General features: G+C 42.2%; 52 protein-coding genes and 2 tRNA genes. 13 read left to right on the top strand and 41 right to left on the bottom strand.

The window, feature by feature from the left end:
- Positions 1–54 precede the first annotated feature (54 nt).
- Positions 55–951, bottom strand: a complete 897-nt coding sequence (locus C7H79_RS09015) for an IS5 family transposase (protein WP_172592393.1) — start codon at positions 949–951, stop codon at positions 55–57.
- 394 nt (positions 952–1,345) lie between these two features.
- On the opposite strand from C7H79_RS09015, the gene C7H79_RS09005 reads away from it, so the two are divergent.
- Together C7H79_RS09005 and C7H79_RS09000 are read left to right on the top strand one after the other, a co-directional pair.
- Entirely contained in the window at positions 1,346–1,549 is a 204-nt protein-coding gene (locus C7H79_RS09005; RefSeq protein WP_106706947.1) for a type II toxin-antitoxin system RelE/ParE family toxin, read from the top strand.
- Complete coding sequence (locus tag C7H79_RS09000; protein WP_106706946.1) at positions 1,542–1,868, top strand: addiction module antidote protein; 327 nt, start codon at positions 1,542–1,544, stop codon at positions 1,866–1,868. The genes C7H79_RS09005 and C7H79_RS09000 overlap by 8 nt, the downstream gene beginning before the upstream one ends.
- Positions 1,869–2,156: 288 nt before the next feature.
- On the opposite strand, the gene C7H79_RS08995 is transcribed toward C7H79_RS09000, so the two are convergent.
- The 6 genes from C7H79_RS08995 to C7H79_RS08970 all read right to left on the bottom strand — a co-directional run bounded on the left by C7H79_RS08995 (position 2,157) and on the right by C7H79_RS08970 (position 7,581).
- Positions 2,157–2,351: a VOC family protein gene (locus tag C7H79_RS08995; RefSeq protein ID WP_106706945.1), complete on the bottom strand. Its 195-nt coding sequence runs from the start codon at positions 2,349–2,351 to the stop codon at positions 2,157–2,159.
- A 17-nt stretch (positions 2,352–2,368) separates the two neighbouring features.
- Positions 2,369–2,830, bottom strand: a complete 462-nt coding sequence (locus C7H79_RS08990; RefSeq protein ID WP_106706944.1) for a hypothetical protein — start codon at positions 2,828–2,830, stop codon at positions 2,369–2,371.
- A gap of 168 nt (positions 2,831–2,998) precedes the next feature.
- The gene (locus tag C7H79_RS08985) at positions 2,999–3,475 is read right to left on the bottom strand and encodes a DUF2726 domain-containing protein (protein WP_106706943.1); all 477 of its coding nucleotides are present in this window, start codon (positions 3,473–3,475) and stop codon (positions 2,999–3,001) included.
- Positions 3,476–3,939: 464 nt separating this feature from the next.
- On the bottom strand, positions 3,940–5,034 hold the full coding sequence (locus C7H79_RS08980; protein WP_106706954.1) for an endonuclease/exonuclease/phosphatase family protein: 1,095 nt from the start codon (positions 5,032–5,034) through the stop codon (positions 3,940–3,942).
- 337 nt (positions 5,035–5,371) lie between these two features.
- Entirely contained in the window at positions 5,372–5,626 is a 255-nt protein-coding gene (locus C7H79_RS08975; protein ID WP_106706942.1) for a hypothetical protein, read from the bottom strand.
- Between the two features lie 179 nt (positions 5,627–5,805).
- The gene (locus C7H79_RS08970; protein WP_106706941.1) at positions 5,806–7,581 is read right to left on the bottom strand and encodes an SLC13 family permease; all 1,776 of its coding nucleotides are present in this window, start codon (positions 7,579–7,581) and stop codon (positions 5,806–5,808) included.
- Positions 7,582–7,855: 274 nt separating this feature from the next.
- Here C7H79_RS08970 and C7H79_RS08965 point away from each other — a divergent pair, with 274 nt between their 5' ends.
- Positions 7,856–8,377: a DUF3617 domain-containing protein gene (locus C7H79_RS08965; protein WP_106706940.1), complete on the top strand. Its 522-nt coding sequence runs from the start codon at positions 7,856–7,858 to the stop codon at positions 8,375–8,377.
- 142 nt (positions 8,378–8,519) lie between these two features.
- Here C7H79_RS08965 and odhB read toward each other — a convergent pair whose 3' ends face one another.
- From odhB to C7H79_RS08940, 5 genes are all read right to left on the bottom strand, one after another.
- The gene (odhB, locus tag C7H79_RS08960; protein WP_172592392.1) at positions 8,520–9,830 is read right to left on the bottom strand and encodes a 2-oxoglutarate dehydrogenase complex dihydrolipoyllysine-residue succinyltransferase; all 1,311 of its coding nucleotides are present in this window, start codon (positions 9,828–9,830) and stop codon (positions 8,520–8,522) included.
- A 12-nt stretch (positions 9,831–9,842) separates the two neighbouring features.
- A complete protein-coding gene (locus tag C7H79_RS08955) occupies positions 9,843–12,674 on the bottom strand; it encodes a 2-oxoglutarate dehydrogenase E1 component (RefSeq protein WP_106706938.1) in 2,832 nt (943 codons plus the stop codon).
- A 17-nt stretch (positions 12,675–12,691) separates the two neighbouring features.
- Positions 12,692–13,993: a citrate synthase gene (gene gltA, locus C7H79_RS08950; protein WP_106706937.1), complete on the bottom strand. Its 1,302-nt coding sequence runs from the start codon at positions 13,991–13,993 to the stop codon at positions 12,692–12,694.
- A 78-nt stretch (positions 13,994–14,071) separates the two neighbouring features.
- A complete protein-coding gene (locus tag C7H79_RS08945; RefSeq protein ID WP_106706936.1) occupies positions 14,072–14,305 on the bottom strand; it encodes an FAD assembly factor SdhE in 234 nt (77 codons plus the stop codon).
- Positions 14,302–14,997, bottom strand: a complete 696-nt coding sequence (locus tag C7H79_RS08940; protein WP_106706935.1) for a succinate dehydrogenase iron-sulfur subunit — start codon at positions 14,995–14,997, stop codon at positions 14,302–14,304. The genes C7H79_RS08945 and C7H79_RS08940 overlap by 4 nt, the downstream gene beginning before the upstream one ends.
- A 357-nt stretch (positions 14,998–15,354) precedes the next feature.
- Here C7H79_RS08940 and C7H79_RS08935 point away from each other — a divergent pair, with 357 nt between their 5' ends.
- The gene (locus C7H79_RS08935) at positions 15,355–15,546 is read left to right on the top strand and encodes an entry exclusion lipoprotein TrbK (RefSeq protein ID WP_106706934.1); all 192 of its coding nucleotides are present in this window, start codon (positions 15,355–15,357) and stop codon (positions 15,544–15,546) included.
- 552 nt (positions 15,547–16,098) lie between these two features.
- Here the strand turns inward: C7H79_RS08935 and thrC are convergent.
- From thrC to metE, 5 genes are all read right to left on the bottom strand, one after another.
- Positions 16,099–17,517: a threonine synthase gene (gene thrC / locus C7H79_RS08930; protein WP_106706933.1), complete on the bottom strand. Its 1,419-nt coding sequence runs from the start codon at positions 17,515–17,517 to the stop codon at positions 16,099–16,101.
- Between the two features lie 88 nt (positions 17,518–17,605).
- On the bottom strand, positions 17,606–18,919 hold the full coding sequence (locus tag C7H79_RS08925; RefSeq protein ID WP_106706953.1) for a homoserine dehydrogenase: 1,314 nt from the start codon (positions 18,917–18,919) through the stop codon (positions 17,606–17,608).
- Positions 18,920–19,004: 85 nt separating this feature from the next.
- Complete coding sequence (locus C7H79_RS08920) at positions 19,005–20,231, bottom strand: pyridoxal phosphate-dependent aminotransferase (protein ID WP_106706932.1); 1,227 nt, start codon at positions 20,229–20,231, stop codon at positions 19,005–19,007.
- Between the two features lie 396 nt (positions 20,232–20,627).
- A complete protein-coding gene (locus C7H79_RS08915) occupies positions 20,628–21,371 on the bottom strand; it encodes a 4-aminobenzoate synthase (RefSeq protein WP_106706931.1) in 744 nt (247 codons plus the stop codon).
- A gap of 70 nt (positions 21,372–21,441) precedes the next feature.
- Positions 21,442–23,742 carry a 5-methyltetrahydropteroyltriglutamate--homocysteine S-methyltransferase gene (metE, locus tag C7H79_RS08910; RefSeq protein WP_106706930.1) on the bottom strand — a complete coding sequence of 767 codons (2,301 nt, stop codon included), beginning with the start codon at positions 23,740–23,742 and terminating at the stop codon, positions 21,442–21,444.
- Between the two features lie 102 nt (positions 23,743–23,844).
- Between metE and C7H79_RS08905 the strand changes: the two genes are divergently transcribed.
- A complete protein-coding gene (locus tag C7H79_RS08905) occupies positions 23,845–24,744 on the top strand; it encodes a LysR substrate-binding domain-containing protein (RefSeq protein WP_106706929.1) in 900 nt (299 codons plus the stop codon).
- Positions 24,745–24,773: 29 nt separating this feature from the next.
- Here C7H79_RS08905 and C7H79_RS18425 read toward each other — a convergent pair whose 3' ends face one another.
- The 4 genes from C7H79_RS18425 to C7H79_RS08890 all read right to left on the bottom strand — a co-directional run bounded on the left by C7H79_RS18425 (position 24,774) and on the right by C7H79_RS08890 (position 30,167).
- Positions 24,774–26,591 carry a hypothetical protein gene (locus C7H79_RS18425; RefSeq protein ID WP_197714616.1) on the bottom strand — a complete coding sequence of 606 codons (1,818 nt, stop codon included), beginning with the start codon at positions 26,589–26,591 and terminating at the stop codon, positions 24,774–24,776.
- Positions 26,592–26,597: 6 nt separating this feature from the next.
- Positions 26,598–28,586: an SIR2 family protein gene (locus tag C7H79_RS18420; protein WP_197714615.1), complete on the bottom strand. Its 1,989-nt coding sequence runs from the start codon at positions 28,584–28,586 to the stop codon at positions 26,598–26,600.
- 575 nt (positions 28,587–29,161) lie between these two features.
- Positions 29,162–29,413, bottom strand: a complete 252-nt coding sequence (locus tag C7H79_RS08895; protein ID WP_106706928.1) for an FmdB family zinc ribbon protein — start codon at positions 29,411–29,413, stop codon at positions 29,162–29,164.
- Between the two features lie 100 nt (positions 29,414–29,513).
- Positions 29,514–30,167, bottom strand: coding sequence for a beta-class carbonic anhydrase (locus C7H79_RS08890; protein ID WP_106706927.1), 654 nt, complete (start codon positions 30,165–30,167; stop codon positions 29,514–29,516).
- 261 nt (positions 30,168–30,428) lie between these two features.
- Between C7H79_RS08890 and C7H79_RS08885 the strand changes: the two genes are divergently transcribed.
- Together C7H79_RS08885 and C7H79_RS08880 are read left to right on the top strand one after the other, a co-directional pair.
- Entirely contained in the window at positions 30,429–31,991 is a 1,563-nt protein-coding gene (locus C7H79_RS08885; protein WP_106706926.1) for a sigma 54-interacting transcriptional regulator, read from the top strand.
- Positions 31,992–32,297: 306 nt separating this feature from the next.
- Positions 32,298–32,717 (top strand): YqaA family protein, encoded by a 420-nt coding sequence (locus C7H79_RS08880; protein WP_106706925.1) that lies wholly within the window; start codon positions 32,298–32,300, stop codon positions 32,715–32,717.
- Positions 32,718–32,800: 83 nt separating this feature from the next.
- Here C7H79_RS08880 and grxD read toward each other — a convergent pair whose 3' ends face one another.
- The 6 genes from grxD to C7H79_RS08850 all read right to left on the bottom strand — a co-directional run bounded on the left by grxD (position 32,801) and on the right by C7H79_RS08850 (position 37,375).
- A complete protein-coding gene (gene grxD / locus C7H79_RS08875; RefSeq protein WP_106706924.1) occupies positions 32,801–33,109 on the bottom strand; it encodes a Grx4 family monothiol glutaredoxin in 309 nt (102 codons plus the stop codon).
- A 102-nt stretch (positions 33,110–33,211) separates the two neighbouring features.
- The gene (prmC, locus tag C7H79_RS08870) at positions 33,212–34,057 is read right to left on the bottom strand and encodes a peptide chain release factor N(5)-glutamine methyltransferase (protein WP_309477322.1); all 846 of its coding nucleotides are present in this window, start codon (positions 34,055–34,057) and stop codon (positions 33,212–33,214) included.
- A gap of 21 nt (positions 34,058–34,078) precedes the next feature.
- Positions 34,079–35,158, bottom strand: coding sequence for a peptide chain release factor 1 (gene prfA / locus C7H79_RS08865; RefSeq protein ID WP_106706923.1), 1,080 nt, complete (start codon positions 35,156–35,158; stop codon positions 34,079–34,081).
- Positions 35,155–36,408 carry a glutamyl-tRNA reductase gene (gene hemA / locus C7H79_RS08860; RefSeq protein ID WP_106706922.1) on the bottom strand — a complete coding sequence of 418 codons (1,254 nt, stop codon included), beginning with the start codon at positions 36,406–36,408 and terminating at the stop codon, positions 35,155–35,157. The genes prfA and hemA overlap by 4 nt, the downstream gene beginning before the upstream one ends.
- Positions 36,409–36,521: 113 nt before the next feature.
- On the bottom strand, positions 36,522–37,010 hold the full coding sequence (gene creA, locus C7H79_RS08855; protein ID WP_106706921.1) for a protein CreA: 489 nt from the start codon (positions 37,008–37,010) through the stop codon (positions 36,522–36,524).
- 288 nt (positions 37,011–37,298) lie between these two features.
- Positions 37,299–37,375, bottom strand: a tRNA-Val gene (locus tag C7H79_RS08850).
- A 446-nt stretch (positions 37,376–37,821) separates the two neighbouring features.
- Here C7H79_RS08850 and C7H79_RS08845 point away from each other — a divergent pair.
- Positions 37,822–38,277: a hypothetical protein gene (locus C7H79_RS08845; protein ID WP_106706920.1), complete on the top strand. Its 456-nt coding sequence runs from the start codon at positions 37,822–37,824 to the stop codon at positions 38,275–38,277.
- 56 nt (positions 38,278–38,333) lie between these two features.
- Here C7H79_RS08845 and lpdA read toward each other — a convergent pair whose 3' ends face one another.
- From lpdA to rpoE, 14 genes are all read right to left on the bottom strand, one after another.
- Positions 38,334–39,794, bottom strand: coding sequence for a dihydrolipoyl dehydrogenase (gene lpdA / locus C7H79_RS08840; protein ID WP_106706919.1), 1,461 nt, complete (start codon positions 39,792–39,794; stop codon positions 38,334–38,336).
- Positions 39,795–39,887: 93 nt separating this feature from the next.
- Complete coding sequence (nagZ, locus tag C7H79_RS08835; RefSeq protein ID WP_106706918.1) at positions 39,888–40,940, bottom strand: beta-N-acetylhexosaminidase; 1,053 nt, start codon at positions 40,938–40,940, stop codon at positions 39,888–39,890.
- A gap of 2 nt (positions 40,941–40,942) precedes the next feature.
- Positions 40,943–41,320: a holo-ACP synthase gene (acpS, locus tag C7H79_RS08830; protein WP_106706917.1), complete on the bottom strand. Its 378-nt coding sequence runs from the start codon at positions 41,318–41,320 to the stop codon at positions 40,943–40,945.
- Positions 41,317–42,042 carry a pyridoxine 5'-phosphate synthase gene (gene pdxJ, locus C7H79_RS08825; protein ID WP_106706951.1) on the bottom strand — a complete coding sequence of 242 codons (726 nt, stop codon included), beginning with the start codon at positions 42,040–42,042 and terminating at the stop codon, positions 41,317–41,319. Before pdxJ ends, acpS begins: the two co-directional genes overlap by 4 nt.
- 38 nt (positions 42,043–42,080) lie before the next feature.
- A complete protein-coding gene (era, locus tag C7H79_RS08820) occupies positions 42,081–42,974 on the bottom strand; it encodes a GTPase Era (RefSeq protein WP_106706916.1) in 894 nt (297 codons plus the stop codon).
- A gap of 43 nt (positions 42,975–43,017) precedes the next feature.
- Entirely contained in the window at positions 43,018–43,731 is a 714-nt protein-coding gene (rnc, locus tag C7H79_RS08815; RefSeq protein WP_106706915.1) for a ribonuclease III, read from the bottom strand.
- A gap of 13 nt (positions 43,732–43,744) precedes the next feature.
- Positions 43,745–44,116: a DUF4845 domain-containing protein gene (locus tag C7H79_RS08810; protein ID WP_106706914.1), complete on the bottom strand. Its 372-nt coding sequence runs from the start codon at positions 44,114–44,116 to the stop codon at positions 43,745–43,747.
- 29 nt (positions 44,117–44,145) lie between these two features.
- Positions 44,146–44,949: a signal peptidase I gene (lepB, locus tag C7H79_RS08805; RefSeq protein WP_106706913.1), complete on the bottom strand. Its 804-nt coding sequence runs from the start codon at positions 44,947–44,949 to the stop codon at positions 44,146–44,148.
- A 103-nt stretch (positions 44,950–45,052) separates the two neighbouring features.
- A complete protein-coding gene (gene lepA / locus C7H79_RS08800; protein WP_172592391.1) occupies positions 45,053–46,849 on the bottom strand; it encodes a translation elongation factor 4 in 1,797 nt (598 codons plus the stop codon).
- Between the two features lie 98 nt (positions 46,850–46,947).
- Complete coding sequence (locus C7H79_RS08795; RefSeq protein WP_242447219.1) at positions 46,948–47,244, bottom strand: glutaredoxin family protein; 297 nt, start codon at positions 47,242–47,244, stop codon at positions 46,948–46,950.
- A complete protein-coding gene (locus tag C7H79_RS08790) occupies positions 47,225–48,640 on the bottom strand; it encodes a DegQ family serine endoprotease (protein ID WP_106706911.1) in 1,416 nt (471 codons plus the stop codon). The genes C7H79_RS08795 and C7H79_RS08790 overlap by 20 nt, the downstream gene beginning before the upstream one ends.
- Before the next feature lie 202 nt (positions 48,641–48,842).
- Positions 48,843–49,829, bottom strand: a complete 987-nt coding sequence (locus C7H79_RS08785) for a MucB/RseB C-terminal domain-containing protein (RefSeq protein ID WP_106706910.1) — start codon at positions 49,827–49,829, stop codon at positions 48,843–48,845.
- Positions 49,826–50,374: a sigma-E factor negative regulatory protein gene (locus C7H79_RS08780; protein WP_106706909.1), complete on the bottom strand. Its 549-nt coding sequence runs from the start codon at positions 50,372–50,374 to the stop codon at positions 49,826–49,828. The genes C7H79_RS08785 and C7H79_RS08780 overlap by 4 nt, the downstream gene beginning before the upstream one ends.
- Position 50,375: 1 nt before the next feature.
- The gene (gene rpoE / locus C7H79_RS08775; RefSeq protein ID WP_106706908.1) at positions 50,376–50,975 is read right to left on the bottom strand and encodes an RNA polymerase sigma factor RpoE; all 600 of its coding nucleotides are present in this window, start codon (positions 50,973–50,975) and stop codon (positions 50,376–50,378) included.
- Positions 50,976–51,251: 276 nt separating this feature from the next.
- Between rpoE and nadB the strand changes: the two genes are divergently transcribed.
- The 5 genes from nadB (at position 51,252) to C7H79_RS08755 (ending at position 55,546) form a co-directional block, all read left to right on the top strand.
- Positions 51,252–52,847 carry an L-aspartate oxidase gene (gene nadB, locus C7H79_RS08770; protein ID WP_106706907.1) on the top strand — a complete coding sequence of 532 codons (1,596 nt, stop codon included), beginning with the start codon at positions 51,252–51,254 and terminating at the stop codon, positions 52,845–52,847.
- 106 nt (positions 52,848–52,953) lie between these two features.
- Positions 52,954–53,427 (top strand): MEKHLA domain-containing protein, encoded by a 474-nt coding sequence (locus C7H79_RS08765; protein ID WP_106706906.1) that lies wholly within the window; start codon positions 52,954–52,956, stop codon positions 53,425–53,427.
- 85 nt (positions 53,428–53,512) lie between these two features.
- A tRNA-Ser gene (locus C7H79_RS08760) sits at positions 53,513–53,604 on the top strand.
- Positions 53,605–53,736: 132 nt separating this feature from the next.
- The gene (locus tag C7H79_RS17655) at positions 53,737–53,991 is read left to right on the top strand and encodes a hypothetical protein (RefSeq protein ID WP_147383575.1); all 255 of its coding nucleotides are present in this window, start codon (positions 53,737–53,739) and stop codon (positions 53,989–53,991) included.
- Positions 53,992–54,505: 514 nt separating this feature from the next.
- Complete coding sequence (locus C7H79_RS08755; RefSeq protein ID WP_106706905.1) at positions 54,506–55,546, top strand: SGNH/GDSL hydrolase family protein; 1,041 nt, start codon at positions 54,506–54,508, stop codon at positions 55,544–55,546.
- The last annotated feature ends 431 nt before the right edge of the window (positions 55,547–55,977 follow it).

The raw sequence follows: 55,977 nt of genomic DNA, 5'->3' as shown, positions 1-55,977 counted from the left end.
GGCGTTGTTGAATAAATCAAAATGAGCCCAATGGCTCCGTTCTGCCGTTAATTGTTAGAATTTTACAGACACCGGCATACCTAAATTGGTCATTCTGTTGAGTGCAGACGCACTAATCCACGCTTCTGTTTTTTGCTGTGGGACTGCACGCGCTTTCATGGCTTTGCCAAAAATGCGCTTGTAGCGTTGCACGGCAAGTTCGGCATAGTTGCGCAAACCATATCCTGTCTTCTTTTGCCAAGCAATGCGTCCATGCTGGTCAATCACTTTGATATGACCGTCTCGCTGGGTGTCGCCTGCAGCTGAACGGACAGCAGTCTTGTGTGGTGGAATGATCACTTGTGCATTAGGTTGCTGATTCAAAACCGCATGGGAAATCGGTTCGCCATCATAGGCACCATCGGCGATAAAGGTCTCAAAAGGCGTATCAATTTGGGCAAGCAAATCCGGGATTGCAGTGGGGTCGCCTATTTCAGGTGGGGTGAGTTCGCACGCCAACAGTTGATGATTTTCATCAACTGCAAGATGCAGCTTCCGCCATGTACGACGAGCAGGAACACCGTGCTTTTCCTGGTGCCATTCGTCCTTGCCGTAAACCTTGAGACCGGTTGAATCAACAATAACAAGACTACCCGGTTCCATCGCTTTGGTTAGGGTATGCCGAGGTAACTTAATGCTGCGCTTGGACAGGCTACTGAAGTCAGGAATGGTGATGTCAACTTTCATGATACCGGCAAGCGAGTTCATAAAACCTTCGGTTTGACGTAAGGGAAGATGAAAGACCTGGCGGATAAATAGAGTTGTTTCTATGGCGAGATTAGAATATTCCTGCGGCCTGCCGCGAGCTCCCGTTCTGGTGGGACGCCACTCAGCGATTGCCGCCCCCGTAAACCAAATCGTGATATCACCCCGTCGCCGCAATCCGTTGTTATACTCATGCCAGTTCGTCACTTTATAACGAGATTTTTCGATCTTATGACGGCGGCTCTCGTTGTGTTTGTAAGGCATTGGCTTCTCTGCAAGTGAAATCCTGCAGAATTATGCCAGATGTGCCATCTTTTTACCGACAGTTCGATTTATTCAACAACACCGGAAATGTACCCGCATGGCAGCATAAACGGTTCTGCTGAAAAAAAACGGCTATATTTGATTTTTCAGCCAGCTGTTCTTAAACAACGTTTAAATTCACTTTTCGTTAAAAATAATTTTTTGATGTGTGCTGGTTTTCATGGAGTCCGACGTTTTGTAAAATTTGGTCTAATCGGCTAGTGTCCACGAAACTGTGCCAAATATGTGTATTTGCGCTTAATGCGATAAAGCCGTTGCTCGCCGATAAGTTTAATTTATTCAACAACGCCATGGTGATTGTGAGCCCGTAGGCAAAGGTATTTCAGAACTCCGAATGTTCTTCGGGTCCGGATACCGAGTTTATTTTGGTGAAGATGCCGATAATATCGTTGTTCTATTGTGTGGTGGTGATAAAGACAGTCAGGACCGAGATATCAAAAGTGCTAAGGAATATTGGAAGGATTATAGAGGCAATGGCTAAAAAACGTACCTACAGAACATTGGATGAAACTGAAGAAATGTATTACCGTAATCATCCTGAAGAGATTGATGGTTATCTGTCTATTGCTTTCGAAGAATACGCAAAGGATAGTTGTACTGCGGCTTTGCTCTCTCAATTACGTATGATTGCTCGCGTCAAAGGTATCTCAGCATTAGCACAGGAAACAGGGATTACACGTAATGGTATTCAAAAAGCTCTATCAGAAGAAGGAAATCCCAGGTTTGAAAGTATTAATGCAATTATGAATGCTATGGGATACTGTCTTACACCGCAAAAATTAGATGTTCATGCGAAGTAGTGTTCAGGTTTAGAAAGCCGCAAACTTTTTACTGTAATTCGTTACCGATTTAACATAATATACATTATCGGCAATTGATATCGTAGGTGCTTTAGGAGAGAATCCGTTTTTTTGGGTAATTTCTGCTTTATGTTTCTGAACATTTTTCTATGTGGATCACTGAGTGATTTTCTAACTGTACGGTAAAAACAAGAATAATTTTTCATTATCGACATACATGTTTTTTCGGCATCGACATAATGCTAGTACTTGCACCCGTATAAAAACGTATGTCAAAAAGTAAATTCCTTATCTGCGAGACAAGCTAGACTTATTTTTTTGATACCCTTCTGGATCAAAAAAGGTAGCTCGAACAGTCCAATTTCCGTTCGGTTGAAGCTCTTTGACAGTCTTAGCACCCTCACTTTGAAAGTCATTGACTACTTCATCAACTTCATCATTTGGAATATCTGTCAACGCGCGTTCTTTTTGTGTAGGCAACATAGGTATAACTCCTGTATTTAAAGTTGAAGATCTTCTACAGCTTTCTTTCGGGCGTCAGAGAATGCTTTATTTCTTAGGAAAAATGTTATTGATTCCGGATCAATGCCGCTTATTTTTAGCCATTGCTTCAATCGATTTTCGTTAAATCTATCTACAACCCCATCCGGTTTCCAAAATTTTCGGAGCTTTTCGATTTCACTCGTCTCTGCTGTGAAGTCTCCGTGCAGTTCATCAAAGAAATGACGTTCGTCTTTGAAATCACTTGGTGCATACAATACCTTATGATTGAAATTGAGAGTGATGAAAAAGCACACTACCAAAAATACCGGGAAAAGCATAACGTACCAAACAAAAGTACTTTGCACCGCACCATTTAGCACTGGTAGAACCACTGTCGCAGCTATTTCTGCCAGTCCAGCAAAAATAGCTATCATAGTAAGTGGATTTTTCACTTGCTGAAGCGATTCTTTGATTCCCATGTTTTTAGTAATCCTTATATTCAATATCTATTCATTCCGAAAGCATGCCATATGTTTTTAAATTAAACTATTTCAATATTAAAAAATACATTTTGTTTCAGACAAGTATATAGCCCTACCATGTTAAAATCTATTCTGCTTAAGCATATTGAAACAGAATATTGATTATCATGTGGGCGTGTTCAAAGAATTTAAAATCACATCTCTAACCGCTTTAGAGCAATAATTTGATCGACTTGGAAAGCGCAATAGCTTAAAACCGGCAGTTACACATGCTTTCTCTACATAGCTGCTTTTGGCACGTGCTTCGCGCCGAATATGGTTTCGATCGTCCAGCACGATAACGGCAATTACTGAGAGTGTGCGCTTCTCACATAGGATGTAATCAAAATGTTTAGGGGGTATTCGATAGATAGCAGCATTACTATTTTGAATAGTAAAAATCTCATCCGGTGTAAGTACGTCATTAATACGCACCTTCGCAAATATTTCATAGTCTTTTGATAGGGATTCTTTTAACGCCACAAAAAAAGAATACTCGGTACTTGAAAGTATTTCCTCAAGAGATTCATATTTAGAATGTCTTGATTTGGAATGGAATTTGAAAGATGTAATTGTTTTAATAATAATTGTAATTATGTTCATAGCTAAGCACTATTCTTACAGGAAACAAATATGATTATCGGCATGGATCATATTACTTTAAAGGCTTTTGGATATGAATTGAGAAATAAAACAATGATTACATTCAATTGTTAGTGCATAAGAGTGAAGAAGTGTTTGCTAGATCCATCGAACTACCTCAAGACTTTCAACTACGATTTGTTTTCTCAACCTCTCTTTAAAGAAGAAAGAATGACTAACAAAGAAGCCTATTTACACAAAATGCACGTCCAGCTCAAAGATGTGGAGGTGTTAATATAAACGCGGTGAAAGGTACGATCTCGGGGCCTATGCTGATGCTCAAATCGATATGGATAGGTATATCCGCGAACTTGAATCAGATCGCGATGAAATGAAAAATAAATATGAAGCTGTGAAAAAATACAGCGAAGATTTAAAGCGCAATCAATCGTTTTGAAAAAGAAAATTTGATTAATAATACTGTACTAGCTAACCAAATGTTTTTCTGGTTGGGGAACATCAGTCTTGTCGACATTATGTTCTTTTGTTTTAAATTTAGCCCATACTAAATCATCCATATCGGCGTTCAGGCCATTATTTTCGTTACTGTTGTCAGCTGTCAGTACAAGCTCAGTATAAAGTGGAAAATGATCCGAACCGATGTTGCTGAGTCTTTTTAAATTCTGAAGCGAAAAGTGTTTGCTGTGAAACAGATGATCTAGCGGCCAGCGTAAGAACCAATAATCTGCATGAAAAGTATTAAACATGCCACGGCCTACTCTTGGGTCAAGTAATCCACTGATTTTTCTGAACAACCGCGTAGTTTCAGACCATGCCACATCATTCAAATCCCCAGTCACGATAACAGGTACGTTGGTATCGGCCACACTTTTGGCGACGATCACAAGTTCTGCATCACGTTCTGAAGATTCATCATTTTCAGTTGGACTGGGTGGTGCAGGATGTAGAAAATGAAGGCGGACTCTATCCCCGGATGGCAGAAGTGCTAGTGCGTGCATTGACGGCTTGTCCGGCTCGACAAGATATTCAATTTGGCTATTCATCATTAAAAACTTGGAATAGACATGCATGCCATAGAGATTATCCAGTGGGCATTTGATCGTGTAGGGGTAATCAGCTTCCAGAATATCCAATTGCTTTTGCCACCATATATCCGATTCCAGCGTTACCAGAATATCAGGTTCAAACTCACGAATCAGGGCAATCAATGCTTTTGCATTCCGATTAGTCATCAGGACATTGGCGGTAATAATTTTAATCCGCCTTTTGTTATCTGAATCGTTTGCTCCCTCCACTTCCAGCGGGAATCCTCGCGTATAAGGAACAATCCACCAAGCTTGGTAGGCTAAGCAAAACAATGCAATCACAATTATTGCCCATGTTTGAATCGATGATAAGTCGAGCAGCATCAATTCCAGGAAAAGTATAATCAGCAATGCCAGAAAAAGTTGTAATCTTGGAAAATCAAGACCGCGTATCCACCATGCTTCATGGCGACTGAACGGCAGTGTTGTCAGGATAACTAATATTACAGTTATGATCTGGAAGGTGCTTAACATTAGTTGAATTGTACCTAATTGCTGTAGAGGTTGCGGTCTGGTCTGACAGTTACCCAATTTGGCAAAATCCACTATCAGATTAAGATCATTTGCTCAAAGTAGTGATTTTATCCTGCTGAATCACGTTTTCATCAAATAATGTTTGACCATAGCACACTCTTCTTACATGAGTACAATCATCGTTGTAGCAAACTTGCTAATTATTCAGATCGACTTGTAAAGTGCTTTGACTGCCATAGCTCAAAGTGTGAGCAATTTGGATCTCCCGTAAGTTCGATAATCAGATCAAGTCTGAGCTACTACAAATAGGTATAGAAGCAGTTAAGATATTGAGTTTTTATTTTCGCATGTCAGGAAATAATTTTTCGTGTATTTCTTGTAATATATAAATTTCCTGTAGTGCTTCTACTGGAAAGCCCTGTCGGTTCCTATCTTTGTCAACAATAAGCAATTTATTGATATATTGATAGATTTCAATGTATCCCCAGTGTAATTTGAGCATTTCAGCGATTCTTGGATAATTCTTATCCAGTAACGATTCTTTATCGCCTAAAAAAGTCCCAAAATCATTAATCGAGTTTTTTAATGACATATACAATTACCTCCAGCATCCAAGTTTGTTTCAACGATTATAGTAGCTAATCCTTCATCAGAGTCTTTTAAATAAAACAGTTTCTATGCATTATTTCGCTCAAATACCGATCTATTGCAGTATAAAATACTTCTGTTTCAAACTGGAACGAAACATTAATTTTACAAATTTCAGAAAAATCACTTGGTCAGCGGCCAACCAATCAATAGAACCGTGACGGTGACAATGCCCGCGACGATATTCATCGGAATGCCGGCTTTGATAAAATCGGTAAAACGATATTCGCCAGGTCCATAGACCATCATATTGGTTTGGTATCCCAGAGGTGTCGCGAAACTAGCGGAGGCTGCCATCATGATGGCAAATACAAAAGGCACATTGTTCAAGTCGGCTTTCTCAGTGATTTCCAGTACAATCGGCAGCATTAAAAGCGCTGCAGCATTATTGGTAATGATTTCAGTCAGCAATGAAATAGTTATGTAAGTCAGAATTAACAGCACCCATGGTGTACCTCCACTGAGGTCAACAATATTTTCAGCAAGATATTTGGCAACACCGGTTTTTTCCAAGGCCATGCCCAGTGAAAACGATGCTGCGATCGTAATGATGACTTTTAAATCAAGACTTCTTTCGGCTTGATTGGCAGTGCAGCAACCGGAAAGAATCATCAAACCGGCACCCATCAACGCAGCATTTAGCATAGTAATCACTTCAAAGCTTGCGGCTGTGATTACGCCCAATAAAATCATCCAGGCAACATAAGCGCGCTCATGACGCGGCGTTTCCGTATTCAGGTCATTAACAAGCAAAAAATCCTTGTTATAGCGCTGTCGGGTTACAAAAGCCGGTCTTGCTTCCAGCAATAACGTATCCCCTGCTTGCAGAATAATACTTCCGAGATTACCTTTGATACGCTCACCGTTCCGCGCTACGGCCAAAACTGCCGCACCATAGCGGGCCCGGAATCGAGCATCGCGGATGGCATATCCCACCGCAGTACAATGCGGCGACACCACTGCTTCGACCAGGCGCCGTTCAGGATGCCGATCTGCAAAGGTTTGCGCTTGCCCTTCCTCGGCAGATGGGACAATGCCATTAATCCGCAGCAAATCTGATATTGCGTCGGTATCGCCGGCGAATACCAAACGATCCCCGCCTTGAAGCACTTCATCAGCAGTTACAACGGGCAATACAGTGCTGTTACGTTCAATTTCAATCAAATATACGCGCTGCAAATGCCTTAACCCGGCTTGTTCAATCGTTTTTCCGACCAAGGGCCCATCAGACGCGATGGAAACTTCCAGTGTAAATTCGCGTAGATTGGAGAAAGCCTGGCCTTGATTGCGGTCTGGTAATATTTTAGGGAAAAATAGCCACATAAATAAAAAACCAACTATCGCTACCGGTATCCCAACCGCAGTGATCGAAAATAAGGAAAAGCCTGGTCCACCGGTCAGTGCCTGATATTGGCCGTTGACAATCAGATTGGTGCTTGTTCCGATCAGTGTCACTGTACCTCCGAGAATTGCCGTATAACTCAGCGGGATCATAAGCTTGGAAGGTGAGACTCCGATTTTTCGCGACCAACTATAAATTGCCGGTATCATTGTAGCCACCACCGGCGTATTGTTAAGAAAGCTGCTCAAAAATGCAATCGGCCAGAACATGCGATTCAGCGCTGCGCGATGAGTCGCAGGTCTGCCCAATAACGTGTTGACCAGCAGGTCAATCGCACCGGACGCATGCATACCGGCTGCTACCACAAACATGCCCGCGACCGTAATTAAGCCGGAATTACTAAAACCGCTTAATGCATCGGAACTGCTCAGAATCCCGGTTGCACTCAATATCGTCAGCGCCCCAATCATGATTAAATGAGGCCCAACCCGAGTAGAAATAAGTGTTGCCAACACAGCAACACATAACCCTAAAGTAAACCAGCCTTGCCATTCCATATATTTTACGTTCCAAGCAAAAGTGTGAAATATACAGCAGTTAATACTATGAACATAAATAATTAATTATTATAAAGATATGATCACAACTTATATGCTGTTCCGCGCGAAGTGATTAGGGCATTGAATTCTTTATACTGTGAGGTTATCTGCTAATCAGATAAACTTACAAGGATAGCGATCAATATTAATTGATCAATTTGCTACTTATCGGCGTGAATTAAAGAAACTTTTGCCGGATTGATCATTTTAAGAAACACTGTAAGGACATCTTATGCGTGAAATTTTTATTGCAAGTTGGTTGATACTAGCCTTCACGACGTCTAGTTTTGCACATCAACACATTCGCCCGGGATTATGGGAAGTCACCACTCGTTCAGATCTTTTGGCATTAGTGCCACATATTCCATCAGAGCAAATGCAGCAACTCAGCGACCTCGCTCGTCGGTATGGCCTGAAGCTACCCGAAATTGAAAATGGCGCAGCTACGTCAAAAGTTTGTATCACCGAAGAAATGGCTAAACAGGAAATTCCTACTTACTTTTATGAAAATCGCTCTGGTTGTACAGTTAAAAATGCCTTCCGAACTGGTAACCGTTATCAGCTCGATCTGGTATGTTCCAATCAACATTTTCAAGGAGATGGCTTTGCCGAAGGTAGTTTTATCAATCCGGAAAACTTCACGGGAAATACCGAATTCGACAGTACCGTCGGTGGTAATCCGGTACATGCATCAGCTGAAACCTCAGGTCGCTGGGTAGGTGACCGCTGTACAGCGGTCAATCCCCTGCAATGAAAAATTGAATCGCAGTGCTTTACATCGACTTTTGAGACTTGGCATCTTCCTACCACTTTTCATCCCTGATGAGCGGAAAATTTATCTCATTCGATTGAAATTTTCGTGTAACTCGAAGGTGATAGCACGTGCAATGATTTGTTTACTTTTCAAGTAGCGGACTCATTGGGTATTCCAGTGCTTCTTTCATTGTCATCAGAGACAATACCGCTTCCCGTCCATCGATGATCCGATGATCGTAGGACAAGGCAAGATAATTCATCGGGCGTATCACAATTTGTCCATTTTCGACTACGGGTCGTTCCTTGGTGGCGTGGATACCAAGGATTGCGCTTTGGGGCGGATTGATGATCGGAGTCGAAAGCATGGAACCAAATACGCCACCATTGGTAATTGTAAATGTGCCACCGCTGAGTTCTTCAATGCTCAGCTTTCCGTTTTGTGCCCGTTTAGCAAATTCTCCAATCTGCAACTCAATTTCCGCCAACGTTAAACGATCTGCGTCGCGAATGATAGGTACCACCAGTCCACGAGGACTACCGACAGCGATGCCGATATCGTAGAAATCGTGATAAATGATCTCATTGCCTTCAATCGAGGAATTAATAATGGGATATTTTTTGAGTGCGGCTATGACAGCTTTGACAAAAAACGACATAAAGCCCAGTTTTATACCATATTCCTTTTCAAATTCAGTTTTGTAACGTGCACGGAGATCTATGATCGCTTGCATGTTGACTTCATTGAAAGTGGTAAGAATCGCCGCAGTAGATTGCGATTCTACTAGGCGTTCCGCAATTCGCTGTCGTAGCCGTGACATGGGAATTCTGCGCTCTGTACGCTCATTTGCTGTAGAAGTAACGATGGCTCCAGGCTTGGCTTCAATTTCCAAGGATGTGCTGGATTTACGCTGTACATACGCTTGTACATCTTCTTTGGTAATACGACCGCCCATACCGGTTCCTTTTATCGCGGTCATTTCTGTGGCTTTAAGGTTGATTTCCTCCGCTAATTTGCGCGCAGCCGGCATCAGCATGGGCGTTGCTTGATCAATATCTTCAGCATTAGAGTTTTCTGTTTTTTTCTCAGTAGTACTCACTGTTTCTTCAGCATCAGATTCTTTTGTACCTTTCCCAGTAGTCTTCGTTGTTTCTTTTTTTGCGGCGGTGATTGATTTATTATCATTCTCCGATTGATCAGGTTTAGTATCGTTAGCTTCGGTTTCAATCATGCCGATGACTTCACCACCGGTCACAATAGCGCCGTCATTTTTTAGCACTTTGGTCAATACGCCTGCACTGGGAGCGGGTAATTCCAGCACGACCTTGTCAGTTTCGATATCGATCAGATTCTCTGATCGATTGACATAGTCTCCCTTTTTTTTAAGCCAGGAAACTAGAGTAGCCTCAGCTACGGATTCAGATAACTCGGGTACTTTGACTTCGACTAGCATGATGTCCTCTTTCTAGATTTTATCTCTGAATGCTGCCACAATTAATTCATTCTGCGTAAATTTATGTCTTGCCATATAGCCAACGGCCGGTGAAGCTGAAGAAGCACGCAGTGCGTAGCCCAACTCCTGATCAGGCCGCATATGACGCAGCAGATAATGCTGGATGCGATGCCATGCCCCTTGGTTGCCAGGCTCCTCCTGGCACCAAATGATATCTTTGGCATTGTTGAAACGGTTGATTTCAGCTTGAAATTCCTCATGTGGGAACGGATACAATTGCTCCAGGCGAATAATCGCTATATCTTTAATATCGTGTTCATTTCGGTAAGCCAATAATTCATAGTATATTTTTCCGCTGCAAACGATAATCCTCTTAATAATTTCCAGATCCAAGTTGTCGGCTTCGGGAATAACCGGATAAAAATATCCATGCGCCAGCTCATCCAGACTCGATATCGATTCTTTATGACGTAGCATGCTCTTGGGGCTCATGATTATCAACGGTTTGCGTATCGGTCTGATCATTTGCCTGCGAAGCAAATGATACATTTGTGCGGGTGTCGAGGGTACACAGACCTGAATATTGTAATCCGCGCATAGCTGCAGAAAACGTTCTAATCGTGCGGAAGAATGCTCTGGGCCTTGCCCTTCGTAACCGTGCGGCAACATCATCACCAAACCGCATACACGCCCCCACTTGGCTTCACCCGAAGCGATAAACTGATCAATCACCACCTGAGCACCATTGGCAAAATCGCCAAACTGCGCTTCCCAGATTACCAATTCGTTGGGCTGCGTCGTAGCATAGCCGTATTCAAAGCCTAATACAGCCTCTTCCGACAGCATTGAATCAATCACGACGAAGTCCGGCTGGTCTGGATATAGGTGGCGTAACGGTATATAAATAGGTTCGTTTTGATCTTCAACTATCTGGTCATGCAAAACCGCATGCCGGTGAAAGAATGTGCCACGCCCCGAGTCCTGTCCGGATAATCTTACCGGGTAACCATCCTTCAGCAAAGTTGCGTAAGCCAGACTTTCCGCCATTCCCCAATCCAGCGGTAATTCTCCTTTGCCCATCAAACGTCGATCAGCAATTATCTTCTCCACCCGAGAATGCAGTTTAAAACCTTCAGGAATATCCGTCAGCCTTATGGCGAGCTGTTTCAGTACTTGCATCGCAACACCGGTTTTAATTCGCTTATTCCATTTAAAAGGCTTTAAGAAGGGTTCCCAATTGATAGCATACGGAGATTTATAGTCGTAAAAAACTGCCTTGTTTGGATTGACACCTTCATCCATGGCGTCAAGATACGCTTGAATGAGATTATCTGCATCTTCCTGCTTGATGACGCCTTCGGCGATCAGCTTATCGGCATAGCACTGGCGTGTACCGGGATGCTGGTTGATGATCCGATACATTCTCGGTTGCGTCACCATCGGCTCATCTTGTTCATTGTGACCAAGACGACGGAAACATACCATATCAATTACGACATCCTTATGAAATTTCATGCGAAAATCGAATGCTAGTTCAGCCACCATCACGACCGCTTCCGGGTCATCGCCATTGACATGAAAAATTGGCGCTTCAATCATTTTGGCGACATCGGTGCAATACAACGTGGAGCGGCTGTCGCGTGGATCCGATGTGGTGAATCCGATTTGATTATTAATGATAATATGAACCGTTCCACCGGTACCATAGCCGCGGGTCTGCGATAGATTCAAAGTTTCCATTACTACGCCCTGCCCCGCAAACGCTGCATCACCATGAATCAATACCGGCAACACGCGATCTCCCAGTTTGTCGTTTAACAGATGTTGGCGTGCACGCACTGAACCCTCGACCACGGGATTAACAATTTCCAGATGTGAAGGATTAAAGGCCAATGCTAAACGTACGATACCTTCAGGCGTTTTGATGGCAGAAGAAAAACCTTGGTGGTATTTTACGTCACCCGACGGCAGGTCTTGCGGTTGTTTTTCTTCAAATTCACGAAACAGATCGGCGGGCATTTTCCCCAGAGTATTCACTAATACATTGAGGCGAGCGCGATGTGCCATACCCATTACAATTTGTTGAATTCCCGCTTTCCCCGCACGGTGAATCAAGTTATCCAGCAACGGAATCAGACTCTCATTACCTTCGCCGGAAAAACGTTTCTGCCCCACGTAGCGAGTGTGCAGATAATTCTCCAGCCCCTCTGCTGCGGTAAGTCGTTCAAGGATATGATGCTTAACTTCAATTGAAAAACCCGGATTGGAGCGTTGCCCTTCCAATCGCGCCTGTATCCAACGTTTTTGCTCAACTGAAGAAATGTACATATATTCAGCACCAATCGAGCCGCAGTAGGTCTCGCGCAGGATCTGCAAAATTTCCCGCAACGAAGCACGATCAGGACCCACTAAGGAACCAGTATTAAATACTTTATCCATATCCGCTTCGGTAAGCCCGAAATGCGCAGGATTCAATTCGGGGATGGTCAATTGCTGCTTGAGCCCGAGAGGATCAAGATTGGCTTGATTAAGACCGAGACCGCGGTGCATGTTAATGAGCTGCAGCACTGCCACTTGCTTGCGATCATCAGAATCAATCGACATTACTTCCGGCAGTGCGGCTTGAATTTCTATGCCGGAAGATTTCATAGCCGTAGCAGTGGCAACATTATTCACTGGCGGTTTAGTACTAATTTGATTCTGCTGATTGGCCAGTTTATCGAAGTATTCACGCCAGGCTAATGCGACAGAATTAGGATTATGCAGATATTCTTCATAAACCGCTTCTATGAAACCAGCGTTAGTTCCAGACAAAAGAGTATCGTCCATCAACGGCTTGCTCATATATTTATCAAGAATAACTATTTTTGCGAAAACGAGATGGGAATATCCCGCATGACTGGGCCGGTATATAGCTGACGTGGGCGTCCGATTTTATAATCTGGATCAGAAACCATCTCACTCCATTGTGCCACCCAGCCAACCGTTCTTGCCATCGCAAAAATCGCGGTAAACATGCTTGTGGGAATGCCTAATGCGCGTTGCACGATGCCGGAATAAAAGTCGACGTTAGGATAAAGCTTGCGCGAGATAAAATAATCGTCTTCCAGTGCTATTTTTTCGAGTTGTAGCGCAAGTTTGAACAACCGATCATTATGTAACCCCAATTCATTCAGAACTTCATGACAAGTTTCGCGCATCAGCTTCGCCCGTGGATCCATGTTCTTGTAAACGCGATGACCAAAACCCATGAGCCGATAATTATCTTCTTTATTTTTTGCGCGCTGTATAAATTCATCAATGCGCGAAACATCGCCAATTTCTTCCAACATACGCAAGCAAGCTTCGTTTGCTCCACCGTGCGCGGGACCCCATAAGCATGAAATACCCGCAGATACACATGCAAAAGGGTTAGCACCGCTGGAACCCGCCAGGCGCACGGTCGAGGTGGAAGCATTCTGTTCGTGATCCGCATGTAAAATCAATATCCGATCTAATGCACGTACAATCACTGGGTTGGCTTCGTATTTCTCTGTCGGCACAGAAAACATCATATGCAAGAAATTTTCAGCGTAACTCAAGTGATTTTGCGGGTAAACAAACGGTTGCCCAATATTGTATTTATACGCCATCGCAGTAATCGTCGGCAGCTTTGCAATCAGCCGGAATGCGGATTGCTCACGATGTACCGGATCGGAAATATTCAATGCATCATGATAAAAAGCAGATAAAGCACCGACCACTCCTACCATCACTGCCATCGGATGGGCATCACGACGAAATCCACTATAAAATCGCACCAGTTGCTCATGCAGCATAGAATGGTTTTTTATTGCGTGATCAAATTCCGATTTTTGTTCAGGCATTGGCAACTCACCCTGCAGCAGCAAGTAACATACATCGATAAAATCACAATGCAATGCCAGTTGCTCGATCGGATAACCGCGATACAGCAAAATTCCTTCATCACCGTCAATAAAGGTGATCGAGGAATTATTACTAGCGGTCGACAAAAAACCGGGATCATAAGTAAACAAACCACTCTGTGCGTGCAGCTTACGAATATCGATCACATCCGGGCCCATGGTTCCAGATAAAACCGGTAGCTCGATAGGATCGCTACCATTATTCAAATTCAGAGTCGCTGTGTCTTCTTGTGCCATATTACATCTCCACAAATTGCAATAATAAACAGTGTGAATTGTTAACGATTTGACAGTATTAATGAAAACAATCCAAACCTAACTTTTTTGCAGTAATTCCAATACGTGTTGCCATTGCGTATCGCAATTGACTTGCTTTCCGCTGATCAGATTCCACAAGTCGTTATCCGACAATGTCAGTAATCGTTCAAATTGCAGTAAACCGGATTCATCAAGCTGCCGGTAATCTCGATCCATGAATCGTTGCAACACAATATCCAATTCAAGCATACCACGCCGACAACGCCAACGTGCACGCTCGAACGCTTTCATATCATTCTCTTGACCATCATGTCCTTGATTCTGCCGATTGCCTGAGTGGGATTCAAGCCTTTAGGGCACGCGTCAGCACAATTCATGATGGAATGACAGCGAAACAGCCGATAAGGGTCTTCCAGATTATCGAGTCTTTCAGCCGTTGCTTGATCGCGACTATCGGCAAGAAAACGATAGGCCTGCAACAAACCCGCCGGTCCGACAAATTTATCCGGATTCCACCAGAAAGAAGGACAGGCTGTTGTACAGCAGGCACATAAGATGCATTCATAGGCACCGTCCAAAGCTGCTCTTTCTTCCGGCGACTGCAACCGCTCTGTTTCAGGTGGAGGATCATTATTGATCAAATAAGGTTTGATCGAGTGATATTGCTGAAAGAATTGTGTCATATCCACGATCAAGTCACGAATCACCGGTAAGCCGGGTAAAGGACGTATTTCAACCGGTTCTTTCAAGGTCTTAAGCGGCGTAATGCACGCCAATCCGTTGCGTCCGTTGATGTTCATCGCATCCGACCCACACACACCTTCGCGGCAGGACCGACGTAGACTTAAACTGTCATCAATTGACTTGATGCGCAACAACGCATCCAATAGCATTTTGTCGGTTGCCGCCAGCGGAACGTCGTAATCCTGCATGTAAGGCTCTTCATCTTTATCGGGATCATAGCGGTAAATTGATAACTTCATTGGCTGACTCCAGTGGTTTTGAATACTGCCTATAGTCGATAGAAATCATACAAAATATTACGAAGTATACAGATTTGAAATCAGATTAGCATGATTTGGTTTGGCATTTTAGCTCGCAGAGCACACTAAGCGTAAGCGAAATATATCAAATAGCGGCGCACAATGTCTCGGTTTATGAATAAGATCGATGCATCAGCAATCTGTTTTGCGCGAATCAAAACAGAGTAAAAATACAAAAAGAATAGATTCGGGTAAAATATAACGCTAGGCTCGTATGACCGGGCCGGTGTCAAACGATTGAAATAATCGGGTTTTACCAACAAACCATAATGAATAATTTATAGAGGAAAATATTAGATGAATTTTAGAAAATATAGTATCGCTTGCATGGTTGGCCTGTGTTTCTCTCTGGTCGGTTGCGGCGGAGCACCCGAAGCCAGTCTCGTGAATTGCGCAGGCAAAGGATTGGAATCCTCTCTTGCAGATTTAAAGGATAACGAAGTTGCACGACAAGCATTTCTCGATCAATGTGATGCTTTGAAAAAATAGAGTTAAAGCAGCATACTTATAGACATTCGAGCTCAACCCCAGAGATAATCTCTAGACTTGGGGTTGAAGTCAATTTCAACAAACAGTGAATCGGATCTCGGTATCAGACTCACCTTTTATAAGAGCAGATTGAATAGATGAAAAAATGTTAGAAAGTTTAGCATTGCTGCATCAATTTCACCGCCTACTTCAGTAGCTGATTTTTAATCATATAGCGGATCAGCACGCTTATTGACTTGCATAACTTCCAGGGTAATTTCGCAGATGACTTGACACTCGTTTCTCCTGCATTGGTATGAATAATTGCTGTTGATTGTGTTGCATCGTAGGAGATGCGTTTGGGTTGATTTTGGACAGCGTTTCAACACCATGTACAACAACTAATATAATTGGCTTGTTCCACAAGTATGTAAACTACAGAGTTCAGCGCCGGGTTACCACATTTTTCATTTGAAGTAACAGTTGACTGCTATGCGAAAAGGTCAATGAGCTAGCAGGCCATTATAAAAACATAAATATTAGATGTATTTCTTCGCTTTTTCCAAATGCCTTCTATACGGATATCATGCACTGTTCATTGATATACGCCTTGATCACCTGCACATTCGCGTCTTTTATCACAAAACGCTGCGGAAGACTCTCAAGATTCTCTAAATCGGACGGACGTTCCGGTTCACGGCCAATTGCTTCTACGATGCTTTCAGAGAATTTGGCAGGTAATGCAGTTTCCAGGCAAATTAATGGCACATCTGCCTCACGGTGAGCTTGTCCGACATTCAAACCGTCTGCCGTGTGCGTATCGATTAACAAGCGATAGCGCCGATAAATGTCTCGAATGGTTGCAATCCGGGCTGCGTGATTGCTGGTGCCGGATACAAATCCGTAATCCTTGATTGCAGAAAATAATGGTGTAGTTGAAAGATCAAAGGCATTGCCTTTGTCAACGGCTGACCATAATTCAGTCACCTGCTCCGCATTTCTTCCAGTCAGGTCGAAAATAAAACGCTCGAAGTTGGAGGCTTTGGAAATATCCATCGACGGACTACTGGTGTGCCGAGTTTCCGTCGTAGTACGAGGACGGTACACACCGGTTCGGAAAAATTCATCGAGCACGTCGTTTTCATTGGTTGCCAGAATCAAATGCTTGATTGGCAACCCCATCATACGGGCTACATGTCCGGCGCAGATATTACCAAAATTGCCGGACGGTACCGCAAACGAAACCTGTTCGTCATTATTCTTAGTCGCGGCAAAATAGCCTTTGAAATAGTAGACAACTTGCGCCACGATGCGTGCCCAGTTGATCGAATTGACTGTGCCGATGTGGTGTGCTTGTTTGAAGGCATGATCGTTGCTGACAGCCTTGACGATATCCTGACAGTCATCGAACACACCACGAATGGCGATGTTGAAAATATTCTTATCCTGTAGCGAAAACATTTGTGCGGTTTGGAAGCGGCTCATTTTTCCATGCGGAGATAGCATGAAAACTCGAATTCCGTGTTTACCGCGCATGGCGTATTCGGCGCTGGAACCAGTATCACCTGATGTTGCGCCGAGGATATTTAATTCGACACCGGTTTTAGTCAATTGATATTGGAACAAATTGCCCAGCAGCTGCATTGCAATATCCTTGAATGCCAACGTCGGTCCATTGGATAATCCTAGAATATGAAAGCCAGGTTCCAGGGTTTTCAAGGGTGTGATATCGGCACTGCCAAAAGCTTCGGCAGTATATGTTTGATAGATCAGATTGCGCAGATCGTCAGCCGGAATATCGTCAACAAAGCGTAACAGAATTTCGTACGCAAGCGACGGGTAACTTAACTCTCGCCAGGCATTCAATTGGGTTGCTGTGACTTTGGGGTAGGCTGAAGGCATCGCCAACCCACCATCCGGCGACAGGCCGCTCAAAAGAATTTCTGAAAAAGATTTGGGGGGCATTCCGCCGCGGGTAGAAATATAACGCATGCTTGATTGTAGTTGGTTTTAAGTAACAGCAATAATTTTGCTTGCCAGATAACGCCTAAAAACGCTGGAAAAGTCGATATCTATATCTTTAATTGTTTAATTCTTCGATGCGTATGCGGATCACTTCGCTTGTCACCACGGATAACGATTCAATGCGCGCAATTGCTGCATTAATATTCTTCTCAACAGTCAAGTGTGTCAGCATGATAATGCCAACATTATCGGATTCATTGCTGGCTTCCTTCTGGATCATAGCGCTGATTGAAATATTATTGTCTGCCACAATGCGTGTAATTTCAGCCATCACTCCCGGTTTATCGATTACTTGCATGCGCAGGTAATATGATGTTTCAACTTCTTCCATCGGAATAACCGGCGTATCGGATAATGAATCCGGCTGGAATGATAAGGTTGGAACGCGATGCATCGGGTCAGCGGTTTGCATGCGGGACACATCGACCAGATCTGCAATTACCGAACTGGCGGTTGGCTCAGCTCCAGCTCCAGCTCCATAGTATAGCGTCGTGCCGACTGCATCACCGTTGACGACAACTGCATTCATCACGCCCTCGACGTTGGCGATTAAACGCCGCATTGGAATTAATGTGGGGTGCACACGTAATTCAATGCCTTTTGCCACACGTTTGGTAATCCCCAGCAGTTTGATCCGATAACCGAGTTCTTCAGCATAGCGGATATCCTCGCCAGTCAGCTTGGTAATTCCTTCGGTATATACTTTGTTGAATTGTACCGGTATGCCAAATGCAATCGCCGACATCAAAGTGATTTTGTGTGCAGCATCAATACCTTCAATGTCATAGGTAGGATCAGCTTCGGCATAACCAAGCTTTTGTGCTTGTGCAAGAACTTGCTCGAACGACAATCCCTTTTCGCGCATTTCCGACAAAATAAAATTGGCTGTGCCATTGATGATCCCGGCTATCCAAGTAATGCGATTTGCCGTCAGTCCTTCGCGCAGCGCTTTGATGATCGGGATCCCACCCGCCACCGCAGCCTCAAAAGCGACAATTACGCCCTTGGCGCGTGCCGCAGCAAAAATTTCAGTACCGTGATTCGCCAGCAAAGCCTTATTAGCTGTCACCACATGTTTGCCATTGGCAATTGACTCCAGAATCAGATCTTTGGCAATGGTCTGACCGCCGATCAGTTCCACCACGATATCGATGTCAGGGTTTCTCGTGATCTCATGAGCATCAGCGGTTACGGTTACTCCGGAATCCGCTAAACTTCGGGCCTTATCCAGATCTTTGTCGGCTATCATCTTAACGACAATTCCCCGGCCCGCACGACGCGCGATCTCTTCCTGGTTACGCTTGAGAACAGTATATGTGCCACCACCAACGATGCCAATTCCTAATAAACCAATGTGAATGGGTTTCATAAATTCAAATAAAAAAATAAACAATTAGATTGATGCGTGATTATAGGGGTCAGCTGGTGAGAAATAAAGTCAAGGCACTTAATGATTAAGTACCGTGACGCTTGCGGTAGTGTTGCAAAAAATGTGCAATGCGACCGACAGCCTCAGTCAAATCATCCGCATTGGGCAAAAACACCACGCGAAAATGATCCGGCTTCATCCAGTTAAAACCAGTCCCCTGCACTATTAAAACCTTCTCTTCGAGCAAAAGTTCCAATGCAAATTTTTGATCATCTTCAATCGGATAGATCTCTGGATCCAGGCGCGGAAATAAATATAACGCCGATTGTGGCTTAAAACAAGTTACGCCGGGAATATCAGTCAACAATCTCCACGCCACATCACGTTGGCGCATCAAGCGACCTGTAGGCAAAGTTAAGTCATAAATACTTTGATAGCCCCCCAATGCGGTTTGAATCCCAAATTGCGACGGCACATTCGCGCACAATCGCATGGAAGCCAACATATTCAATCCCGCAATATAATCTCGTGCATGATTTTTTTCGCCCGACACCACCGCCCAACCGGAGCGGAAACCAGCTGCGCGGTAATTTTTAGATAATCCGTTGAATGTCACAAACAAAACATCCTCAGCCAACGACGCGATCGAGGTATGGGTTGCTTGTTCGTATAATATCTTGTCGTAGATCTCATCCGCATAAATGATCAACTGATGTTGCCGGGCAATTTCGATGATCTCGAGCAGTAATTCATTAGGATAAAGTGCGCCAGTGGGATTGTTGGGGTTGATAATAACAATCGCACGTGTCTTGGGTGTAATTTTGGCGCGGATATCATCCAGGTTTGGCAACCAACCCGACTCTTCATCGCACAGATAATGTTTAGCTACACCGCCAGAAAGCACAACTGCTGCTGTCCACAAAGGATAATCGGGCATCGGAATTAGTACTTCATCGCCATTGTCCAGTAGCGCCTGCATCGCCAAAACAACCAGTTCTGATACTCCATTGCCAATAAAGATATCATCCAATTGCACATTTTTAATCTGCTTTTCTTGCGTGTAATGCATGATCGCCTTGCGCGCGGCAAACAGCCCTTTTGAATCGCAATAACCGGAAGCATCCGATAAATTACGAATTACGTCCTGCAGAATTTCTTCAGGCACATCAAAACCAAATGTAGCCGGGTTACCGATATTCAGTTTAATAATGTGATGACCTTCCTCCTCCATCTGACGAGCGCGCTCAAGCACCGGTCCGCGAATGTCATAACAAACGTTTGCCAGTTTTCTGGATTTTAAAATTGGGCGCATGATAATGGAATGGAAATGTTTTGCGAAGTTTGAATAGCAATCGACGTCTTAGAAAAACAAAAAATGCAAAATTTTTATAATTAGTTTAGCGTAACATTATATACGCTAAACACGTAGTCATACGTCAAACTTCTGGCAGTGAATTAAAGCGGATCTCACATACCACTGACTAAGCTGATGGCTTGATTTGGTCGCCGCATCATGGTGTCAATAAATAAGGTAATCCTCGATATAACCGAGGATTACCTTATTTATTCAGTGTTCTGCTCTGCCTTATTTCTGCGGCAGCAAACGTGAAGTAATAAACTTAACATTCAACAAGCTCAGCACTACAATAATCAACCAATTATCATTCACACTGAGCTTGTCACAAGATTGAAACAGATTATCGTAGGTTTAATGTACTGTTGCAGCTTCTTTTTGCTCGCATGCCAGATTAGCACAATATGTTTCATGGATTCCATCCAGGAAACCCCATAGTGCATCGCAAGCTTCTTGGGTTGCAGCCAAAACTTCCGCTTGTTTTTCAGGGTTATCGGCAAACCGCTCGATGATTGCCCATTCAGCTTGTGAATGATAAATATCAGCTTTCTGGTGTACTGAGAAAAATTCATAATCCTCAGGATTCTTCATACCATAAAACTTAGCCAAGCCATCAATTTTTACCGCTGCAATGTCTGGCACTTGTGATTCGAATGCATGCAACGCAGCAAGTCCTGCATAGAACGGCCTATTTAAGCAAATATCTCGGAACGTGGAGACAAGATTCTCGGTAGTCGGTAATGCTGCTGCATTCGCCAGGATCTTGTCATTTGCACCCAACGCAAAGGCAAAATTTTTCCATAATGCCGGATGGTTCTTTTCGCCATGTTCTTCATCAATCAGATTTTTCAAAACCTCCTGGCGCACGCTGATATCACCGCTATTTGATTCCGAATGGATATGTGGCGTATTGAAGTGCACAGCACTCAAATAAGTGGGTTCAGCCAGTACATTATAGAAATATTGCTCAGCGTAATGACGTAATTGCTCCTTAGTTAGTTTGCCTTCAGTCCAGGCAATATAGAACGGGTGTTTGAGCAGATGCTTTTCGCTGATAATGGCAGTTATTTTTTGTTTGAGAATGGTATTGGTTGTCATGATTACTCCTTTTAAACCGTGATGGATAAAGTGTTGCATATCATCGCTAAATAACACCGGCAAGTCAAATTTAGCTGCTCTGGGCTGCGCTTAAATGACGAGCCAAATACCGGCTGGCAGCAATCATATTGCACAATGCAGGTTTCACTTCTTCCCAGGTGCGAGTTTTTAGTCCGCAGTCCGGATTTACCCACAATCGTTCAACCGGGATTCGCTGTGAGGCTTTCTCCATTAATTCAATAATGGAATCGACAGACGGTATATTGGGTGAATGGATATCATACACGCCCGGGCCAATTTCATTCGGATATCGAAACTGATCGAAAGCATCAAGCAACTCCATATCCGAACGCGACGTTTCTATCGTAATCACATCTGCATCCATGCGTGCTATCGCTGACATAATGTCATTGAATTCCGAGTAACACATATGCGTATGTATTTGTGTTTCATCTTTTACCCCGTTTGCAGTGATACGGAATGCATGAATAGCCCAGTTCAAATAATCATTCCATTGCGATTTTCTGAGTGGCAAACCTTCTCTCATTGCAGCTTCATCAATCTGGATAATTTTGATACCCGCTTTCTCCAAAGCCAGCACTTCATCGCGTATCGCAAGCGCCAACTGCATACATGTTTGCTCGCGGGATTGATCATCACGCACAAATGACCAATTCAACATCGTAACCGGTCCTGTAAGCATCCCTTTCATCGGCTTGCTGGTAAGCGATTGAGCATATTGGATCCATTCCGTGGTCATCGCTTGTGAATGTGAAACATCGCCATATATGATCGGCGGCTTGACACATCGTGATCCATAGGACTGCACCCAGCCAAATTGAGTAAAGGCAAAACCAGCGAGTTGCTCGCCGAAATACTCCACCATATCGTTACGTTCCGGCTCACCGTGTACCAAAACATCCAATCCCAAAGCTTCCTGCTCATGCACACAAAATTCAATTTCTTTCCGCATAGCTTGCCGATATTCTGCTTCCGGCAATTTACCTACACGGAAATTGTGGCGTGTTTGCCTGATTTCCTGCGTCTGTGGGAAAGAACCAATAGTCGTAGTAGGAAAAAGTGGCAAGCGAAATTGCTTGCGCTGTATGATTGATCGCTGATGATAAGGCGATTGTCGTACACCCATTGCCTCATTTATTTCAAGTACGCGCGTTTTTATGTCGACGTGGTGTACGCGTTTGGATTGCTTGCGGCTAGCAATTGCTACTCTATTCTCCAGCAGGATTTCGGCAATACTCTCTCTGCCATGCTTTAATGCTTTTGCCAGTACTTCAATTTCATTTAATTTCTGAACAGCAAATGCCAACCATGACTGAATATCTGCATCGATTTTTTGCTCACTATTCAGATCAACCGGAACATGCAGCAATGAACAGGAAGGCGCAAGCCAAAGCCGTTCTTCCAGGCGCGCATGCACTGGTTCCAGCCAATTCAATGTTTCAGTTAAATCGGTTTTCCAGACATTACGTCCGTTAACAACGCCCAGCGAGAGAATTTTATGCCCGGGTAACCAGTCAATGACCTTGTCAATCTCATCGTGAGCCGTGACAGCATCCAAATGCAACCCCTGAACCGGCAGCTCGCAAGCAAGTTGCAGATTATCCTGCAGTTGTCCAAAATACGTTGTTAGCATCAGATTGACAGGTGTAGCTTGTAATTGATAATAAGTTTTTCGCACCGCATATTTCCATTCTTGCGACAGCTCCATTACCAATACCGGCTCATCGATTTGTATCCATTGAATGCCAGCATTCTTTAGTTGATCAAGCAATTGCGCATAAACGCTAAGTAAATCTTCTAATAGATCAAGCTTATCGCTACTATCCTTGGATTTTCCAAGCCATAAATAGCTTACCGGCCCCAATATGACGGGCTTTACCTGTGAATGAGTTTGTTGAGCTTGCTGAATTTTCTCGAGTAAGTGATTGGCATTCAACGAGAATTTTGTATTCCTCTCAAATTCAGGTACGATGTAATGATAGTTGGTGTCAAACCATTTCGTCATTTCTCCAGCATGAACACATGACTGTGCAGCAATATCATTTGCCGAACGGCCTCTTGCCACACGGAAATATTTATCTATCGTACTACTGGTAGAAAGTGTACTGACGCGCGCCGGAATGTTACCCAGCAAAAAACTCATATCTAGTACATGATCGTATAATGAGAAATCACCTACTGGAATCCAATCGAGCTTGGATTGATCCCGCCAATGCTGGAGGCGCAGGTCTGCTGCAATGTCTAATAAAGCTTGTTCAGAAATATCACCTTTCCAGTATTTTTCCAAGGCAAATTTCAATTCCCGATTTCTGCCGATGCGCGGAAACCCAAGATTGTGTGTAGTTACCATAATTTCATCACCACTCGCAAATTATTAATTTAGTTATTGTACGAATAATGATTAATAAATAATAATGATAAGTTTTAGCATATCGATAAGGTTATCTCATAAATGATCGAACACAGCCACCTTAAAATCATCCAAGCACTGCATACCAATGGAACCCTTACTGAGGCCGCCAATGCGTTATGTTTAAGTCAACCGGCGTTATCACATCAGATCAGTTATCTGGAAAAGAAATTATGCGTTGCATTGTGGGAGCGTGAGGGTCGCAGCTTGCGTTTGACCCAGGCAGGCAAACTACTACTAGAAGTAGCCAATCAAGTGCTGCCGGTTTTGTCCCAGGCGGAAAAAACACTTGAAGCCTACAGCGAAGGCCGACAAGGAATTTTACGTATTGGCGTGGAATGTTATCCCTGTTTTGAATGGCTCACGGGGATGATTGGCCAGTTCATGCGAGGAATGCCTGAGATGGATATCGATATCGTCCAAAAATTCCAATTTAGCGGATTGGAAGGCTTACTCAACCATCATATTGATGTTTTGATCACACCCGATATGGTTAAAAAAGAAAATATCGTTTATGAAATCTTGGCTGAATATCAATTGGTATTGCTAGTATCTGCCGATCATTCATTGGCAGAAACAAAACATCTAACACCCGAATATTTGTGTAAGGAAATCTTGCTGACTTTCCCGGTGCCACTGGAAAGACTGGATATTCTGACGCATTTCATGACACCCGCACACCTTGAGCCAGCCAAGCTAAAACAAATAGAGTCCTTAGAAATCATGTTACAAATGACCGCGCTCAAACGCGGAGTTTGTGTCTTGCCCGAATGGCTAGCCGATATTAAAAGCAAGGATCTCAAACTCAGAAAAATTCGCATTGGTAAAAAAGGGTTGTATCAGAAATTGTTACTAGCAATGCGAGAACCTGACAAGGCTATTCCGTATATCCAGAAATTTATCGCGATCGGACAAAAAACTGTTAAAAATTCAGTAGCATAAATTATAAATATTTTCTACAATTAACCACTTTACCTTCTAACGTGTTCCGATAATCGATGATATCGACGATCTTTGTCCAGTGTGGGTTCTATCTGAGAAATCGCTTCCAAACATTTCCCAAGCTCTGGAGATATCCAAGGTTGATCATCAATTATCTTATCTAGTAGTTGCAGTGTTTCATTGGGAAATCGATTGCATAAGCCTGATTCATGGAAACGTAATAAAGCATAATTTGGATGCTCAAACGGTTGTAACCAGTTCAAAATTAGCGATAAGGCTGCAGGAAATTCTTCACCTGCAGCAATGCTAAGGAGAACAAGAGATTTTGAGATTTCATTAGAAACAAGATTATGCGATTTGGGCCAAATCTGCTCCAAAAATGGCTTAATCCGATTCTTCCAGTAATCCTCACGTTGTTCCTCGGCCCCTTCTAAAGCTTGTACGAGCGCTTTCGCTATCTCCTGCAGACCATCTTTAGGTAAAATACCTACAGCTCGCTGAAAATCCTGCAGGGTATATCCTTCCACTTGGTGCAATGCCGCATAAGTCAGAAACACTACAAATTGGCGACCATGTTCACCCAACTCAGAGTAGTGGCGAGCGGTGTCTAAGAACTGAGTTTTAAATGCAATCAGTAGCTGTCGATATAAGCGTGGAGACCAAAGGAAACCTTCCCAAACCGTTCGCGCCTCGACTGGATGGGCGGTCCAATCAAACAGCGGCAACAAGTGTTGCTCCGTCCATGGGCGATCCACGCGAAAAAGTATAATCAATTGTGAGGCGAGCAGCACCCGGCCATGACGGAATTGTCCAATAGTCGTATCGCAAAATTGGGTGAAAAACGGTTTGAGGTCCATCGGTAGTGTGTCGTTGTCATTTGGCTTGCGCTTGAACCACAAATTCAACAGTGCTTGCGTAACGTGACCAACCGAATGATTGATCGCTTCAAAAACAGGTCGATTGATCGATTTACCATCCATCATGATATTGGAATCAGATTCAAGCGGTAGTTCCAATACCCGCCGACACATATCCAATAAAATATCTTCATGCCGATCAATGAATTTGGACACCTTCTCCAGCCACAAGGCAACGTTGGGTATGATTTCTTGTAATACGTCGTCAGGCATGGTCTGTACCAACGGTGCAGCGTAGCGCCACGACCGGAGAGTTACTTTATCTTCGCTCCAAACTTGTAACGCTTGGCGCCAACGGCCAGGCGGCCATATCCTTTCTTGAGCGAGAACGCAAAGAGCAACTAGGCTGAGGGATAAACTGGCACGACAGGTGTCTTGCCAAGTATCTTCGTAAAATGGATGGCGTTCTGGCAGTGGTCGTTTGAGCCATTTAACGAGTTCTCGACGATTTCGGGGTGCAATGTCGATATCGCGACTTTCCTCGTAATCTGGATCGTCGGTGCCGCTCATCCAATGTGTAAACTCATCACGTTCGTCGTCTGAGAGCTTCCATTTAGGATTTTTTTTAGATAATTCTGTGAAGTGTGACAAAGCTGTAGTGCTCAGATTACTGCTGCCTGCCCGAAGCTTGGCAAGGCGCAGCCAGATCGAATAATCAACATGAGATTGCCACCACTCCGGCTCAGTATTATCCTGGAATTTTTCTCGTGGTGGCCCGGCAAGAATAGCGATTTCCAGTTTTGTACTTGCTTCCGACGATAGTCGATTACCTTGTAATACGAGCAAGCGCATTACCTCCCGGTGAGTATCGGTTGCCCACAACCACCTTGCATCATCGACGATCAGCCACTCCAGCCATTGCTCGGAAGCAATGCAGCCATCCTGACTGGCAGCAAATAACGCCAAACGCTTAAAAGTCGGATACTGCAAATCGAATCAATCCCGCGCGATCCAAGTAGCCTTATTGTGATCAATCTCACTTGTAGCCAGCCACGCATCCCGAAGCAATTCAATAAGTGTCACCCACTCATGGTATCCCCGATTTTGCCAATGCCGACTAATAGAGGGTAGATCCCAAAAAGAGCGGTCTTTAAAATCATCTGCCTCACCAAGTTCTCGCAACAGATCTAACGCATCGGACAACAACTGTTGAAAGTCTCCGAATAGCTTTGGTAACACCTCATTCCAGCATTCTACCTGAGCGATATCCTCTAGTACCGAATGAACGTGATCGGTAGTGAGTACTAACTCCCAATCTACGAGTTGTTTGAGTCGCTGCGGGGATTCTGCCACGTCATTGTCTTCACCCCAGCGGGAAGGTCTCTTCAACATCACCTTAGGTGACAGTAATTCACGCAAATCGAAACGCAGCGTAGCAGTTAAGCCGTCGCGCTGCAATCGCTCTTTCCAGCTGTAAAACTTCCAGTCGTTCCCCCATGATTTCACTCGATTCGTCAATAGCAAACGCCACAGTATTCGCATCGATGTTTGAGGAATCGCATTTCCAGCATTTTTTCGAATATCTTCCAGCTCATCTGTTTTTCCATCACGCTCCAATTTAGTGTAGCGATCCAATTCTTTCTTGATCAACCTAGACCACTGGTCGTGCAATTGACCACCTCGTTTAGCCAGCCAAATAATTAATTCCGGATCGTTAAGATGCCGTACCAGCCAGCGTGCAAGCTGGTACATCACGTCATCCCACCGGGTATCTACTATCTCCGGTGTTAGCGACATATAAGGTGCTCGCGTGTAAGGTGCGGGTCGACGAATAAAACTGAAATGCAATTTCTCATCTATCCGAGGGTGCGGCAATATACCGAAGCGATCAAGATCACTGTGCCGATAGCGATCCTCGGAAAATACTTTTAGCCATTCTATAGATGGAACAGGATTGAATTCAGCAAAGCATTTGGCCGGCAACCCGGATTCGTGAGACAAAGCCCAGAGCATTCGACCTACAAAATCATCTTGTTGAGTGCTAGCTGATGGATGTGCAATAGCGTGTTCGATAACAATTCGCTCTTTTCCAAGAATGCCATCACGGTAGGTATCAGCCCAAACATTCAAGGTATTGCGCAATACAGCATGACTGTCAGTCGAATCATAAAGAATCGGCATAACACCCTTAGCCTTCCACTCGTTAGTCTTACTTTCTTCTTGTTCAGATTCACAATCACTTAAAGCATAAGCCTGCGGAGTAGCTTCTCCCAACATCCGGTCAGCAGCGAGTGCATCCATCATATAACGCATCACCGGATCATTTATGCTGTAGCCAACAAAACAGACGACATAATTGCGGAACAATTCACTCACAAATCGCGCTGCCCAACGTTCGGTCAGATAAGCCAGGCCAAAATCTCCACTGGTTACAATTAGTCGCTGTAAAGCATCATCATTTGGTCTATCAGGTAACAATCCATGTAAGTAAACCAATCCATTCCAACGACTGTCTTTAGGAATTGGCAACATTGGCGCTGCAAAAGAGTTGATTGTCTGCTTTATTCGTTTTGCTACTTTTTCAAAAATTCTATCGAAATTAGTTGTTACCAGCCTTAGCGAACCTTTCCGATCATGCGCCAATTGAAGCAATGCAGTATGAATGTCCATTGCCCCTTTGCGACGTAGTCTAGGCTGAAGTACCTTCTCTAGCACCTTGCGCATCTCTAATCCCTGCCGTTGTCCTTGTAAGCGATTCTCTAGAAAATTCAAGGTAGCATCGAACTGATTTTGGTCATATGCGGCTTGTTCAATCGGATCCGGCCTTATGTTAGCAAACTCATAGATCTTATCTACTAACTCCTTGAATCCGGGGAGCCCAGCTGGGTAAGAAATGCCTGCACCACAAAAGAACACGAGACGCCCCTCCTCGTGCATTTGTAAGAGTTCTTCTGGGATATCCGGGCCGTTAGTTACGAATTGCATGCCAGTATCTGTATTATTGGCAATAGTGCTTGCATAATAAAAAGCAATATAGCATTGAATTAAGTACGTTATTTCTTGCGCATTATTTAGTATAGCATTCAGTACCAGCTTCTTTTTCAACAGCAAATTTCAAACACTAGAAATTTATGCTAAAGAAATGAAATTTTCTCTTTGTATCACCAAGTTCATAGAACTATCTATTTGATAATAAATAAACTCTGAGGTATTCCTTGGTGTACGCTCAAACCGTCAAAATAGTGATATCAATCAGCCCGACTTCCTGAGATCTTCAAGTTTGAGCCAAGCTACTTCAGCCAACCCCTCCAATTGACAGCAAATACGCCCGTTCAGCTTTCTCTTGAGTTATAGTGCGCTTAAGCACCGAGATGACGCAAGAATTATGGCTCACATACAAGATGAGTGTTTTAGCCAGAGCAAATAGCACGTAAAGTTATTGCGTATTTTTGAAAATTCCCCGGCAACGGATTTTGACATAACCGAACTGTTGTTTGGCGACATGAGATGGACTTCTTCTGGGCACTTTATTCGAGCCGCAAATAAAGATTCGCTCGTGCTTAAGAATTTTGATGACGCACACATCCGCATCCGGGCCCATGTACGTGATTTACTTGATTGTTTTTTGGCTGCAGTGAGTGTATTGCCATATCACGCCCGCGCGCCATGTTGCCAAGCGTCGCGGGGGCAGAAATAATGATTTTTTCTACCCCGCCTCCGCAGGCGAAACAATCCGGATTGGGCGCATTGATTGAATGGCGTGTTTCAAATTGTAGTTTGCACTGGGTGCACAAGTAATCATAAGTTGGCATTTAAATCACCATTCATGTATTCATAACATTTCTTAGAAACGTAAAGACGTGACCACTTGATATCGCAAATGATCACGCTTTCAGGCTTTATTTCCTGAATTTAACCCCAACGAGGTGGCTGCTTTCCTTTCACGCCAAATTGAGCTGAAGTGACATCGGTTCTGGCTCGTTTTTCAGCGTCTCGCGTGGGCGCTCTCAATCGACGAGTCTCAACTTCCCAAACCCAACCGCTGATAACCACATCCTTGGGAATGAGAGGATGATTTTTAAATGCTTCTACCGTCTTCATACAAGTTTCATCTACATCATCCATCATCCCGATCCATTTGGCAAAAGCTCCTTTTTCCAGCTTTAATTCGGGTAATGTCGGGTCCAGTGTAATATTATCTGTATCGACTCCTCTGTCGCGCAACATTTTCTCCAGATTGGCCGCATTTGCAGAAAGCATGCCGCATTGCGTATGCTGCACTATGACGATTTCCTTGGTGCCAAAAAAATTGCAAGTCAGCATTGCCGAGCGAATTGCATCGTCGGTGACAATCCCCCCAGCATTACGGAAGCAGTGCGCATCTCCACCGCCTGCCGGGGTATCCACCTGAATACCGAGTGCTTCATCTATCGGCAGACGCTCGTCCATACAAGCAAGTACCCACAACTTTCGGTTATTATGTCCGTCCTGCCCATGGCGGCGACGCTCTGCCCAGTGATCATATGCGGCGACGCGTGTGCTCAATTCCTCTTTGAGTGTTCTCAATTCTTAATCTCCTTGTTAATACGTAGAATTTAAAATCCTTACTGATCTACTATTTCATTAGAATTATGACGGTTGTATAACGAATGCTTAGTCCGTACATCTGGTTATTTTTAGATGTATTAACACTACATGCAATTACCATGCCACTTAGAAATAAATATATTAATCATCAATTACAACAAGTTAACTTTAAAACGTTGCCACATTTGTGCAGCCATGCTTCAATTAGTGAAGTCCAACTTCACATCCAAGTCATAATCTATGAAAAATAGCCCTCTCTCCGAGTTAACACCTGTCTTTTTCTTGCAAACTTTTATTCTTGAACTGATGCATGCCAGCGAACAACAAGGTCAAAAGCATTGCGAACAATTGATTGAGCATATCGCTAAAACTGCTGGATGCTTCTTTGAAGAAACTTATCGAGATAATACGCGCAAAAATGAGCAGCTTGATGTTGAAAGCTACACCGAACTCATACTCGATATTAAGAACAATATCGGCGGTAAATTTTCACTGGTCTCCAGTAATCAGGACTGTATCATTGTTACAAATTCCCGCTGCCCTTTCGGCGAACAAGTGACCAATTTTCCTGAGTTATGCAGAATGACCTCGAGTGTATTTGGAGGCATCGCAGCCAGAAACTTTGGTTATGCCAAAGTTGAAATTAAGAAAAGCATAGCCCGCCAGGATGGTAAATGTGATGTCTGTATTTACACCAATCCACAAGCGGCAAAAGGGCATGCTGGAATGGAATATACCGATACAACACCCGTCAAGGAAATTAATGATATTAATGAATTGCAGTTTCGAATCGAGACAAACTTGCAAAGGCTTTGGCACAAGCAAAGCAAACAAATATCAAAAAAAAGTCAATCGCCTACGATCATAGCAAAATCACCGATGATGCAAAAAATACTGCATTCCATCGAGGTTATTGCGCCTACTCCAGTGACAGTGTTAATTCAGGGTCAAACAGGCGTAGGTAAAGAGTTGATAGCACGCGCCATACATGCTATGAGCGATCGTTACCATAAACCATTTATTCCGATTAACTGCGGCGCAATTCCGGAGAGCTTGATCGAAAGCGCATTGTTTGGGCATGAAAAAGGCGCTTTTACAGGTGCCATAGAAGTGCACCATGGCTATTTTGAGCGCGCCGAAGGTGGCACTCTGTTTCTGGATGAAGTTGACTCATTATCGCCAGCGGCGCAAACCCGATTGCTTCGTGTAATCCAGGAAGCAGAACTGGAAAGAGTGGGCGGGAAACAAACATTGGCGATTGATGTAAGAATTATTTCAGCGACAAACAAAAATCTGGAAAGTCTTGTTAAACAGAATTTGTTTCGTAATGACCTGTATTACCGCATCAATGTAGTCCGTTTAGATATTCCCTCTTTGACCGAACGGCCGGAAGATTTACCTTATCTTGTGCAATTGATTATCCAGCGGTTGAATACCCGGTATGGAAAAGAAATTGAATCAGTAAGTCGCGAAGTGATGCAAAAAATACGCGCCTATCACTGGCCAGGCAACGTTCGTGAATTGGAAAATATTCTTGAACGTAGCATTTTGTTTGCCACTGGCAAAGAAATGACCGAGCTGGATTTAGAGTTTTCATCTAAGACCGAAAATGCTGTGAAATGGAAAGACGTGAAGGAACAGACTCTTGCCAGGATAGAAAAGTCATTTCTTGAAACAATTTTGAAACAGAATAGCGGAAATATAAAACAAGTCTCTGAAAACATGGGGATCACATCACGCGCCATTTACGCTAAGCTTAAAAAATACAAAATTAATTTGGCGGATTTTCGAATTTCTGGTTGAAGACAATCAGACTGAAGTTCTGAATTGCTGTTAGTGTTTCTATGAGAGTTAGGCTATATAAATGAGGCGAATATTAGAAGCCACGTATAATCTAGCTTCTAATGCCAGCTAACTTCAAGTCTATAATATCAAGCTTTTTTTCACTTTTTTCCAGGATATTTCATAGCTAGCCAAACATCAATCAAACAAGATTGATAGATCATTACACCAATAATACGAATGCTTGCCGGATTCTTGCTGAAAATAGTTTTTTCAGCGCTTTCCAAAATATCCAGCTAAACTAGAACACTTTTTTTGAGTCGTGTCATGGATGAACAATCTAGCCTGTTGGCATTATTTACCAGCAGTTTTCTCGCTGCCACACTGCTTCCTGGTGGATCTGAAGCGGTTTTGGTTGGCGTCTTGTTGGCATACCCTGAATTGCATTGGCAAGCGCTTATATTGGCAACTATCGGCAATACCTTAGGCGGAATGAGCTCTTATCTCATCGGCCGATTGCTGCCAGATGAAGAAGCATTGCACAAAAAATTGGGAGGCAGTAAGCGAGGACTGGAGTGGGTGCGTCAACATGGCACCCCTATTTTGCTATTATCCTGGACGCCACTGATTGGAGATGTGTTATGCGTGGCTGCTGGGTGGTTGCGAGCTAATTGGCTATGGGCGTTATTATTTATTGCGGCAGGTAAATTTGTCCGTTATTGGGTTATTGCAACTGCGCTTAATTAAATCGATACAAGAAGTCTGTATGCACGATTCAGTCGCTCATCGATGTAAGCAAACTGAATCGTTGCTAAGTGATTATATTGAGATTAGTTCTCAAATAGTTTCTGCAATTCTCCGGATTGATACATTTCAGTCACGATATCCGAGCCGCCGATAAATTCACCATTCACATATAGCTGGGGGATAGTAGGCCAGTTAGAAAAATCTTTGATACCTTGCCTGATTCCAGGATCTGCCAGCACATCTACCGAAAAAATACTATCAACACCGCAAGCTTTAAGAATATTAACGGCATTCGCTGAGAAACCGCATTGCGGTTGATCTAAAGTGCCCTTCATATAAAGCACGACCGGATGTGTAGTAATTTGTTGTTCGATTAAATCTTCAACATTCATAGTGTTAATTTCTCCAAAATATCATTCCAAAAAGTTTATACAGAAAAACAAGAAAACAACGTCTTTAATTAATACATTAGTACCATAATGTGATTTTATGGTTTACTTTGATAAATTCAATTGACCACCACTTACTCGCATTATGCCAGCCAAGTCCGGGTAGGAACAAATATTACTAAAATCCTTATCACGTAACAATTGCCTGCAAGTTTCAGCCTGATCATAGCCGTGTTCCAACAATAACCACCCATCATTACTCAAATGACTGGGTGCCTCATTGATAATATGAGTAATACAAGACATACCGTGTTCACCTGCTGATAAAGCCATTTTGGGTTCAAAACGCAAATCACCTTGCTGTAAGTGAGGATCATCTTCAGACACGTAAGGTGGATTTGATACTATCAGATCAAATTTTTGACCTAAAAGTTCATCAAACCAATTCCCGCAAATGGCATTCAGATTAGTTACTTTCAGATTTTCAACATTTCTGCGGCAGACATTGATAGCATCTGGTGACAAATCAACAGCAATGACTTGAGATTGAGGACGAAGCGAGGCAATGCTGATTCCAAGCGCCCCACTACCTGTTCCTAAATCCAATATTTTACAAAATTTATTAGGTGATAACAGTTTGAGTGCCCATTCAACCAATAACTCAGTTTCAGGGCGAGGAATTAAAACCGCTTCTGTAACTTTAAAAGTCAGATCGAAAAATGCACGCTCTCCAATCAAATAGGCTACTGGAACGCCTTCGATACGCTGCTGAACTAGGTTAGAAAATTGATTGAATTGCTGTGCAGTCAGTATTTGATCTGGATAAGTCAGCAAAAAGGCATGGCTTACAACGAGCACCTGCTGCAGCAGCAGAATTGCATCTATTCTGTCGATTAACGTATTTGCATGATCTAAAGCTTGTGAAATCGTTACAGGTTGCATACCAGTCATTCAGAATATCAACTCGTATGATTAGTCTTGTACTGATGCAGCCAATAATTCTGCTTGATGCTCAGAGATAAGTGCAGAACAAAGTTCATCAATGTCCCCATCCATAATCTGATCCATTTTATAAAGAGTCAAATTGATACGATGATCGGTTACACGCCCTTGGGGAAAATTGTAGGTACGAATCCGCTCTGAGCGCTCACCGGTACCCACTAGTGATTTGCGTGTAGCAGCTTGCTCAGCATGCTGTGCATGCATTTGTTTGTCATGGATGCGCGCCGCCAATACGCTCAACGCTTGCGCTTTGTTTTTGTGTTGAGAACGACCATCCTGGCATTCTACAACGATCCCAGTGGGCAGATGTGTCACGCGTACGGCAGAATCGGTTTTATTGATATGCTGACCACCAGCACCAGAAGCACGGAAAGTATCAATACGTAATTCAGAGGGATTTAGAATTACTTCACTTACTTCGTCGGCTTCGGGCATAACCGCTACGGTGCATGTAGAGGTGTGTACACGACCTTGAGTTTCAGTTACAGGTACACGCTGAACCCGATGACCACCTGATTCGAACTTAAGCCTAGAATAAGCGCCATGGCCAATGATTTTGGCAATAATCTCTTTATAGCCACCGATTTCTGATAGGCTTTGAGAAATAATTTCCACCTGCCAGCGTTGTCTTTCCGCATAACGTGAATACATGCGAAATAAGTTTCCGGCAAACAAAGCGGACTCATCTCCACCTGTTCCCGCGCGAATCTCCAGAAAAATATTGCGTTCATCATTGGGATCTTTCGGGAGTAATTGCTTTTGAATTTCCGATTCAATCTGAGTAAGTTTTTCTTTGCCAGTTTGAATCTCAGCTTCAGCAAATGCGCGCATGTCCAAATCCGCATGCATCTCTCGCGCAGTTTGTACATCGCGTTCGAATTGCTGATAAGTTCGATATAGTTCAACAATCGGGACAATTTCAGCATGCTCGCGCGTAAGTTTACGATAATTATCCAAATCTGCTGTCGCAGATTCACTACTCAGCAAATGATTTAATTCGTCCAAACGCACACTCAATCGAGTGAGTCGCTCCGTGATATTTTTGTTCATTGTGGACGATGCAGTTGGTATAGCCGATTAATTAGCTCGACTAGCTCCTCGCGTTCATTAGCTGCTGCTTGGTTCAAAGCATTGGAAGGCACATGCAAGAATTTATTTGTTAAGCTGTTACTCAGAGCTTCGATAACTTTTTTCGGGTCTTCGCCCTTCTCTAGCAATTTTGTGGCTCGAGCCAACTCATGGCGGCGGTAACGTTCGCCTTGATCACGTAATGCGCGAATTGTTGGAACCATTTCACGCGTAGCAAACCAACGCATAAAATCAACCACATTCGAATCAATAATAGTTTCGGCCTGTGTAACAGCATTCAGTCGTGAATCTAGTCCTTCTTTAACGATCTCAGATAGATCATCGACATAGTAGAGAAAAACATCATCAAGCTCTGAAACTTCAGATTCAACATCACGCGGCACAGCAAGATCAACAATAAATATTGGTCGATGTTTGCGTATTTTAATTGCGCGCTCGACCATACCTTTACCGAGTATCGGTAGTGGGCTTGCTGTACAAGTCACTACAATATCATGTAGCGCCAATTGCTCTGGCAGCTCACTTAAAGTAATGGCCTGTGCACTAAAACGATTGGCTAATGCTTCAGCACGCTCAGTAGTCCGATTGGCAACTGTAATTTTTTTGGGACTACGTGCAGCAAAATGATTGGCACATAATTCAATCATTTCACCAGCGCCGATAAACAAAATACGCTGCTCACTTATATCGCCAAAAATCCGTTCAGCTAGGCGTGCAGCCGCAGCCGCCATAGATACAGAGCTAGTACCGATTTCAGTCGAGGTTCGAACTTCCTTGGCCACATAGAAAGTTCGTTGAAATAGCTTATGTAGTAATAAACCTAATGTGCCGGCATGTTCTGCAGATTTAATTGCATTCTTTAATTGCCCAAGTATTTGTGGCTCGCCCAATACCATCGAATCTAATCCACTAGCAACTCGAAACGCATGTTTTACTGCCTGTTCACGTGGCAACTTGTAGATATAGGGCTCTAATTCGCGAGTTTGCAAATGGTGGAAATCAGCAAGCCATATGACAGCATCTTCAGGTCTTTCGGTGCAACAATATACTTCAGTGCGATTACAAGTGGACACAATAGCAGCTTCTTTAATTTGATTTCGTCCAACCAAATCGCGTAACGCATGCTCCATCGTATTTTCGGGAAAAGTAACTTGCTCGCGCACATCGAGCGGCGCAGTGTTGTGATTAATTCCAAAAGCAAATAATTGCATGGAAGATAATGTTGCTAAAGTAAACATTTAGTAAGAAATAACTAGTAATTATAATATTAGGCTTTCTTAAATACCATCAATGCAATTAATTTATTTTCATTGGCTTAATTTGATTAATGCCATGGCGTAATTGGAATTATCGAAATACTATTTTTTGGTGATCCTTCAATAATTCTGTCACTATACGCCAAATAAACCAGAACATTTCTTCTTGAATCATAAAACCGTACTACTTGCAACGATTTGAATAATAAGGATGTACTTTTTTTAAAAACTTCAGCACCATCCTCATGGCCATTCTTTATTTTTTCTGATAAAGAAATCGGCCCGATCTGTCGGCATGAGATTGAGGCATCTGACGTATCTTCAGCAATTCCTACGACGCCACTGACACCTCCTGTTTTGGCTCGACTTAGATAACAAGTTGCTCCTGCAATATCTGGATCATCAAATGCTTCAATTACAATTTTATCATTTGCACCTAAAAGTTTAAATTTAGTTGAAACGCTACCAATTTCTTCTGCCACCACATGGCCAGTTAAGATACAGATCAACAATGCACCTAATAATTTCCTGGTATTTACTATATTTAAACTTCGCATAATTTTTCTCCTGACAAAATTGAGCAGCCGTTATAACTAATTTTGCTTCTATTTAACCCCGATTCTTTGTTTTGCTTTACAAACATATTATCAGTGACTACTCTCATTGAGTATTTGGAATTGCGCTATTTTCATATTTGTCAATCCTTTGAAGCATTAGTCAAGATTTATTAATGCCGTCATTCCATTCTTATGATAGTTCTTGAAGTGATGCGTAACTTGGATATATGAGATTAACTTATATAGCCAAATGCAATCGTAAATAACAGAAGGTTATCAATTGATAATTGGTAGGCGCGATTGGACTCGAACCAACGACCCCCACCATGTCAAGGTGGTGCTCTAACCAACTGAGCTACGCGCCTAAAAAAATCGATTCTAACCGAAACAATTAACTGCTACAAATAATTAATTGAAATTGGTTAATTGACTCACTATAAAAATTATTAAATTTTTGTTTAAAGCTCTATTTTGTAAAAACACAAGAAAAATAATGAAGTTTGATGGCATTACAGAAATAACATGCAGAAGTACAATGTCATGCATAATAATATAAATTATTATCAATAAGTTGTACAGTTATTGCAGAATCAACTTATCATAATTTATATACCGGATTCATTTAAATGCGGCATGCTTTATCAGCAAAATTATATTGTCTATAATGTTCATACTCAGATTTTCTAGTATACTCGCTCGCTGCAAGAATCATCCAGTTTAAGTGACAATCAAACTGGAAGCAATTAGTTAGAAACACATTAAGAATTATATATTTATAGATAATGAATTAACATTTTGCTGAGGAGAATTTATGCATAAATTTTTATTGAGCTTTTTTTTATCAACACTACTCGTCCTACCGCTTAGTGTTTTTTCTCATGGTAACGAAGAACATGAACATGAACATGAGCAGAATGAATCAACTGCTGATTCTTCTTCGGAATTGGCAAGCGGCATTGGGTGGCGGGTAGTTCGTAATGTGGAATTAGGTACTTCGGGGAAAATTATTCATATGGTGCTTGTTGAGCATAGTAAGTACACTGATAAAACGATCTATAGCGCTGCTATCAATAGGCTTTGTAACCCTAAGAATGAATTTTGCAGAATCAGGTTTTGGAGCGAAGAACGATTTATACCTGAGAAGGCCTCATTAACTGTAGAGCAAAATAAACAATTGAGAGCCGATTATTTAGTCAATAAAGCTGGTGGCATTCATCAACTGCAATGGTCATGCAGTGTTGATCCAGACAAAAATAATTGCATTTAAATCGGCTTAGAAAAAATCGATGAGCTTGGATAAGTCATTGCTGTGCTATTTAGTTGTTAGATATGTAAAGCACGCTTATCCACGCCAAGTGCAGCTTCATGAAGTACTTCCGATAAAGACGGATGAGCATGAACAATACTGGCAATATCTTGACTGCTGGCAGAGAACTTCATTGCCATAACTGCCTCTGAAATAAGTTCAGAAACTTGCGGGCCAATCATATGAACACCCAATACACGATCAGTTTTTTCGTCTGCTAAGACTTTTACAAACCCGCTGGTCTCGCCTATAGCACGCGCACGTCCGTTCGCAATAAATGGAAACTGACCAACTTTATAGGCAATGCCAGCTGCTCTTAATTCCTGTTCATTTTTTCCCACCCACGCAATCTCCGGTGCCGTATAAATTACCCAAGGTATCGTATTGAAATCAATTGCTTCACTCGTACTGGCCTGACTTGTTTCAAGATGTTTGATCATTTCAGCAACAGCCACTCCTTCTTCAGATGCTTTATGCGCCAACATAGGGCCGCGAACCACATCGCCTACTGCGTATATATTGGTCAGATTAGTGCGGCAGTATTCATCAACAACGATAAATCCACGTTCATCCACTGCCAAACCATTTTCTTCTATACCCAATCCATTAGTATTCGGAATACGACCGATTGCCACGATCAACTTATCAACTTCCATGACCTGATCTTGATTGTTGGAGTCACTGTAACCAACAACTATAGAGTTATCTGATACCTTAACTGATTTGATGTTGACACCGGTATTAATTCGTAAACCAGGCTCTTTGGTAAATATACTTTTTGCCTCTTTAGCAATCTGTTCATCCGCTGCCATCAAAAATCCCGGCATCGCTTCAAGAATAGTAACTTCTGCACCCAATCTACACCATACACTACCCATTTCAAGACCGATTACACCCGCACCGATGACTCCCAACCGCTTCGGTACGTGCTTTAATGCTAAAGCGCCAGCATTATCCAAAACCATTTCATTGTCGATCGGTGTAAAAGATAATTGCCGTGGTATCGAACCAGTCGCAACAATGACATGTTTTGCCTGGATTGTTTCAACATTACCGTTATCGTCAACTTTTATTTGCCAAGCATTGGCAGATACTTCGAGGTTCAGCAGCGTTCCTCTGCCATGCATCGATTTAATCTTATTTTTTTTGAATAGTGAAGTAATACCGGCGGTAAACGTACTGACAATTTTGTCTTTGCGCGCAATCATGACCGGAATATCTACAGAAATATTTTCTGCAGATATTCCATGCACAGAGCTCTTGTGCTGAATCTGGAAATAATTCTCAGAAGATTCCAATAATGCTTTGGAGGGAATACAGCCGACGTTCAGACAGGTACCGCCAAGACTCGCTTTACCTTTAGAGTTTTTCCATTCATCAATGCAAACCGTGCTCAAACCTAGCTGCGCACAACGGATCGCCGCCACATAGCCACCTGGACCAGCACCAATGACTGCAACATCAAATGTTTCTGACATGATTAAACCTTATGTAAAATTTCTGATAAGAGGTAATTTTAAAGTAAAACAAAATGTGCTGCTCATAGTTTGCTCTGACAGATGAATGCAAGCTTACTGTAATGGCAATTCACCGCTCTCGCATCCAATAATACTAATTTCGCGTACTGCTCGAACATAATCTCCATTTTCACGTAACTTTGTCATCGAGCCTATGTGATTTTTAGCATGCATACGTGCAAATCGAGAAAGGCTTGTTGCTGACATTTCCCACTGCAATCCTTTCAAAATTTGATCGGTTCCTGCAGGATTATTGCAAACCAATATCATATCGCAACCTGCATCGAGTGCAGCTTGTGCGCGTGATAGCATAGATTCCAAATAATCTCCAGCGCCACGCATACTTAAATCGTCACTGAAAATGCATCCATCGAATCGCAATTCCTCGCGCAAAATGTTTTGGAGCCAAATTTTTGAAAAACCGGCAGGTTTGGAATCGATTTCTGGATAAATAACATGCGCTGACATGATTCCGACCAACCCCGCGTCGATCATGTGTTGAAATGGAATTAAATCGTTCGCTTCAATATCATTATATCGGCGTGAGTCAATTGATTTTTCCAAATGAGAATCGGTCTGAATATAGCCGTGGCCCGGAAAATGTTTTCCTATTGCTGGCATGCCCCCTTTTTTAAGTCCAAGCATCAAATTATAGGCCAAATCGTAAACAGCATTGGAATCATGATGGAAGGCACGATCACCGATTACAGAACTTTGCCCATAATCAAGATCCAACACCGGTGTAAAACTAAAGTCGACACCGCAAGCATTTAACTCCGCAGCCAGAACAAACCCGACTTGTTTCACAAGATGCCGAGCACGGCTTGGTTGTTTATCCCAGATTCTTCCCAATTCGCGCATTGCGGGCAGTTTTGTAAAATCATCACGAAAACGTTGTACACGCCCGCCTTCATGATCGACAGCAATCAGTAAATGCGGGCTCCGCAACGCATGTATCTGCTGCGTCAGTTCAGTCAATTGTCGATGATTTATATAATTACGGGTAAAAAGAATGACACCACCTGTAAGCGGATGTGACAGTCTTATGATATCGTCCTCTGATAGTTGTGTTCCGGCAATATCGAGCATCACTGGTCCAAGTAACACGATTATTTCTCCAATACGACAAAAGCACAAGCCATATTGATCTCATCGCTAATTGAAAGATGATGTTGCGTAATTCCTTGATCAGAAAAGAATTGATTGAGTTCAGGATGAAACAAAAAAAATGGCTTTCCTAAACTATCATGGGTAATCGTAATATATGTGAAGTTAACCGGATGCCGTAATCCTGTACCTAGCGCTTTCGATAATGCTTCTTTAGCAGCAAAGCGACTAGCCAGAAAAAGCACTGGTTTGCTGCTCGATCCATATTCCTGCAACTCGCTTTCGGTTAAGATACGATGTGCAAAGCGTTCACCAAAACGACCCAGTGATTGCGCAATTCTGGCAGATTCAACTATATCGGTTCCAATCCCATAGATCATTTACGCGACTCGAGCATGAGCTGTTTCATTTCCTGTACGGCGTGTTTAAATCCAACAAAAATAGCTCTCGCAACTATTGCATGGCCAATATTCAATTCCGAAATTTCAGGGATAGCCGCAATGGCTTGAACATTCTGATAATGCAAACCATGCCCGGCATTGACTTTTAAACCCAGATTTTTACCCAGAGCAACGGCTTGCTTCACTTCGATAAAGCGTTTTTCTTGTACTTCAATTGAATGTGCATCGGCATAACTTCCAGTGTGAATTTCGATGACAGGCGCACCCGTTCGAGCCGCTGCATCAATTTGTGCTGGATCCGCATTAATGAACAATGAAACACGTATTCCAGCTTCTCTCAATTTTTGACAAACACGTTTGATCTGATCGAAGTGCTTTAGCACATCGAGACCACCTTCTGTAGTTAATTCTTCTCGCCTTTCCGGCACTAAGCAAATATCGTGAGGCTTGATTCTCAGCGCGATGGCGATCATTTCATCGGTTACTGCACTCTCCAGATTCATTCTGGTCGTTAACCGATTGCGCAAAATATCCACATCGATATCCTGAATATGGCGTCGATCTTCGCGCAAGTGCAAAGTGATTGCATCCGCTCCGGCAGATTCGGCAATCAATGCCGCTTCGACTGGATCGGGATATATTGTTCCCCGCGCTTGTCGCAGCGTCGCCACATGATCAATATTAACCCCTAATTCAATCATCATAAAAGACTCCAAAAATGCATAGAATTCTAGATGTACTATTCATAACCCAGATTTCTTAACACACTTTCACTGTCAGCCCAACCGCTTTTAACTTTAACCCAAACTTCCAGATACACTTTTTCTCCAAGCAACAACTCCATGTCTTTACGTGCTTGACTTGCTATTTGCTTAAGCTTTTCGCCCTTTTTTCCAATAATAATTGCTTTCTGATTGGGTTTATCAACCAGAATGGTGGCATAAATTTTGCACACATTGTCTTCGAACTTAAATTGATCGACCACCACGCTGGTAGAATAGGGAATTTCGTCGCCAACCAAGCGAAATAATTTTTCACGGATAAATTCTCCAACCAGAAAACGCTCACTGCGATCCGTTATTTCATTTTTATTGTATAAAGGCTGGCTAATGGGTAAATAATTGCGAATGGTATTAAGCAGCTCAGGTAGTTGAATCTTATGCATCGCGCTCACTGGAATAATGTCGGAAATTTTAACTTGTTGAGCTACTTCATTCAGAAATGGCAGTAGTCTATTCTTATCTGTCAATTTGTCTATTTTATTGACCACTAAAATAATTGGAATGTTATCAGGGATTATTTTGAATACTGTAATATCGCGCTGATCAAAGTGTAGTGCTTCAATTACAAACAATATAACATTCACCTCTTGCATGCTGCGAGTGACCACCCGGTTCATTGCGGTATTTAAGCCACTGCTATAATGAGTTTGAAAGCCAGGAGTATCAACAAAGACAAATTGCGTCTGCTGATCCGTTAAAATGCCATTTATTCTAAAACGAGTTGTCTGTGCTTTTCTCGATGTAATACTGATTTTTTGTTCCACCAACTTATTTAATAATGTTGATTTACCTACATTGGGGCGACCAATAATTGCTATGTATCCAGTGCGAAAATTGGCAGGAGTCGTCATTCTGTGATGTTATGAGTAGTAATTAGAAAATGATTAAACATTATCAATGTGCAGGCTGCAAACAAATTTCTTCATAGGCCAACCTAGCTGCCATTTGTTCTGCACTCCGACGATTTGTTCCTTCACCTACGGTTCGAATATTTAATGTAGAAATCACGCATTCCACTTGAAATTTCTGTTTATGTGCTTTACCACTGGTTGTAATCACAATATATTCTGGCAATGATAGTTTCTGGCTTTGTAAAAATTCTTGCAATAAAGTTTTGGAGTCTTTAGCCTGTGATTTAATATCAATAGCTTGCATCAAAGGTAAATAGATCGACGTAATTACTATTTCCACTTGTGCATAATTACTATCCAAATAAATAGCACCTAATAAAGCTTCAAATGTATCTGCAAGAATCGATGGACGATGACAACCTCCACTTTTTAACTCACCCTCACCTAATCTGAGTAGTTTATCTATTTGTAAGTTAAGCGCTATATCTGACAATGCCTTTTGATTCACAAAATTAGCGCGAAGCCGGGACAAATACCCTTCTGGCGATTCTGGGAAATGTTGGTAAATTATTCCTGAGATTACGCAGTTCAAAATCGCGTCACCCAGAAACTCGAGACGTTCATTATGGGGGGCACTATGGCTTCTGTGGGTTAACGCCGTTTGAAGTAATTGGGGTTGAGAAAAACAATATCCTAAACGTTTACAAAATATATCCAGTAACTGTTGAGTATTATTTGAGATCGCTTCATTTTGCATAATCTTTCTAGGATTAATTACTTTTTGCCTGAAAATCAATGTTTAAAGATATATTGAAAAAAAGCGGAATCTTTGTTGTGTAATCAACGCTCAAAACAATTTCTCCATTTTCTTTATTTATTCTAATGTCTTGACTAGTAATAGATTTAATATCATCAATTTGAGCACGCCTACTAAATGCCAATCTGATTTGGTTTAAATTCATATTTTGCAGGCTCGTATCTCTGGCGACAGCAGTTAAGTTTTTTTTAATCGAAGAATATTCTAGGTAAGCGGGTACAATTCTCAAGCTAGTGATCGCAATTAAAACAAGAACCACTGACCACATTAACAAACTAACCAAGCCAATGCCTTTTTGTTTTAGTGACTTCTTGTGATAATTCACGTTTTTCACCTCATTGATAAAAAAACTGATTATTTAATCGACAATCCAATACGGCCAAGATCTCCAAAATTCCACCAAATCATGAACGCCTTACCAACAATATTTTCTTCAGGAACGAATCCCCAGTAACGGCTATCACTGCTACTGTCACGATTGTCACCTAAAGTAAAATAATTCCCAGCCGGCACTTCGCAAGTGAATCCTGTACGGCGATATTTGCAGTTATCACGAAATTGAAATTGCCGAACGTTCGAAAATTGTACACCTCTAATGTCTTGATTAATAATAATGGAATGACTCTCATCGTTTAAATACTCTGAATAACGATCGGAATATATATACCCTAGCCCGGATTCTATATATTTATAGTCTCCTTCATACTCCATTCTTATCACTTCTCCATTAATAATTAGTTGCTTATCATGATAAGTGATAACGTCCCCCGGCAATCCGACAATTCGTTTGATGTAATCTATAGATGAATCTTCTGGAAAACGAAAAACCAGCACATCTCCACGTTTGGGTTTATCCATATCATAAATTTTCTTATTAATGACAGGCAACCTTATGCCATAGACATATTTGTTTACAAGAATAAAATCACCCACCAAAAGTGTAGGTATCATTGAGCCTGATGGGATTTTAAATGGTTCGATTACGAAAGAACGCAGACTAAAAACAATCAAAATAATAGGAAAAAAGCTTTTAGGATATTCGATCCACCAAGGCTCATTCTCATTTGGTTCACGCTTTTTTTTCCAGAAAATAATATCTAATAGCCAAATACTGCCAGTAATAACAAGCAGGATAAAAAGTATCAAAGGAAAATTCATGTAATTTCCTTTGAATATAAGCAATTGATACTATTTTGAATTATTTTATGAGAATCTAGATTCAGCCTAAGCTCAAGGAAAAAAAAATTGTCTCTACTCATCATTATTTATTATCAACCTGCAAAATTGCTAGAAATGCTTCTTGAGGAATTTCCACATTACCAACCCGCTTCATTCGCTTTTTACCTGCTTTTTGTTTTTCCAGCAACTTTCGTTTGCGCGAAATATCGCCACCGTAGCATTTTGCCAACACATTTTTTCGTAAAGCCTTAACAGTTTCGCGTGAAATAATATGTGCGCCTACCGCTGCTTGTACAGCAATATCAAACATCTGACGCGGAATTAATTGGCGCATTTTTTGCACTAATTCACGCCCTCGATATTGACTGCTACTTCGATGGATAATCAAAGACAATGCATCGACCTTGTCGCTGTTAATCAATATATCAAGTTTCACTAAATCAGATGCACGAAATTCTTTGAACTCATAGTCCAAAGAAGCATAACCACGACTGGTTGATTTCAGTCGATCAAAAAAATCCATGACAACCTCATTCAGCGGCATTTCATAAGTCAGCATGACTTGCTTGCCCATATACTGCATATTCGTCTGGTTGCCACGTTTGCTGACGCACAGCGTAATCACAGCGCCAACATATTCTTCCGGCACAATAATAGTTGATGTGATAATCGGTTCGCGAATCTCGGCAATTTTAGAAAGATCCGGAATTTTTGACGGATTCTCAATTTCAATAACTGTACCATCCCGCATCAGTACTTGATAAACAACAGTTGGTGCAGTTGTAATCAAATCCATGTCGTATTCACGCTCCAGTCGTTCCTGCACAATATCCATGTGCAACAACCCAAGGAAACCGCAACGAAAACCGAAACCCAGTGCCTGAGACACTTCTGGTTCAAAATGGAGTGAAGCATCATTCAATCTCAATTTTTCCAATGCTGCACGCAATGCATCATATTGATTGGATTCTACTGGATATAAACCGGCAAATACTTGTGGTTTTATTTCTTTAAAGCCCTGTAAAGGATTTTCCGCAGGATGATTTGCCGAAGTTACTGTATCGCCAACCTTTGCGATATTCAGTTCTTTGATACCCGAGATAATAAAGCCGACCTCTCCAGCACCCAGTGAATCGCGAAAAGTTGATTTTGGTACAAATACACCAACTTGCTCACACAATTGCACCGCTTTGCTGGCCATCAGTAATATTTTATCGCCGGGTTTAACCACACCGTCCATTATTCTCACCAAAATCACGACACCGACATAATTATCAAACCAGGAATCGATGATTAGTGCTTTTAAAGGCGCATTCGGGTCACCTTTCGGTTCGGGTATTTTAACAATCAAAGCTTCTAATACATCTTCTATACCCTCTCCCGTTTTTGCGCTGATTTTGATTGCATCCTGTGCATCGATTCCAATTACTTCTTCAATGTTGCTGATAACGCGTGCCGGATCAGCAGCCGGAAGATCAATCTTATTTAAAACTGGGATAACTTCAACACCTTGTTCTATCGCTGTATAACAATTAGCGACGGTTTGTGCTTCAACTCCCTGAGAAGCATCAACCACTAATAGCGCACCTTCACATGCGGCCAAAGAACGAGAGACTTCGTAAGAAAAATCAACATGTCCTGGCGTATCAATTAAATTCAATAAATAAGTTTCGCCATTTCTTGCTTTGTATCGCAATGCCGCCGTTTGAGCTTTGATGGTAATGCCTCTTTCACGTTCCAGATCCATGGAATCTAATACTTGCGCTTCCATTTCTCGATCGGACAAACCACCGCAAAGATGAATAATGCGATCCGCCAGTGTTGATTTGCCGTGATCAATGTGGGCAATGATGGAGAAATTACGAATATGCTGCATCAAGATTTAAAATATAAAGAGTATATTTCCAGCAACTTTAAAAGTTTACCTAGCCAGGCTGGAAACCAAAATGTTTTATTGGCAATTAAGGAGGCAGCATTCTAACGAAATTTACCAAGATAATCATCTAAAGCTGCTACATCGAGAAAATAATGACAAATCTCTTGGTTGGTGAATGGTGAAATCAAAACTGGGATTTTATCTCCAAAGCGTGCAACCAGTTCTGGATCGGAATCGATATCAACAACCTTAAAATCTAGTGATACCTGCTGCTGCAATTTTTGCAGAGCAAGTATCATATCTTGGCAAAGATGGCAGTCTTCACGACCATAGATAATCAGTTCTTGTATTTGTCCGGTGGGAGGATGAGGATTAAACTTAATTTTCTTTGTCATCATCGGAGAGTTTCATTGTTATGAAAGTTGTGATGTCTCCTCTTTTAACAAGTAAAGCAATATTTTTTCCATTTTCAGCCTGGTTAAGCAGCTTGTTAAATTGCTCAACACTCTTCACATCTTTACTGTTAAAGCCAAGGATAATGTCTCCAGTGCGAATTCCTGAACGACTTGCAATGCCGGATTGCATGTCTTCAACCAATAAACCGTTGGCAATCTCCAGTTGTTTCTTTTGCTCATCGGTAATTTCACTTAATGCCAAACCCAGGCGATTTAAAGTATCCGATTTTTTTCCTTGCTTAAACTTGCGATTTTCTGCTGCCTCATCAACAGGGGTTTCTCCAACCTCCACTTTGATGGTCTTCAAGGCGCTATCCCGCCAAATCTGGATAGATACTTTTGAACCTGGTTTGGTGTTGCCAACTATGCGAGGTAAATCTGAAGATGTCAGCACTTCTTTTTCATCAAACTTCAAAATAATATCGCGAGCTTTAATACCTGCTCTATCCGCAGGGCCATGTTTTTCGATAGAAACGACTAATGCCCCTTTGCTATCCTTTAATCCGAAAGATTCTGCCAATTCTTTGGTGACTTCCTGAATCATTACACCAATTCTTCCTCGACTTACTTTGCCGCTGATCTTTAGTTGATCGGCAATTTCAGTGGCAACATTGATCGGTATGGCAAAAGACAGCCCCATGAACCCGCCAGTCCGGCTATAAATTTGAGAATTAATTCCAACAACCTCACCTTTCATGTTAAACAATGGTCCGCCCGAATTTCCTGGATTTATCGCAACATCGGTTTGTATGAATGGAACATAATTTTCCTGTGCCAAAGAACGCCCTTTCGCACTCACTATACCCGCAGTGACACTATGTTCAAAACCGAATGGCGAGCCGATTGCAATCACCCATTCACCTACCTTGAGATTATCTGGACTCCCCTGTGTAACTACAGGCAAATCAGCAGCATTGATTTTAATTAACGCAATATCAGTTTTACGATCTGTGCCGATAATATCAGCGGCAAATTCACGTTTATCGTTAAGCTTTACCGTTATCTCATCAGCAGTTTCAACCACATGTGCATTCGTCAGAATATAACCATCGGGACTAATAATAAATCCTGATCCTAGAGATTTTGGTTCGGGTTTTCTTGGTCCGGGAAAAGGTTGAATATGTCTTCTAAAAAAATCATAAAAAGGGGAATTTTCAGGAATCCCTGGTATTTCAGGGATTATTTGGTTATTGATTGCGCTTGTGTTTTGCACAGCACTGATATTCACCACTGCAGCACCATGTTTCTCAACTAATCCGGTAAAATCCGGCAACTCGGAAGCTTGAACAAAGGTTACCGATACAAACAAAATGAATGGAACTATCATTAATTGAAACATGCTTCTTATCCTTACTGTACGCGTATATAAAAAATAATTGTTCATGTGCATGGTTGACGATCAAAGTTTTATGAAGCAAAAAATATTCATATTTAAATCGCGAGGCTATATTGTGACTATATGAATAATCAAACTGTTTTCTCAGGTAGTGTTGCCCTATTTTTTAGAAAAAAGTATCAAGCAATTTTCAGCAAACAGAAACTTAATTAAGCTTAAAAACCGAATCGCCAATTAATTTAATGGTTTCCAATGGAACCTCACCAACTGTTGTTATTTTATTGCCATTTAGCACGCGCACATAGATATTGATTGCACCATGACTTGTAAAGAAACCAGGTTTTGGAGTTGGCGCACCTTCTATAATAGGCTCTATAAAAACAGACACTGTTGCAAGTCCATCAGATAAGGCAATATGATCAACAAATACTGGTTTCTCAGTCAGATTACGTCTCATTTCAATCAATTTTTGGAAACCCGTTGGCAAATTATTAATCTGCCATTTTAGTTCACCTTTTTTGATGACAGAAGTCAGCAAATTAGTTACTTTCCATTCATCTTGAGTCATGAATGCGTCAGGTTTTACTAAATCAGATTGAATTTCTCCATCAATTTCCAGTTGCGCAAATGCAAATTGCTCAATGACCTCAGTACCTCTCACAATAGCGGTTTTTAGAAGCAAGCCCGTTTTAACATCTATCCATAATTGATGACCATAACGTAAGGAGTCTCTTGGAATCAAGGAAATAACCTGACATTCGTGATCGGATATGCGCTCGCGTCTGACCTCTTTGATGAAATAATTCTCATCAATATTACCAAAAGGTTGTGGAAGTATATCTGGAAAGAATTTACGAAACCAACGTTTCTCGGTGTATATTCTCTTGCTTTCCGGTAGATAACATTTCAATTCATCGTTAGTGCGAAAAACTATACGCGGCGTACCATCCAAAACTTCAATTCTTTCATGTTCGCCAGCATCATCAGTTTTATGAACGATGCGTGATGATTCTATATGATTGCCTGCATAATAAATGAATGTTCCGGAATAATTATGCTGACGTGGAGCATCAGCCATTTTTCTCAACCATTCAAGCGCGCTCTCAGACGAACGGGGTAACTCCTGCGCCAGTGCAACTTGAAAACCAATTGCTAAAAAACATAACAACGAAATAATACTGCGGCTAATCATCTACCATATCTTTCGTGATATTCAATATTATGAATATTATTCGATTGCCCACGCATCATGACTCCCGGAGAAAATTCTCTATGCACGAACAGATAATCATTGATCTCAACCGGTGGATGCGAATAATTATGAATTAAAGGCGGCGATGTGACCATCATCGGAGCAGCAGGCAAGTTATTTTCCTGATTCGATTGTGCAGCAATTGTCATTTGCTGCGGCTTATATAAATTATTCATGATTACTCCCGCAGAAATCATTGCAACAACAGAAGCAGCTACCGCAACCGCAAATACTTTTTGCTTCTGTTTTTTTACTATGCTTGTTACATTGGGAGAAAGGACTGTGGGTTCATTTATTAACTTTTGACTGACACTGGAAGATATATTCATGGATAATCGGGATGATTTTCGGAGCGTGTCACCAATCAAATGATAAGTCTTCCATTCTTCCTGTAAATCACCATTTTTTTTGATGGCCTCAATAATATTGGAAACGTCCTGTTGATCAAGCTCACCATCCATCAATGCAGATACTTTACTTTTCACATTACCACCTCTTGTCTTTACTTGTCCCTAACAAGGGACGTAATTGTTCTGAAATCGCTTCGCGCGCACGGAATATCCGTGACCGCACCGTCCCAATTGGACAACTCATGATATTGGCAATTTCTTCATAACTTAATCCGTCAATCTCTCTTAAAACAATCGCCGTACGTAATTCATCCGGCAATGAATCCAACGTTTTGTTTACCGTTTGAGCAATTTCCTGACTCATCAGTTCACTCTCAGGCGTATTCATTTCCTTCAGCAGACCACTGTCTTCAAAATCCTCAGCATCTTCGTTATCATAACCTTGTAAGGTTGGCAATTTCCGCCCTTGAGATACTAAAAAATTTTTCGCAGTGTTTATACCAATACGATACAGCCATGTATAAAAAGCACTATCTCCTCGAAATGATGGCAGTGCCCGATACGCTTTTATAAAAGCTTCTTGAGTAACATCCTCAACTTCAGCTGAATCGCGTATAAATTGCGACAATAATCGAGCCAGCTTGCGTTGATACTTAATCACTAGCAGATCAAATGCATGCTTATCACCGCTTTGAACTCGTTCTACTAGTTGTTGATCGATTTCGCGATCACTCATACAGCTTGATCCCTGAGCATTTTGAATAAATTGTTAATCGTAATTTTGCGCCATTATAGATACCATAATGACACAAAAGAACAAGTATACCTATCCAAATCAATCTCTGGAACTATGCAATTGTATGACTATCGCTTTAAAGACACTTAACCCTACTGATTAGTTCACTATTTAAATGTTGTATAACAAAGAAAGTAAACCGTATGTATTCCGGTTGAAGCAATGCGAGTCTGTTATTATTCAGCCCACTAATCATAATAAATAAAGACTCGCTTAATGACTGACAACAATTACGATACGCTCATTATTGGTAGCGGATTAGCCGGATTTTCGCTGGCACTACATTTAGCACAACATCACAGGGTTTGCATTGTGACTAAACAAACTGCCGAATCAGGAGCCAGTTCATGGGCACAAGGCGGTATAGCTGCCGCACTGGCAAATGATGATTCTCCATCGCAGCATGTTCAAGATACCTTGATTGCTGGCGCCGGCTTATGTGATGAAAACATCACACGATTCGTAACCGAAAATGCAACTGATGCGATTCATTGGTTGATCAATCAAGGTGTGATTTTTACCAGCGACCAAGCAAGCGAAACCGGTTACCACTTGACTCAGGAAGGCGGCCATAGCACACGACGAATTATTCATAGTGGTGATGCTACCGGCAAAGCCATACAACAAGCTCTGGTTCAGAAAATTCGATCACATTCGAATATTACTGTTTTAGAACATCACATAGCTATCGATCTGATAACCGGTGGTAAATTATCTGATTTCGCAAAACACCCGAATAAGCGATGCTTTGGTGCATACATTCTCGACAAGAAAAAAGATAAAGTGATGACCTTTGCTGCACAAAATACTGTGCTAGCAACCGGTGGTGCCAGTAAAGTTTATCTCTACACCACTAATCCCGACACAGCCACCGGTGACGGTATTGCCATGGGTTGGCGAGCAGGCTGTCGAATCGCCAATATGGAATTCATTCAGTTTCATCCAACCTGTCTTTATCACCCTCACGCAAAATCATTTCTAATCAGTGAAGCTGTTCGTGGCGAGGGCGGTTTATTAAAGCTTCCCAATGGCGAACGTTTCATGCCTTGGCATGATCAACGTGCTGAGCTTGCCTCGCGCGATGTAGTGGCCCGTGCCATCGACTTTGAAATGAAAAAAAGAGGGCTGGATTGCGTTTATTTAGATATATCCCATAAGCCCGCCATTTTTTTAAAAGAGCATTTTCCAACCATTTATGCCCGCTGTTTGGAACTAGGTATCGATATTACCAAAGAGCCGATCCCCGTAGTTCCTGCTGCTCATTACACTTGTGGCGGAGTGATTACCGATAAGCATGGCAAAACCGATTTGAGCAACCTGTACGCTATCGGCGAAACAGCACACACCGGATTACATGGCGCCAACCGTTTAGCCAGCAATTCACTACTGGAATGCCTGGTACTGGCCCAGAGTGCAGGAAGTGATATTATCAATCAAGTCGCAAATGAATTGCCAAAACTCCCGGATTGGGATGAAAGCCGTGTTACAGACGCTGATGAAGAAATCGTGATTGCACATAACTGGGATGAATTACGCCGTTTCATGTGGAATTACGTCGGCATTGTGCGTACCACGAAGAGATTGCAGCGCGCGCAACACAGAATTGAGCTATTACGCGAGGAAATCAATGAATACTATACTAACTTTCGTGTCACCAGCGATTTGCTGGAATTACGCAATCTAGTAGATAGTGCCGATCTGATTGTTCGGAGTGCATTGCTGCGAAACGAAAGTCGGGGATTACACTATAGCAAGGATTATCCTTACACATTGCCGCTGGCAAAAAATACTGTGTTGAAAAAAGAAAATTAAGCCACTTCACGCAAAACCCAATCAACTTAAATTGATGTCACAGTTGTCAGTTCACAATTACGTGCGTTACACTCATACACTTCTTAACCTACCTCCTTAGCGAGCAATGCAATTCCACTGGGCCAATCCAAGTATTGTAGAATGGTGCCAACATCTACTCGACAGTTACGCTCACTGGATCAAGCTGGAACTGATTGATCGCACTGGCACACCACTGGAACAAGCCGAGCGATTATTCAACTCTACGTTTGTAGTGGCATCGCATGGCCCGGAAGCCGATCCCATATTAAATTACGGCAATCAAGCCGCCCTTAGTTTATGGGTGATGGACTGGCAGCAATTCACTAAAACGCCCTCTCGCCTCACGGCCGAACCACCCAATCGCGAAGAGCGTACGCGCATGCTGGATCAAGCCAAAATTCAAGGTTATATTTCGAATTATCGCGGTGTAAGAATATCCAGCATAGGAGAACGTTTTTTGGTTGACCAAGCTATCATTTGGAATATCCATAAACCTGACGGCACGAAAATAGGACAAGGCGCTACGTTCTCTAATTGGAAATATTTAGACCCAATTTGACTTCTTAAAATTTATTCAATGTAAAACAAATTTGCCCCAAACCATGAACTGGTTTATTCTTTGCCCCCTGTTTATCAACAAGCTGGGAGAAGTGACCGAGAGGCTTAAGGTGCACGCCTGGAAAGCGTGTGTACGGTTTAAGCCGTACCGCGGGTTCGAATCCCGCCTTCTCCGCCAAGTAAAATATTATAATCAATGACTTATTTGGTATTTTTTATACTTAATCAACAATATGCCCCACATCCTAAGAATGCTAATAGTTAGGTGCTTTTGCCTAAAGTCCACGTAATTAGAAGTGGTTCCCCTTGATTGGACAATTTTTTCCATATCTTAAGTGGAAATCTTGCGGTTAATGCCTACTCAGCTTTTTGCATTACAGGCATCGAAGTAAAACTTATTTGGCGTTTTGTCGTCAAGCGCGCTGTAGGGGTGCAGATATACCCCTTCGTATTCGACGCTCTTCCAAAGCCGTTCGGAACACATTTGACATGGTCTAATAGTCGAGTTGACGAGTTGCTACCGTTGCCACCTGATTACATTGAATTGCTAAAGAAAAATAATTGATAGAGATAGATGGCGGCGTTGGACGCTTACAAATAAGAAAAATAATTGCAGTGTCAACTCAGGACCGAACTTATGCAGAACTCTGTGTCAGAGTTAATTTTCTGCGTAAAATGACAAGCAACTAATGTCATTTGGATATTTCTCCCATTATCACAGCAAATTTACGCAGTTGTACAGAAGTCTTAAACATGGTGAGCTAAAGCATCTCTTTATTTAGCCTATCACCTGGCCGGATTGTTTTGACGATATATATGAATGTTTTAGATCATATAATGATAACGTGAGCTTAGCTTCAGAGTTATGGTACCATCCATTAAAATGATCGTATGCAGCAGCATGGACGTAACTTTCCCAGTTGTGGCGATTTAGGCACCATACGAGGGTTCTCAATATCCCTCGCTGAAAATAAATAATCTTGTCGCCGACGAGAATACTAGAGTGTTTAATGTAAGGTATGGCTAGCTCGATGGTAGTACAAGTTCAAATACTCTGTACCCTTAAAGGAGAATGAAATTTGAAACGGAGCCTGATTTATCTCACGTCGTTATTATGTGGCTTTTTGCTTTGCGTCAATGTTCTGGCCACTACTACCTTCAGCAGTGTTTATGTTTTCGGCGACAGCCTTTCGGATGCAGGCAGTAATCCTTCAGCAGTCTTAAGTATATATAATTTACTGGGCGGTAACTGCGATCCTTTTCATCCTTGTCCGCCATATGTAGATGGTCATTTTTCGAACGGCCCGACTGTTCCCGAATATCTTGCCAATTCTATACTTCCAGGTGGTGCTAATCCGACCAATTTCTTCAGCTTTGCTGTTGCTGGTGCGACAAGTGGCATCGGTAATTATGGTGACGGAGGATCGGCTCTTGCCACGGGGTCGTTTGGACTTCCTGGTATGCAACAGGAACTCGGGCAGTATTTGTCACTTTCGGGGGGCAGTGCTGATCCTACTGCATTGTATTTTGTATGGGGAGGCGCAAATGATTTTCTGACATTCGATTCTCCTATCACCGCTGCACAGAATATAGCGAGTCATGTTGTCGCGCTGGCGAATATCGGAGCCACCCATATACTTATTCCCAATCTACCTGATCTGAGCCTTACCCCTTTTATACAAAATGAAGGTCTGATTTCCCAGGCTCAAGCATTTTCACTAGGCTTCAATGCCGAGTTGAACGCGCAAATTGATGGATTGAATTTAATGTTTCCAAGTGTAGATATTATTGAGTTCGACACCTTCAGCGTTTTTAATAATATTGTAACAAATCCGGGGCTTTTTAGTTTTTCTGATGCGCATTCTGCCTGTCTTTCTTTACTTTTTGATGTTTGCGCCAATCCGGAAGAACATATATTTTGGGACGGATTTCATCCAACTAGTCATGCGCATGCGCTTATTTCCTCAGCCATTGCAAGTGCGATTCCAGAGCCAGAAACCTACATGATGCTGTTGGTAGGTTTAGGTTTTATTGGTTTTATATCATGTCGCATGAAAGAAATCACTATGAAATCCGGATTTAACATCAGTCGAGTCATGTATGCAACTAGGAAAAGTTAATACTAGAGTTGAAAATACAGCGGGATTGTTTAGCCGTGATTCGGAAAAATTTCAGATGAATGCAGCTCTGATACTTAATGTAGCGGCTTTGATGAGGGATGATACGCTTATTCTCATTCCGGAAATTAATTATGGGAGGTTCAGTTTCGATGTCTATTAACTTTTTCAGTCATAACGCAGTGATGCTAGGAGTCTGTCGGACTTAAAGCATCCGGATGTTCAGTTTATTAAAATAGTCCTAAATTGAAACTGGATTTTTGAAAAAGCATTACGAAGCATTTCAAGCCCTGCAATCGCCATCAGCTGTACTTGCTACCGTCGTCGATAGATGAATGGTTGCCGGAAAATCATTTGACGCGGTTGACGAGCCATTATTCTAACAAAGGTTCGCAAGCCTATGATCCCGCCATGATATTGTCATTATTGGTTTA

Origin of the sequence: Nitrosomonas supralitoralis, assembly GCF_003011925.2 — a bacterium.
GTDB lineage: Bacteria > Pseudomonadota > Gammaproteobacteria > Burkholderiales > Nitrosomonadaceae > Nitrosomonas > Nitrosomonas supralitoralis.
Note: the sequence above shows the minus strand (reverse complement) of the source record. Positions and strands in the feature narration are given on the sequence as shown.

Coding starts and splice junctions, on each gene's coding strand:
- C7H79_RS09000 (WP_106706946.1), top strand. CDS start 1,542: ATGGCTAAAAAACGTACCTACAGAACATTGGATGAAACTGAAGAAATG.
- C7H79_RS08995 (WP_106706945.1), bottom strand. CDS start 2,351: ATGTTGCCTACACAAAAAGAACGCGCGTTGACAGATATTCCAAATGAT.
- C7H79_RS08990 (WP_106706944.1), bottom strand. CDS start 2,830: ATGGGAATCAAAGAATCGCTTCAGCAAGTGAAAAATCCACTTACTATG.
- C7H79_RS08985 (WP_106706943.1), bottom strand. CDS start 3,475: ATGAACATAATTACAATTATTATTAAAACAATTACATCTTTCAAATTC.
- C7H79_RS08980 (WP_106706954.1), bottom strand. CDS start 5,034: ATGTTAAGCACCTTCCAGATCATAACTGTAATATTAGTTATCCTGACA.
- C7H79_RS08975 (WP_106706942.1), bottom strand. CDS start 5,626: ATGTCATTAAAAAACTCGATTAATGATTTTGGGACTTTTTTAGGCGAT.
- C7H79_RS08970 (WP_106706941.1), bottom strand. CDS start 7,581: ATGGAATGGCAAGGCTGGTTTACTTTAGGGTTATGTGTTGCTGTGTTG.
- C7H79_RS08965 (WP_106706940.1), top strand. CDS start 7,856: ATGCGTGAAATTTTTATTGCAAGTTGGTTGATACTAGCCTTCACGACG.
- odhB (WP_172592392.1), bottom strand. CDS start 9,830: ATGCTAGTCGAAGTCAAAGTACCCGAGTTATCTGAATCCGTAGCTGAG.
- C7H79_RS08955 (WP_106706938.1), bottom strand. CDS start 12,674: ATGAGCAAGCCGTTGATGGACGATACTCTTTTGTCTGGAACTAACGCT.
- gltA (WP_106706937.1), bottom strand. CDS start 13,993: ATGGCACAAGAAGACACAGCGACTCTGAATTTGAATAATGGTAGCGAT.
- C7H79_RS08945 (WP_106706936.1), bottom strand. CDS start 14,305: ATGAAAGCGTTCGAGCGTGCACGTTGGCGTTGTCGGCGTGGTATGCTT.
- C7H79_RS08940 (WP_106706935.1), bottom strand. CDS start 14,997: ATGAAGTTATCAATTTACCGCTATGATCCCGATAAAGATGAAGAGCCT.
- C7H79_RS08935 (WP_106706934.1), top strand. CDS start 15,355: ATGAATTTTAGAAAATATAGTATCGCTTGCATGGTTGGCCTGTGTTTC.
- thrC (WP_106706933.1), bottom strand. CDS start 17,517: ATGCGTTATATTTCTACCCGCGGCGGAATGCCCCCCAAATCTTTTTCA.
- C7H79_RS08925 (WP_106706953.1), bottom strand. CDS start 18,919: ATGAAACCCATTCACATTGGTTTATTAGGAATTGGCATCGTTGGTGGT.
- C7H79_RS08920 (WP_106706932.1), bottom strand. CDS start 20,231: ATGCGCCCAATTTTAAAATCCAGAAAACTGGCAAACGTTTGTTATGAC.
- C7H79_RS08915 (WP_106706931.1), bottom strand. CDS start 21,371: ATGACAACCAATACCATTCTCAAACAAAAAATAACTGCCATTATCAGC.
- metE (WP_106706930.1), bottom strand. CDS start 23,742: ATGGTAACTACACACAATCTTGGGTTTCCGCGCATCGGCAGAAATCGG.
- C7H79_RS08905 (WP_106706929.1), top strand. CDS start 23,845: ATGATCGAACACAGCCACCTTAAAATCATCCAAGCACTGCATACCAAT.
- C7H79_RS18420 (WP_197714615.1), bottom strand. CDS start 28,586: ATGCAATTCGTAACTAACGGCCCGGATATCCCAGAAGAACTCTTACAA.
- C7H79_RS08895 (WP_106706928.1), bottom strand. CDS start 29,413: ATGCCAACTTATGATTACTTGTGCACCCAGTGCAAACTACAATTTGAA.
- C7H79_RS08885 (WP_106706926.1), top strand. CDS start 30,429: ATGAAAAATAGCCCTCTCTCCGAGTTAACACCTGTCTTTTTCTTGCAA.
- C7H79_RS08880 (WP_106706925.1), top strand. CDS start 32,298: ATGGATGAACAATCTAGCCTGTTGGCATTATTTACCAGCAGTTTTCTC.
- grxD (WP_106706924.1), bottom strand. CDS start 33,109: ATGAATGTTGAAGATTTAATCGAACAACAAATTACTACACATCCGGTC.
- prmC (WP_309477322.1), bottom strand. CDS start 34,057: ATGACTGGTATGCAACCTGTAACGATTTCACAAGCTTTAGATCATGCA.
- prfA (WP_106706923.1), bottom strand. CDS start 35,158: ATGAACAAAAATATCACGGAGCGACTCACTCGATTGAGTGTGCGTTTG.
- hemA (WP_106706922.1), bottom strand. CDS start 36,408: ATGCAATTATTTGCTTTTGGAATTAATCACAACACTGCGCCGCTCGAT.
- creA (WP_106706921.1), bottom strand. CDS start 37,010: ATGCGAAGTTTAAATATAGTAAATACCAGGAAATTATTAGGTGCATTG.
- C7H79_RS08845 (WP_106706920.1), top strand. CDS start 37,822: ATGCATAAATTTTTATTGAGCTTTTTTTTATCAACACTACTCGTCCTA.
- lpdA (WP_106706919.1), bottom strand. CDS start 39,794: ATGTCAGAAACATTTGATGTTGCAGTCATTGGTGCTGGTCCAGGTGGC.
- acpS (WP_106706917.1), bottom strand. CDS start 41,320: ATGATCTATGGGATTGGAACCGATATAGTTGAATCTGCCAGAATTGCG.
- pdxJ (WP_106706951.1), bottom strand. CDS start 42,042: ATGATTGAATTAGGGGTTAATATTGATCATGTGGCGACGCTGCGACAA.
- era (WP_106706916.1), bottom strand. CDS start 42,974: ATGACGACTCCTGCCAATTTTCGCACTGGATACATAGCAATTATTGGT.
- rnc (WP_106706915.1), bottom strand. CDS start 43,731: ATGCAAAATGAAGCGATCTCAAATAATACTCAACAGTTACTGGATATA.
- lepB (WP_106706913.1), bottom strand. CDS start 44,949: ATGAATTTTCCTTTGATACTTTTTATCCTGCTTGTTATTACTGGCAGT.
- C7H79_RS08795 (WP_242447219.1), bottom strand. CDS start 47,244: ATGATGACAAAGAAAATTAAGTTTAATCCTCATCCTCCCACCGGACAA.
- C7H79_RS08790 (WP_106706911.1), bottom strand. CDS start 48,640: ATGTTTCAATTAATGATAGTTCCATTCATTTTGTTTGTATCGGTAACC.
- C7H79_RS08785 (WP_106706910.1), bottom strand. CDS start 49,829: ATGATTAGCCGCAGTATTATTTCGTTGTTATGTTTTTTAGCAATTGGT.
- rpoE (WP_106706908.1), bottom strand. CDS start 50,975: ATGAGTGATCGCGAAATCGATCAACAACTAGTAGAACGAGTTCAAAGC.
- nadB (WP_106706907.1), top strand. CDS start 51,252: ATGACTGACAACAATTACGATACGCTCATTATTGGTAGCGGATTAGCC.
- C7H79_RS08765 (WP_106706906.1), top strand. CDS start 52,954: ATGCAATTCCACTGGGCCAATCCAAGTATTGTAGAATGGTGCCAACAT.